Raw genomic sequence first — 57671 nt, 5'->3', positions numbered from 1 at the left:
GGCCGGTCTTGCTCTCCTTGTAGAACATGAGCTGGTCATGGTCTTCCGGCACGTAGTTCTGGCCTTGCTGGTTCCATATGCCGTACTGGCGGAACATGCCCTCCATGCCGAAGGTGCGGCTTTCGTCCGGGACGATCGGCACGACATGCTTGCCGATCTGCTTGTCCTTCAACAGCGTGTTCATGATGCGCACCACCGCCATGGTGGTCGACAGCTCGCGGCCCTCGCCCGAGGCCTTGAGCAGCGCGGCGAAGGTGTCCAGGCCCGGGATCTCGAGCGCGGCGGCCTTGCGCCGGCGCTGCGGCAGGAAGCCGCCCAGGTCCATGCGGTGCTTGAGCAGGTACTTGTGCTCGGGAGAGTCCTCGGCGAACTTCAGGTAGGGCAGTGCCTCGAGCTGGTCGTCGGGCACCGGCAGGCCGAAGCGGTCGCGGAAGCGGCGGATGGCCTCGACGTCCATCTTTTTCTGCTGGTGCGAGATGTTCATCGCCTCGCCGGCCTGGCCCATGCCGAAGCCCTTGATGGTCTTGGCCAGGATCAGCGTGGGCTGCCCCTTGTGCTCGTTGGCGGCCTTGTAGGCGGAGAAGATCTTGAAGAGATCGTGGCCGCCGCGGTTCAGGTTCCACACCTGCTCGTCGGTCCAGTCGGCCACCAGCGCGCGCAGCTCGGGCGTGTTGAAGAAGTGCTCGCGCACGTAGGCGCCGTCCTTGGCCTTGAAGGTCTGATACTCGCCGTCGCACAACTCCATCATGCGCTGCTTGAGGATGCCCTTCTTGTCGCGGGCGAAGAGCGCGTCCCAGTGCGTGCCCCAGATCACCTTGATGACGTTCCAGCCCGCGCCGCGGAACTCGGACTCGAGCTCCTGGATGATCTTGCCGTTGCCGCGCACCGGACCATCGAGGCGCTGCAGGTTGCAGTTGATCACGAAGACGAGGTTGTCCAGGCCCTCGCGGCCGGCCATGCCGATCGCGCCCAGCGATTCGACCTCGTCGGTCTCGCCGTCGCCCAGGAAGGCCCACACCTTGCGCTGCTGCGCGCGTGCCGGATCGATCAGGCCGCGGCTGGCCAGGTATTTCATGAAGCGCGCCGAGTAGATCGCGCACAGCGGACCCAGGCCCATCGACACGGTGGGGAACTGCCAGAAGTCGGGCATCAGCCAGGGGTGCGGGTAGGACGAGATGCCCTTGCCGCCCACTTCCTGGCGGAAGCTGTCCATCTGTTCTTCGGTCAGACGGCCCAGCATGAACGCGCGCGCATACACGCCCGGCACCGAGTGGCCCTGGAAGTAGATCAGGTCGCCGTCGTGCGCCTCGGAGGGCGCGTGCCAGAAGTGCGAGAAGCCCACGTCGTAGAGCGCCGCCGCCGAGGCGAAGGAGGCGATGTGACCGCCCACGTTGGTGTCCTTGTTCGCCCGCACCACCATCGCCATCGCGTTCCAGCGGATGTAGGAGTGGATCTTGATCTCCAGATCCGGATCGCCCGGGTAGGGCGGCTGGCGCTCGGCCGGAATCGTGTTGATGTACTCGGTCGTGGCCGAGTAGGGGATGTTCACCCCCTCCTGGCGCGCCGTGGCGATCAGGGTCTCGATCAGGTAGTGGGCGCGCTCGGGGCCTTCGTGTTCGACGACGGCGGCGAGCGCGTCCAGCCATTCCTTCGTTTCCTGCGCATCCGTGTCGGTTTGCGGGAGAACGGTGCTGATTCCGGTCATGGTTTGTCTCCTCATGACGTTCAGTTGGCGATTCCTGTCTGGCGGGACAGGCGGGTTGTTGGTTACGGGCACGACCATGCCGGCTGCCGCACGGTCAGCGTTTCAAAATATAAAACGTCTTTTCGCAATGTGCAATATGTTTTCACCTGGTGAACACGAAATCGGCTCCCTGATCGCTCGCGCTCATGGTCCCGGCCTCTCCGGCGCCGCCTCGTGGGCGAACACCACGGCGCCGTCGCGGATCTCGCCGAGGTGGATCTGGCGCGCGCTGCGCAGGGTTTCGTGGTTGTCGCGGGAGAAGGGGCGGCGATAGCGCATGATCACGCCATCGACCTCCGCATCCAGGTTTTCGAGCGCCTCGCGGATGCGCGGACCGTCGAGGCTGCCGGCCTGGCGGATCGCCGCGGCGAGCAGCTGCATCGAGTCGTAGCCCTGTGCGGCCGCCGGTGGCACCGGGATACGCACGCTGCCGGTGGCGCGCTCCCACGCCGCGAGGAAGGCCGCCTGCGCCGGGCTGCGTGCCTCGGCGATGAAGGTCTGTGGCATGCGTGCGCCCTCGGCGTTGCGGCCGGCGAGTTCGATGAAGCTCGACATGGCCAGCGTCCAGCTGCCGATGATCGGCACCTGCCATCCGAGGCGGGCCATCGAGTTGGCGATGTGGGCGAGCTCGGGGCCGATGCCATAGGTGAGCACGGCTTGCGCACCGGCGGCGCGTGCGCGTTCGAGCTGCGGTCGCATGTCGGTCTCGCGCAACTGGAAGCGCTCGACCACCACCGCGGTCCGCCCGCGCGTGCCCAGGGCTGCGATGAGATCCTGGCTTCCCAGCACCCCGTAGTTGGTGGCGTCGTGCAGGATCGCGAGCCGGGTCAGGCCGCGCCGGCCGACAGCCTCCTCGACGATCACCGCGGCCTGCAAGGTGTCGCTGGCGGAGACGCGGAACACGTAGTTCTCGGTGAAATCGGGGGGCTGGAACTGCTTGGTGATCAGCGAGCCGGTGGCGACCGAGGTGATCACCGGGATGCGCGCCATCTGGTAATGGCGCTGGCTGGCGAGCGCGACACCGGTATTGACGATGCCCAGTCCGGCGGTGACACGTTCGCGATGGATGAAGTCGCGCACGATCTGCGCGCCAAGCTCGTTGCTCGCCTCGTCGTCGCGCTCGACGAGCTCGATGCGCCGACCGAGCAGGCCGCCGCCGGCGTTGAGCTCCTCGGCGGCGATGCGGATGCCCTCGCGCATCGACAGCCCCATCGGCGCCGACGGACCGGAGAAGGGCCCCGACACGCCCACCCGGATCGGTGCCCGCTCGCCGCCGCTCGGGCGTGCGCCCGCGCCCACGGCCTCTGCCGGGACGGCCTGTGCCGACAACTGCGGCGCCAGGAGCAGAAGCGTCACGAAGGCGCGCCCGAGCAGCGCGAGGAAGGGTTTCATCCTTGCACTGTAGGCAGCGTGAACAAGCGCACAAATTGGCGGAAACCCCATCGCCGTCTGCTGCACTGCCGCATCCACACCGGGTATGCGTCCCCCGATCAGGGTTACACCGGATGACGCGGGCGGTCGCGCTCGACAACAATCCTGCTCCCGATCCGCCTCCCCGCGCCGCTCGTCCGGCCATCCTCCATGCAAGCCTCCGCCGCCGCCCGGGCGACCCTGTCGCGCTGGTACTGGGCCATGCCCTATCTCGCGGTGACCGTGCTCGCGCTGTCGATGCTCGCGGTCGTCTGGCTGCTGCAGGCGCGCGAGACCGCGGTCGAGCGCGACGCGCTCGCGCGCGACCTGCAGTGGACCGAGCAGTCGATCCGGCGCGCCATGCTCACCACCGAGGAGTTTCTCGTCCAGCTCGCGCGCGACCTGTCGGCGGGCACGCTCGACCACGACGACTTCCAGCTGCGCGCCAACGAGCATCTGGCGATCAACCCCGCGCTCGCCAACCTCGCCTGGGTGGACCGCGAGCACGTGATCGCCTGGTCGGCGCCCTTCGATACCCGTGACCTGCTCGCCGGCGAGATCCTCGTGGATGACCAGGTGGAGGCCTTCCAGAACAGCGCCCTGTCCGCCCGCCTGACCTACGGCCGGCCCTACATCGACGCGCGCGGCAGCGCGGTGATCGAGGTGTACGCGCCCGTGCTGCGGCGCGGCGATTCGCTCGGTGCGATCGTCGCCGTGTATTCGATCGAGCGCATGCTGAGCCGGCTGGTGCCGGCGCGCTTTGCCGAAAAATACCGGCTTGCGGTGCTCGACCGCGATGGCGGCGTGCTGACCCTCAGCTCGGCCCTGCCGCCCGCGCAGGAGGCGCTCTCGCTTACCCTCGTGCTCGATCCGCCGGGCAACGGCCTCGCGCTGCAGGCGATGGCCTTCCGGCCCGGTGGGGCGGTGCTGCGCTACCTGCCGGCGGTGCTCATCGTGGGGCTGTCGCTGCTGGTGCTGTGGAGCCTGTGGACGCTGCGCCGCCACGTGCAGCGCCGGGTGCGGGTGGAGAAGGAGCGCGACCAGCTCTTCGACCTTTCGCTCGACCTCTTGTGCGTCATCGATCTCGATGGTCGTTTCGGGCGCTGCAACCCGGCCTTCGAGCGCGTGCTCGGGCACGACCCCCGGAGCCTGCCCGGGTGCTCGCTGATCGACTTCGTGCATCCCGAGGACGTTTCCGAGACGCTGGCGATGTTGCGCCGCCTCGCCGGTGGCGAACCGGTGCGCTTCGAGACGCGCTGCCGCTGTGCCGACGGCAGCTACAAATGGCTGATGTGGAGCATCAACCCGGTACGCGAGGAGCGCCTGGTCTACGCCGTGGCGCACGACGTCACCGGACGCAAGGCCACCGAGGACGCGCTGCGCGCCGAGTCCGCCTTCCGCAAGGCGATGGAGGACTCGGTCGTCACCGGCCTGCGCGCGATCGACCTGTCGGGACGCATCATCTATGTGAACACCGCCTTCTGCCGCATGATCGGCTTCGACGAGGACGAGCTCGTCGGCGCCGGGCCGCCCTTTCCCTATTGGCCACCCGAGCAGCTCGCCGAATGCGAGCGCAACCTGTCGATGACCCTGTCGGGGCGCGCGCCGCGCAGCGGCTTCGAGATGCGCATCCTGCGCAAGAACGGCGAGCGCTTCGATGCGCGCTTCTACCTTTCCCCGCTGATCGACCTCACCGGCCGGCAGACCGGCTGGATGGCCTCGATCACCGACATCACCGAGCCCAAGCGCGTGCGCGCCGCGCTCGAGTCGGCGCACGAGCGCTTCGAGGCGGTGCTCGACGGCCTCGACGCCGCGGTGTTCGTGGCCGACGCGCGCACCGACGAGATCCTCTTCGCCAACCTCGCCTTCAAGCGCATCCATGGTTTCGACGCGGTCGGGCGCACCGTGCGCGGGGTGGCGGTGCCGCAGCCCGAGCGCGGCGACTACCGCGTCGATCCGCGCAACCTGTCGCCCGCCGACGTGCCGCGCGAGCTCTTCGACGGCGAATTGCTGCACCCGCAGTCGGGGCGCTGGTACCACGTGCGCGAGCAGGCCACACGCTGGGTGGACGGGCGCGTGGTGCGCATGGGGATCGCCACCGACATCACCGACCGCAAGCAGACCGCCGCGGTGGCGCGCGAGCAGGAGGAGCGCCTGCAGCGCACTTCGCGCCTGATCACCATGGGCGAGATGGCCTCGACGCTGGCGCACGAGCTCAACCAGCCGCTGGCGGCGATCGCGAACTACTGCGCCGGTTCGGTGACGCGGCTGCAGTCGGGCAAGGCGAGGACCGAGGACGTGCTCGCGGCGATGCAGAAGGCGAGCTTCCAGGCCGAGCGCGCCGGCAAGATCATCCGCCGCGTGCGCGAGTTCGTGAAGAAGAGCGAGCCGCAGCGCTGCGCGGTCGACCTCGTCGAGGTGCTGGAGGACGCGATCGGCTTCGCCGACATCGACGCCCACCGCACCCGCATCCGCATCCACACGGAGCTCGAGCCCGGGCTGCCGCCGGTGTACGCCGACCGCATCATGATCGAGCAGGTGCTGCTCAACCTGATCCGCAACGGCCTCGACGCCATGGCCGACGCCTTGCCCGAGGCGCGCGTGCTGACGGTGCGGGTGCGCACCGTCGGCGCGGACGCGGTCGAGGTCGCGGTGATCGACCGCGGCCACGGCATCAGCGAGGAGGGCAGGGCGCAGCTGTTCACGCCCTTCTACACCACCAAGGCCGAGGGCATGGGCATGGGGCTCAACATCTGCCGCTCGATCGTCGAGTTCCACAACGGCAGATTGCTGGTCGACGCCAACCCCGAAGGCGGTACCATATTCACGTTTACCCTGCCGACGGAGTCCGCAATTGAGCGCAGTGCCCGCAGCGCCTGACCAGATCGTACATGTCGTCGACGACGACGAAGCCCTGCGCGACTCGCTCGCCTGGATGCTGGAGGCCAACGGCCACGCGGTCGCGGTGCACGAGTCGGGCGAGGCCTTCCTCGCCGCCTGCACGCCGGAGATGACCGGCTGCGTGCTGCTCGACGTGCGCATGCCGGGCATGAGCGGGCTGGAGGTGTTCGAGGAGCTCGGGCGGCGGCGCTGCGGGCTGCCGGTGGTGTTCATCACCGGCCACGGCGACGTGCCGATGGCGGTGTCCGCGCTCAAGCAGGGCGCGGTGGATTTCGTCGAGAAACCCTTCGGCGAGCGCGAGATGCTGCGCGTGGTCGAGCAGTGCCTGCGCCTCGAGCGCGAGACCCGCGACCGCCGCCTGCAGGAGGCCGACACCGCGCGCCGGCTCGGGCTGCTCACCCAGCGCGAGCGCGAGGTGCTCGAGCTGATCATCGTCGGCAAGCTCAACAAGCAGATCGCCGACGTGCTCGGCATCAGCATCAAGACCGTCGAGGTGCATCGCGCTCGCGTGATGGAGAAGATGGGCGCGCATTCGCTCGCCGAACTCGTCCAGCACGTGGTGGTACTCGAACCCGGCGCCGTCCCGCGCTGACCCCGGCGCGTGCCGACGGGCGATCTCCGCGCCCGCATGCGCAGGAACTTTCTTCCACCCGGGCGGCTCCGCTGTGGGGGTGTGCCGTGTGCGATCGCCCCGTTTTGCCGAAAGCCCCTTCCAACCGGCTGGACCCCGCCGCCGCATGACCGGAATCAACGCGCTCTTCCTGCTCACCGGCCTGCTGCTGTTCATCAGCGTGCTCGCCAGCACCATCTCCGCCCGGCTCGGCTTGCCGCTGCTGCTGCTCTTTCTCGGCGTCGGCATGCTCGCCGGCGAGGACGGGCCGGGCGGCATCGTCTTCGAGGACTTCTTCATCGCCTCGCTGATCGCGCAGGCGGCGCTCTCGGTGATCCTGCTCGACGGCGGCCTGCGCACGCGGGTGAGCAGCTTCCGGGTGGCGCTGAGGCCGGCCGCGGTGCTGGCCAGCTGGGGCGTGATCGGTACGGCGGCCCTGCTCGGCGTGTTCGCCACCTGGCTCCTCGATGTCGACTGGCGGCTGGGCATGCTGCTCGCGGCGATCGTCGGCTCGACCGATGCGGCCGCGGTGTTCGCGCTCCTGCGCAACAGCGGCGTCCGCCTCAACGAGCGCGTCCAGGCCACGCTGGAGATCGAGTCCGGTGCCAACGATCCGATGGCGATCCTGCTCGTTACCGCCATGGTCGGCACGCTGCTGCAGCCCGAGACCGCCACGCTCGGCAGTTTCGTCTGGATGCTGGCGAGCCAGCTCGGACTCGGCGCCATCCTCGGCCTTGCCGGGGGCTGGGTGCTGTCGCGGCTGATGATGCGGCTGGCGCTGCCCGACGGGCTGTATGCGTTGCTGATCCTGTCCGGCGGCACCTTGGTTTTCGCGGCGACCAACCTGCTGAACGGCAGCGGCTTTCTCGCCGTGTACCTGGCAGGCATCGTCGTCGGCAACCGCCGCAGCCATGCCACCGAGCACGTCCTGCGGGTGATGGACGGCCTGGCCTGGCTCGCCCAGGCGGGCATGTTCGTCGTGCTGGGGCTGCTGGTGACACCGTCGAAGATGATCGATCATGCCGCCGAGGCGCTGGCGATGGCGGTGTTCCTGATGCTGGTGGCGCGGCCGCTGGCGGTGGCGATCGGGCTGCTGCCCTTCCGCTATCCGCGCAACGAGCTCCTCTACGTGAGCTGGGTGGGCCTGCGCGGCGCGGTGCCGGTGGTGCTCGCGATCGTGCCGGTGGTGATGGGCGTGCCCGATTCGCAACTGCTGTTCAACGTCGCCTTCGCGGTGGTGCTGCTGTCCTTGCTGGTTCAGGGCGCGACCGTGCCGCTGGCGGCGCGCTGGCTGGGTGTCGAGGTGCCGCCGCGCGACGAGCCGCGTGACAAGCGCGAGGTGTGGGTGGGCGAGGCGGCGGCGGTGGACATGCTGGAGTTCTGCGTCGCGGCCGGCGCCAAGGCCGACGGGCGCCATCCCGACGAGCTCGGCACCGACCATCCCGGCCACGACGTGCGCTGCGTGGCCTTGGTGCGCGAGGGCAGCCTGCACCGCCTGACCCCCGACACCCGCCTGCGTCCTGGCGACTCGGTGTGGATGATCGCGCCCGACGAAATCTCCGAACAGCTCGCGCGCACTTTCGCCGGCAGTCGCGGCGAACTCACCGCCAACGCCAGCTTCTTCGGCGAGTTCGTGGTCGACCCCGACAGCCGTGCGAGCGACCTCGCCGACGCCTACGGCCTGCGCATCGCGGAGGCCGAGCGCGAGCTGGCGATGGGCGAGTTGCTCGCCGTCCGCCTCGGCCGCCCGCCAGTGGTCGGCGACCGCGTCGACATCGGTGCCTTCGCGCTCACGGTGCGCGAGATGGGCGACAAGGGCCGCATCACCGCCCTCGGCCTCAAGTGCCCGCCGTTCGGCGGAGGGCGTTGAGGCGGGCCGCATTGGCCGCACGATGCCGACCCGAATCCGCCGTACGGGCCGCCGCCGCCGCGATGCTGTAAAATCGCGGTTTTTTTCGGGGGCTTGAAGGATGACCGCTCGCATCATCGACGGCAACGCGCTGTCCGCGCGCGTGCGCGGCGAAATCGCCGAACGTGCGGCCGCGCTCACGGCGCTTGGCGTGCAACCCTGCCTGGCGGTGATGCTGGTGGGCGCCGACCCGGCCTCGGCGGTCTACGTGCGCAACAAGGTCGCCGGCTGCGAGAAGGCCGGCATCCGCTCGCTGCGCTTCGACTACCCCGAGACCGCCACCCAGGCCGAGGTCATGGCCAAGCTCGCCGAGCTCAACGCCGACCCCGCGGTGCATGGCATCCTGGTGCAGCTGCCGCTGCCGAAGCATCTCGACGAGACCGCGGTGCTCGAGGCGATCGACCTCAAGAAGGACGTCGACGGCTTCCACGCCGAGAACGTCGGCCGCCTGTCGCAGTGCCGCGAGGCCTTCATCCCGTGCACGCCGCACGGTGTCATGAAGATGCTCGAGTCCAGCGGCACGCCGGTGCAGGGGGCCGAGGCGGTGGTGATCGGGCGCTCGAACATCGTCGGCAAGCCGATGGCCACGCTGCTGACCAACGCTGGCGCCACCGTCACCGTGTGCCACTCCAGGACGAAGGACCTCGCCTTCCACACCCGCCGCGCCGACATCCTGGTGGCGGCGATCGGCAAGCCGCGCTTCGTCACCGGCGACATGATCAAGCCGGGCGCCACCGTGATCGACGTCGGCATCAATCGCCTCCAGGACGGCCCCGACGCCGGCAAGCTGTGTGGCGACGTGGATTTTGAGTCGGCCAGGGAAGTCGCCGGCGCGATCACCCCGGTGCCGGGCGGCGTGGGGCCGATGACCATCACCATGCTGCTGGAAAACACCGTGATTTCCGCCGAACGCGCCGCGAGCGATCGCAAGCTCGCGGCCGGCAAGTGAGGACTGCGAGATGAACGAAACCCAACCCGTCGTCGGCATCATCATGGGCTCCAACTCCGACTGGCCCACGATGAAGGCGGCCGCGAAGATGCTGGAAGACTTCGGCGTGCCCTTCGAGGCCAAGGTCGTCTCCGCCCACCGCACCCCCGACCTGATGTTCGAGTACGCCGAGGCCGCGCGCAGCCGCGGGCTCAAGGCGATCATCGCGGGCGCCGGCGGTGCGGCCCACCTGCCGGGCATGGTCGCGGCCAAGACCACGCTGCCGGTGCTCGGTGTGCCGGTGCAGTCGAAGGCGCTGTCGGGGCAGGACTCGTTGCTCTCCATCGTGCAGATGCCCAAGGGCATCCCGGTCGCCACCTTCGCCATCGGCGAGGCGGGCGCGGCCAACGCGGGCCTCTTCGCGGTGGCGCTGCTCGCGGTCGAGGATGCCGTGCTGGCGCACAAGCTCGCCGACTTCCGTGCCCGCCAGACCCAGGCGGTGCTCGACATGACCCTGGATTGAGCGTCGCATCATGATCCTCCCGCCTGCCACCCTGGGCATGCTCGGCGGCGGCCAGCTCGGCCGCTTTTTCGTTTCGGCCGCGCACGAGATGGGCTACAAGGTCTGGGTGCTCGACCCCGATCCGCACAGCCCCGCCGGCCTCGTCGCCGACCGCCACCTGGTCGCCGCCTACGACGACTACGTCGCCCTCGACAGCCTGGGCAACGAATGCGCTGCGGTGACCACCGAGTTCGAGAACGTCCCCGCCGACACGCTCGACTACCTGACCAAGTTCATCCCGGTACACCCGGCGGCGAGCGCGGTCGCGGTGTGCCAGAACCGCATCGCCGAAAAGACCTTCCTCGCCGACAACGGCCTGCCGCACGGCCCCTTCGCGGTCGTCCGCAGCGAGGACGACGTGCGCGCAGCCAATGCCGGGCTGTTCCCCGCCATCCTCAAGGTGGCCCGCTTCGGCTACGACGGCAAGGGCCAGTCCCGCGTCGCCGACCGCGACGAGGCGCTCGCCGCCTTCCAGCACTTCAAGGGCGAGCCCTGCGTGCTGGAGAAGATGCTGGCGCTGGACTACGAGGTGTCGGTGGTGCTGGCGCGCGACGAGGCGGGCAATGTGCGCGCCTTCCCGACCGGCGAGAACCGCCACCGCAACGGCATCCTCGACGTGACCATCGCGCCGGCGCGCGCGTCGGCCTTCCCCAGTGAGGGTACGCAACTGAGCGCGCAGGAGATCGCCGAGCGCATCGCCGGCAAGCTCGGCTACGTCGGCACGCTGGGGGTGGAGTTCTTCGTCTGCCGCGGCGAGCTGGTGGTGAACGAGATGGCCCCGCGCCCGCACAACAGCGGCCACCACACCATCGACGCCTGCGACGCCAGCCAGTACGAGCAGCAGGTGAGGGCGCTGTGCGGCCTGCCGCTGGCCACTCCGCGCCAGCATTCGGCGGCGGTGATGGTGAATCTGCTTGGCGAGCTGTGGTACGAGGATGGCAAGGGCCATGGTGCCTACCGCGAGCCCGACTGGTCGGTGCTGCACGCGGTGCCCGGCCTGCGCCTGCATCTCTACGGCAAGCACCACGCCCGCCCGGGGCGCAAGATGGGCCATTTCGTGGTGATCGGCGACGATGCCGCCGTGGTGCTCGAGCGCGCGCTCGCCGCGCGTGCCGCGATCGGCATCCGCGACGAGTGAGCGCCGGCCGATGAGTACCCCCGGGGCCGGACGGCGCGGCCGCATCGAATCCTCCACGCCCGCCGCGATCGCCGAGGCTGCTGCCCTGCTGCGTGCGGGCGAACTCGTCGGCATGCCGACCGAGACGGTCTACGGGCTGGCCGCCGACGCGCTCGACCCCGAGGCGGTGAAGAAAATCTTCGCCGCCAAGGGCCGTCCCGCCGACCACCCGCTGATCGTGCACCTGCCCTCGGTCGAGCACCTGCCGCAGTGGGCCGCCGCCATCCCCAAGGACGCGCTCGCGCTCGCGCGCGCCTTCTGGCCCGGCCCGCTGACGCTGATCCTGAAGCGCACACCCGACGTACCCGACGAAGTCACCGGCGGGCAGGACACGGTCGGCGTGCGCGTGCCCGCGCACCCGGTCGCGCTCGCCCTGCTGCGGGCCTTCGACGGCGGGCTGGCCGCGCCCAGCGCCAACCGCTTCGGCCGTATCAGCCCCACCACCGCCGCGCATGTGCATGAAGAACTCGGCGAGCGCGTGGCGATGATCCTCGACGGCGGTGCCTGCGCGGTCGGCATCGAATCCACCATCCTCGACTTCTCGCGCGACGTGCCGGAGATCCTGCGCCCGGGCGCGATCACGCCCGAGGACATCGCGCGCGTCATCGGCCGCCGGCCGCGGGTGCCGGGCGAGTCGGTCGCGGAAACCGCTTCCGCGCGGGCAGGGCAGTGCGGCGACGCGTCCGGACTCGCGGAAGCCGCCGCCCCCAACGCCGCAGCCGACGCAGCGCAGCCCGCTCCGCGCGTCTCCGGCGCACTCGCCGCCCATTACGCCCCGCGCACCCCGCTGCGCCTGGTCGAGCCCGCGCTGCTCGCCGACGAGGCCGCCGCGCTGGCGGGCGAGGGCAGCCGCGTCGCAGTGCTCGCCCACTCAACCTCCGATCCGCGTGACGCCCGCCTGAGCTGGCGCAGCCTGCCGGCCGATCCCGCCGCCTACGCCCAGGGCCTGTACGCCAGCCTGCGCGCCCTCGACGGCGTCGGCGCCGACTTAATCCTGATCGAAGCGCTCCCCGGCGGCCCCGGCTGGCGCGCCGTCGCCGACCGCCTCGGCCGCGCCGCCGTCGGCTCCGGCGCAACTGACTAGCCCTGCCGCGCCCTCGCGCTACCTGCCCCGCAGGAGCGACGCAAGTCGCGATGACGGCCTCCGAGCCTTCACCGACGCCTCATCACCGCCCCACCGCCGGATCGCGACTCGCGTCGCTCCTGCAAAGGGCACACGTAGGAGCGACGCAAGTCGCGATGACGGCCTCCGAGCCTTTACCGACGCCTCATCACCGCCCCACCGCCGGATCGTGACTCGCGTCGCTCCTGCAAAGGGCACACGTAGCCTCGAACGGCGCAAATGTGCGCAAGGCACTTCCCTTTCGCGCGGGGTCTCACTATAATGCGCGCTCTTTCAGGGCCGATAGCTCAGCTGGGAGAGCGCTGCGTTCGCAATGCAGAGGTCGGGAGTTCGATCCTCCTTCGGTCCACCAAGAATTCCTAGCAAAAACAGCGCATTACACTTTGCAGTGTGATGCGCTGTTTTGCTTTGTATGGCAGGTTTTTGCTGAGTCAGTGTGGCAAAGTTGTGCCGGGTAGTGCCATTGCCAAGTGCATAGCAAAGCCGTGCCGCTATCATGCGGACTACGCCGCAGTGGTCTTCCGTCCCTTCCTGCAGTCGGTTTGTCGTCTGCTGCGTGCTTGACGACCTCATTCAGGTCGCGTTGGCCAAACGCAGCAAGCGACAGATTTCCGGATGGCGCAGACACCGCAAACCCTCCAGCCAAAGTGCTTGATCTTCGATCTTGAGACTGTTCCGCAAGCAGACGGTGGCCGGCAGCAGATCATCAAGATCGGAGCATTGCGACCGGATACCGGTGAAACGCTCGAGCTGAATACCGGCGCGGGGCTTCGTGCGGCGCTCGTCCGCCTCGATGCGATGTCCGCGGGGGCGAGCTTCGTGCTCGGGCACAATGTGTTGGCTCATGACTTGCCCGTGTTGCGCGAGGTTGCGCCCAACTCTGCGCTGCTGCAGCTTCCGGTGATCGACACACTGCACCTGTCGCCGCTCGCCTTTCCGCAGAACCCCTACCACCGGCTGATCAAGGACTACAAGCTGATCCGCGACAGCCTGAACTCGCCGCTGTCCGACTGCCGCTCGACACTGACGCTGTTCGCCGACCAGCAGAACGGTTTCGACAAGCTGTTCGAGGCGAATCCCGAGGAGTTGCTGTGCTACCAGGCCTTGATCGCGCCGCGCACCGGAGCGGGGCTGGGTAATTTCCTGTTTGCGCTCACGCGGCGCGCTCCCTTGTCGCTGGCGGAGGTCGCCTGTCGCCTGCCGGCCTTGCTGGCGGAGACCGACCCCGCGCTCGAGCGCGAACTCAAGGTCTGCCGCACCCGGCTGACAGGTCTGCTAGAGGACGATCTGCGACGGCCCGAACTGCATTGGCCGATCGCCTACGTGCTGGCATGGCTGCGGGTGTCGGGTGGTAATTCGGTGCTCGCCCCTTGGGTGCGCCACCAGTTCCCGGCGGTGGGGCAGCTGATCGCCGAGTTGCGCGATCGGCCTTGCGACGACCCCGGCTGCACCTACTGCCGCACGACGCACGACCCCCGGCGGGAACTCAAGCGCTACTTTGGCTTCGACGATTTTCGCTACGAGGCGGAAGGCCGCAGCATGCAGCACGACATCGTCCTGGCCGGCATGCGAAGCGAGCCGGTGTTGGCCGTGCTTGCCACCGGTGGCGGCAAGTCGATCTGCTATCAACTGCCGGCGCTGAATCGCTATCACCGCAACGGCAGCCTCACAGTGATCATCTCGCCGCTGCAGTCGCTGATGAAAGATCAGGTGGACGGCCTGCTCGCGCGCAACGTCCAGTGTGCGGCCGCATTGAACGGCTTGTTGACCATGCCCGAGCGGGCCGACGTGCTGGAGAAGATCCAGTTGGGCGATGTGGGCATGCTGCTGGTGTCGCCCGAGCAGTTCCGAAACAACGCTTTTCGCAAAGCGATCGCCAATCGGCAGATCGGTGCCTGGATCTTCGATGAGGCGCACTGCCTGTCGAAGTGGGGCAACGATTTCCGACCGGACTACCTTTACGCGGCGCGTTTCATCCGTGAGTTCACCGGCGAGGGTGAGCTCGCCCCGATCGGGTGCTTCACCGCCACCGCCAAGCAGGATGTGCTGGACGACATCCGCAAGCATTTCCTCGATGAGTTGGGCGTTCGCTTCAAGTCCTTCATCGGCACGCCCGAGCGCCCGAACCTGCATTTCGAGGTCTTTCCGGTAGCGGCCGGCGAGAAGTTTGCGCGCACCCACGACTTGCTCCGCGACGAACTCGAGGGGCGTGAGGGCGGTGCCGTGGTGTTCGTCGCCAGCCGCAAGAAGGCGGAAGAGTTGGCCGATTTCCTCATCGGGCAGAACTGGACCTGCAGGCATTTTCACGCTGGACTGCAGCCACACGAGAAGAAGGACATCCAGGACGCTTTCATTCGTGGCGAGCTGCGCGTGATCGTCGCCACCAACGCCTTCGGTATGGGCGTGGACAAGCCGGATGTGCGCCTGGTCGTCCACGCTGATATCCCCGGCTCCTTGGAAAACTACCTTCAGGAAGCAGGCCGTGCCGGGCGGGACCAGGACGATGCCCGTTGCGTCTTGCTTTACGACCCGCAGGACATCGAAACCCAGTTTGGGCTCAGCGAGCGTTCACGGCTGAGCTATAAGGACATCCAGCAGATCCTGAAGAAGCTCCGATTCGAAGCCGCCAAGCGCAAGGGCGGACAGGTGGTGATCACCGCGGGCGAAATTTTGCAGGACGAGACCGTCCAAACCAGCTTCGAGTCGGATGACCGGGATGCGGAAACCAAAGTCGTTACCGCCATCGCCTGGCTGGAGCGTGGGCAGTTTCTACGGCGACAAGAGAACCACACGAAGGTTTTTCCCGCCAAGCTGTGCCTGACTGAGGAAGAGGCGGCAAAGCGGCTCGACAACGCCCGCCTGCCTCACCGGCGTCTCGAGGAATTCCGCGCGATCCTGCGCTACCTGTATTCAGCCGACGCAGACGAGCGCATCAATACCGACCAGTTGATGTTGCTGACCGGGCAGACGAACGAGGAGGTCAGCGCTGCGCTCAGGCAGCTCGAGGCGCTTGGCCTGCTGGAGAACGATTCTCAGCTTACGCTTTACCTGCGTCACGGGATTGCCGGGGCGTCGAGCGAGCGCCTGCAGCGCTGCCTGGCGCTGGAGGCGGCGCTGTTCAAGGTCTTGCGCGAGCTCGCGCCGGACGCGGACGACGGGTCGTGGCAGGACGTCAACCTGCCGCCGCTGACGGCCGCCCTGCGCGAGCGCTGTGGCCAGGCCGAGCTGCTGCCCCTGCATGTCTCCCGCCTGCTTCACAGTCTCGCGCTCGATCGCGACGGCGACAGCCAGCAGCGCAGCAGCTTCGAGCTCCGGCAGGTCAACCGCGACCATCTCAAGCTGCGCATCCGCGGCGGATACAGCTGGTCGCAGGTCGAGGGGCTGGGCGACAAGCGGCGGCGCATCGCCGCGGCGGTGCTGCCCTTCCTGTTCGGCAAGTTGCCACCCGGGCAGCGCGGCAAGGACTTGCTGGTGCAGACCACCTTTGGCGAGCTTCAGCATCTCCTCGCAGCGGACCTGGAACTGTCCACCACGATCAAGCCGGAACAGCGTCTCAAGGCGCTGGAGCACGTGCTGCTCTACCTGCACCACCAGGAGGTGCTGACTCTCAACCACGGCATGACCGTGATGCGGCGGGCGATGACGATCGACATCAACCCGGACAAGCAGGGCCAGCGCTATGTGAAGGACGACTTCCAGCGCCTGGACGAGCACTACCGGGAGCGCCGCATCCAGGTGCATGTGATGCGCGAATACGCCGAGATCGCGCTCAGGGAGATGGCCGACGCCTTGCGGCTGGTCATGCATTACTTCACCCGCAGCAAGGACGATTTCCTGCGCCACTACTTTCCGGGCAAGGAAGAGATCCTGCAGCTTGCCACCAGCGAGGGCTCGTGGAAGGCGATCATCGACGCGCTGAACGCCACGCAGAAGGCCATCGTCACGGACCACCGGGACCAGAACCGGCTCGTGCTCGCCGGCCCGGGTTCAGGCAAGACGCGGGTCGTAGTGCATCGCATCGCTTACCTGTTGCGTGTGCGGCGCGTGCCGGCCGCGGCGATCATCGCGCTCACCTTCAACCGGCATGCGGCCAACGAGATCCGCAAGCGCCTGTTTGCCTTGGTCGGCAACGATGCGATCGGGATCACTGTGCTCACCTATCACGCCATGGCCATGCGGCTGACCGGCACCAGTTTCGATCGCCGCGACAAGGTGGAAGAGGGCGAGCTGGATGCCGTCCTCGACCGCGCTGCGGAACTGCTGGAAGGCCGTGCATCGGTCGAAGGCGAGGACGATCTGCGCGAGCGTCTGTTGCAGGGCTATCGCTACATTCTGGTGGACGAATACCAGGACATCGACGACCGCCAGTACCGGCTCGTCAGCGCGCTCGCCGGGCGGCACGACGAACAGGAGGGTGACCTGTGCATCCTCGCCGTCGGTGACGACGACCAGAACATCTATCAATGGCGGGGCGGCAGCAACCGCCACATCGCACGTTTCTGCGAAGAATACGACGCGCAGATCAGCTATCTGGTCGAGAACTACCGTTCCAGCCGGGCCATCATCGGCGCCGCAAATCACCTGATTGGCCAGAATGCCTCGCGGCTCAAGGTGCAGCATCCCATCCGCATCGATCCGGCGCGTGCGACCGGGCCGGCGGGCGGCGCGTGGGAAGCGCTCGATCCCGAGCGGCGCGGCAGCGTGCTCCGGCTTCGCATTCCGGGGGCGGACCGCAACTGCGGCAACCTCCAGGCCCAGGCTGTAATCGCAGAGTTGGACCGGCTCCGGGCACTGGAGGTGCGGGATCACTGGCAGGGTGTGGCAGTGCTGGCGCGCAGTCACCGCTACCTGTGGCCGGTGCAGGCCTTGTGCGAGCGCAAAGGCATTCCGTATTTCCTTGCGGCGGACAAGCAGAACGGCTTGCCGCTCACCCGGCAGCGTCCCTTCGTCCGCCTGGTCGCGCATCTGCGTGCCCTTGCCGTGCCTTCGCTCGCTGCTGCGGCGCTAGCGCAGCACGCCAGCGAGCTGACCGCGGATCCGGTCTGGCGGGATTTCTTCGCGACCGCGCTTGAGCAACTCGGCAGCGAGTATGGCGATTGCCTTCTTGCGCCGGGAACGATGGTCGACTGGCTCTACGACTACGCCCGCGAGATTCGGCAGCAGCCGCGCCCGGGGCTGTTCCTCGGCACGGTGCACTCGGCAAAGGGGCTCGAGTTCCGCCACGTCGCCGTGCTGGATGGAAACTGGGAGGCGTCGGCCGAGCAGATGGAAGAGGCCCGCAGGCTCTACTACGTAGGCATGACACGGGCGGAGGAAACGTTGACGCTGTGCGACTTCGAGCCCGGCAACGCATTCGTCACGACGCTCAGCGCCGCTACGCAGCACCGCCGTTTTGAAGGCGATCATGACCCAGCGCTGGACGTGCAGTATCAGTTGCTGAGCCTCGGCGATGTCGACATCGGCTTTGCCGGCCGGCAGCGTCCCGGTGCATCGGTGCATGAGGCGATCAGCCGGCTCGAGCCCGGCGATCCGCTGGCGTTGCGCGCCGACGGTGATCGCTACGTGCTCCTCGACCTTCGCGGCAACATGGTCGGACGCACTGCAAAGGCCTTCAAGCTGGCGCTCGAGCCCGAGAGGTGCGAGGTCGCCGGCATCGTCGTGCGATACAAGGAGGAAACCGAGCCCGCGTACATGGATGCGGTCAGGTGCGAGCAGTGGGAGGTCGTCGTTCCGCGGTTGCGCGGCAGCCAGAAGGCCTGACCCCCTGCTGTGCGCGTCTCATCTGCGATAATCCAGCCCAGTTTTCCACCTGCGAGTACGCGCCTTGCATCAACCCAGCATCACGCTCGCCCAGCTCGAATCGCACCTCTGGGAGTCGGCCAACATCCTCCGCGGGCCGGTCGACGCGGCCGATTTCAAGACCTACATCTTTCCGCTGCTCTTCTTCAAGCGCATCTGCGACGTCTGGGACGAGGAATACCAGGAGATCGTCGACGAGACCGGCGACGAGCAGCTCGCGTGGTTCCCCGAGTCGCACCGCTTCCAGATCCCCGACGATTGCCACTGGAACGACGTCCGCGCCAAGGCTGCCAACGTCGGCGCGGCGCTGCAGCACGCGATGCGCGAGATCGAGAAGGCCAACCCCGACACGCTCTATGGCGTGTTCGGCGATGCCCAGTGGTCGAACAAGGAGCGCCTGTCCGATGCGCTGCTCAAGGATCTCATCGAGCACTTCTCGAAGCTGCCGCTCGGCAACGGCAACGTCACGTCCGACCTGCTCGGCGACGCATACGAATACCTGATCAAGAAGTTCGCCGACGCCACCAACAAGAAGGCCGGCGAGTTCTATACGCCGCGCAGCGTGGTGCGGCTGATGATCGACATGCTCGACCCGCGCGAAGGCGAGACCATCTACGACCCCGCCTGCGGCACCGGCGGCATGCTGCTGGCCGCGGTGCAGCACGTGCAGGAGATGCACGGCGACGTGAAGCGCCTGTGGGGCAAGCTCTACGGGCAGGAGAAAAACCTCACCACCTCGTCCATCGCGCGGATGAACCTCTTCCTGCACGGCATCGAGGACTTCAAGATCGTTCGCGGCGACACGCTGCGCAACCCGGCCTTCTTCGACGGCGACCGCCTGTCCGCCTTCGACTGCGTCATTGCCAACCCGCCGTTCTCGTTGGAGAAATGGGGCGAGGATCTGTGGCTCAACGACCCCTTCGGCCGCAACTTCGCCGGCCTGCCGCCCTCTTCGAGCGGTGATTTCGCCTGGGTGCAGCACATGGTCAAGTCCATGGCCGACGGCACCGGCCGCATGGCGGTCGTGCTGCCGCAAGGTGCGCTGTTCCGCAAAGGCGCCGAGGGCGGCATCCGCCAGAAGCTGCTCGAGCTCGACCTCATCGAAGCGGTGATCGGCCTGGCGCCCAACCTGTTCTACGGCACCGGTCTGGCCGCGTGCATCCTGGTGCTGCGCAAGAAGAAGCCCGCCGCGCGCCGGCGCAAGGTGTTGGTCGCCGACGCCTCTCGCCTCTTCCGGCGGGGTAGGGCGCAGAACTATCTAGAGGCCGAGCACGCCGCGCAGATCCTCGGCTGGTATCGCGACTTCCAGGACGTGCAGGACGCGGTGAGGGTCGTCGCGCTCGACGAGATCGAGGCCGAGGACTGGACACTCAACATCTCGCGCTACGTGCTGCCGCCGCTGCAGGAAGACATCCCGCCGCTGCCCGAGGCGATCGCCGCCTTCAAGGACGCGCTCCAGCGCTGCCGCGAGGCCGAAGAGCGCCTCGCCCAGGTCATGGCGGAAGGGGGCTGGCTGAAATGAGCAGGCGCATCACCCAGCAAGAACTCGAAAGCTACCTCTGGGGCGCGGCCGTGTTGCTGCGCGGGCTGATCGACGCCGGCGACTACAAGCAGTTCATCTTCCCGCTGCTGTTCTTCAAGCGGGTCTCCGACGTCTGGGACGAGGAGTACGAGGTCGCGCTGGCCGAGTCCGATGGCGACCTGTCCTATGCCAAATTCGCCGAGAACCATCGCTTCCAGATCCCCGCGGGCGCGCACTGGAACGACGTGCGCCAGACGCCGCGCAACGTCGGCGCCGCCATCCAGCAGGCGATGCGGGCGATCGAGTCTGCCAACCCGGACCTGCTCGACGGCATCTTCGGCGACGCGCCGTGGACCAATCGCGAGCGCCTGCCCGACGAAACGCTCAAGAACCTTATCGAGCACTTCTCCACGCAGACGCTCTCGGTCGCCAACGTGCCCGAGGACGAGCTCGGCAACGCCTACGAATACCTCATCAAGAAGTTCGCCGACGACTCCGGTCACACCGCGGCCGAGTTCTACACCAACCGCACCGTCGTCCACCTGATGACGCAGCTCCTCGCCCCGCAGGCGGGCGAGTCCATCTACGACCCCACCTGCGGTACCGGCGGCATGCTGATCTCCGCGCTGGACGAGGTGAAGCGCTCGGGCGGCGAATACCGCACGCTCAAGCTCTACGGTCAGGAACGCAATCTCATCACCTCGTCGATCGCGCGCATGAACCTCTTCCTGCACGGCGTCGAGGACTTTCAGATCATCCGCGGCGACACCCTCGCCGAGCCGCGCCACATCGAAGGTGACCGGCTGCGCCGCTTCGACGTTATCCTCGCCAACCCGCCGTACTCCGTCAAACAGTGGGACCGCGAGGCGTGGACGCAGGACAAGTGGGGCCGCAACTTCCTCGGCACCCCGCCGCAGGGGCGGGCGGACTACGCCTTCCAGCAGCACATCCTCGGCAGCCTGTCCGACCGCGGTCGCTGCGCCATCCTGTGGCCGCACGGCGTGCTGTTCCGCAACGAGGAAGAGGCCATGCGCAGCAAGATGATCGAGCAGGACTGGGTGGAGGCGGTCGTCGGCCTCGGTCCCAACCTGTTCTACAACTCCCCCATGGAGTCCTGCATCCTGATCTGCAACCGGCGCAAGCCGGCCGAACGCCAGGGCAGGGTGCTGTTCATCGACGCGGTGGGCGAGGTCACGCGCGAGCGCGCACAGAGCTTCCTCAAGCCCGGGCACCAGCAGCGCATCCTCGGTGCCTTCAAGGCCTTCGCCGACGCGCCCGGCTTTGCACGGGTGGCGACGCTCGCCGAACTGCACAAGAACGCCGGCAATCTGTCGATTCCGCTGTACGTGAAGCGCCCGTCGGCCAGTGCCGCCGCCGCGGCGGCCGGCGGCGACCAGCCGGCCAGCCTCGCCGAGGCCTGGGACGCCTGGCAGGAGAGCGGGCGGGCGTTCTGGCAGCAGATGGATGCGCTGGTCGAGACGCTGGACGGGCTCGGCGTGGCGAAGGAGGCAAGCGATGCGTAGCGCGCAGGAACTGCTCGACGAGCTCAATGCCAGCGACGAGTCGCCGCGCATCGAGGCCAAGCGTGCGCGGGAAATCGGCAAGTCGGTGCTGGAGACCGTCATCGCCTTTGCCAACGAGCCCGGCATGGACGGCGGCCACTTGCTGCTCGGCGTCGATTGGTCGATCAACGACAAGGGCGACACCGTTTATCGCCCCGAGGGTGTGCCCGACCCCGACAAGCTGCAGCAGGATCTGGCCTCGCAATGCGCGAGCATGCTCAGTTTTCCATTGCGTCCGGAAATCAGCGTCGAGCGTATCGACGGCAAGACCCTGGTCGTGGTGTATGTGGCCGAGGTGGATAGCGGGCACAAGCCGGTCTATCTCAAGGCCACCAGCCTGCCGCGCGGAGCCTTCCGCCGCATCGGATCGACCGACCAGCGCTGCACCGACGAGGATCTGTGGGTGCTGCGCGGCGACACCCGCCCGCAGAAAGGGCCGGACCAGAGCATTCTCACCGATGCACGCCTGGACGATTTCGACCCCGCCGCGCTGGCCGAATACCGCCGCGTGCGCAGCCGCTTGAACGCCAGCGCCGAGGAGCTCGGCTACAGCGACGATGATCTGCTCGAGGCGCTCGGCGCGGTGCGCTGCGTCGATGGCGAGCCGCGCCCCACGTTGGCCGGCATCCTGCTGTTCGGCAAACCGATGGCGCTGCGCCGCATGCTGCCGATGGTCAAGATCGACTACATCCGCGTGCCTGGCATCGAGTGGATGGAAGACCCGCACGAGCGCTTCCAGTCCATCGAGATCCGCAAGCCGCTGCTGCTGGCGCTGCCCCTGGCCGAAGCCAGCATCATCGACGAGCTGCCCAAGGGTTTCCACCTGCCCGAGGGCGAACTGCACAGCGTCCAGGAGCCGATCGTCCCGCGCAAGGTGATCCGCGAGGCGCTGGCCAATGCGGTGATGCACCGCAGCTACACGCAGCACAGCCCGATCCAGATCATCCGCTACAGCAACCGCATCGAGATCCGCAACGTCGGTCATTCGCTCAAGCCCGTGGCCGAGCTCGGCATTCCAGGCTCACGGCTGCGTAACCCCACCCTGGCTGCCGTGCTCCACGACCTGAACCTGGCCGAAGCCAAAGGCACCGGCATCCGCAGCATGCGCCGCCTGGCTGCCGAGGCCGGACTGACGCTGCCCGAGTTTCACTCCAGCCGCGAGTCGGACGAGTTCCGCGTCACGCTCTTCCTGCACAACCTGCTCACCGAGGACGACCATGCCTGGCTGCGCTCGCTGAGCAGCGAGCCGCTGGATGCCGACGAAACCAAGGTGCTGATTTGCGCTCGCGCCACCGGTGCGGTGGACAACACGGCGTGCCGCGACTTCAGCGGGCTGGACACGCTGACCGCCAGCCGCGTGCTGCGCCGCCTGCGAGACAAGGGTTTGCTGGAAAAACATGGGGGAGGCAGCCACACGTATTACGAACTGGCCAGCCCAACAATCCCCACGCCGCTTGCAATCCACCCAAGCTCCAGTGCGCCAGCAGGGGAGGCTTGCAACCCAAAGCATGCAACCTTGCCTCTCGAGCTTGCAACCTTGCTTGCAACCCTACAGGGCCGCGTCAGCACGGAAGCCTTGCGTGGAGGCATTGTGCGCCTGTGCGCATGGCAGGCTTTGGGCGTGGACCAGCTTGCAAGCTTTCTGAACAAAGACCGGCACTACTTGCGCAACAAGCACCTGATTCCAATGGTGCGAGAGGGGCAGCTGCGCTTTCGCTACCCCGAAAGCGCTAAACACCCGCACCAGGCCTATGTCGCCGCCGGCGCGGAGGACAGGAACAATGGCTGAGAAGCAACTGAAGCCCGGCTGGAAGGTGTGGCGCTTTGACCAGATCGCCACCAACGTCAACGAGCGGGTCGACAACCCTTCCGAATCCGGCATGGAGCATTACGTCGGCCTCGAGCACCTCGATTCCGATTCGCTGAAGATCCGGCGCTGGGGCAGTCCGGACGACGTCGAGGCGACCAAGCTCGTCTTCCGCAAGGGTGACATCATCTTCGGGCGCCGCCGGGCGTATCAGCGCAAGCTCGGGGTGGCGGAGTTCGACGGCATTTGCTCGGCCCATGCCATGGTGCTGCGGGCGAAGCCTGATGTCGTGTTGCCGGAGTTCCTGCCGTTTTTCATGCAAAGCGATGTTTTCATGAATCGAGCGGTGGAGATCTCGGTTGGGTCGTTGTCGCCGACGATCAACTGGAGGACTTTAGCGGTACAGGACTTTGCTCTACCACCACTTGATGCTCAGGGTGCAATAGTTGAATTACTCAACGCGTGCGCGGAAAGTACCCGGCGTTCGGAAGATGCACTTAACGCCGCAAGGCATGTCCTCCAAGCGTACAAAGACACTCTGGTTGGCAGAGCAGGGCCCGGCAAGTCAGAGAGTTGCCTATTGAGCGGCCTGTTGCTTCAGTCTCCAGAGAGTGGATGCAGTGCGCCACCGCGGGACGCAGTTACCGGCCACTTTGTGTTGGGCTTGGCATCATTGTCCCGCACCGGATACGTGTCGGGAGACTTCAAATCAGTTGAGCCGACCAGCAGAATGCTCGCTGCGAGGCTTGCTGTCGGCGACCTCCTGATATCTCGATCGAATACAGCAGATCGTGTCGGATACGTGGGGATCTTCACTGACGAACGAAATGACGTTTCTTTCCCCGACACAATGATGCGGTTGAAGCCGAACCCTTTCCTGATCGATCCTCGCTACCTCGAAGCATTGATGCAAGCGACTCCCGCACGGGAATATCTCATGAGGATTGCTGCAGGAACGAGCGCAAGCATGAAGAAGATAAATCGCGCCAATCTGCTCAATATGCCACTGAGGGTGCCACCGCTTGAGGACCAGCGAGTGTTTCTGGCAACTCTGGGTACGCTCAGGAAAGCTATGAATGCGCAGTTGGAACGACTCGAGACGGCGCGTAGTTTTGCGAGAAAAGCTGCGGCAACGGCGCTGGATGGAGGTTAGATGTTCACTGAATCCAACACCGTCGAGGCCTACCTGTCCGACCTCCTGGCGGACTTAGGCAACCCCCTCGCTAATAAGGCCGAAGAGCCCTCTCCCAACTACCTCCGCAAGCCAAGGCGCACTGGTTGGCACTTCGCAGCCCCCGCCGACATCCCCCGCCAGCCGCATGAGCTCCTCGTCGAACCCTGGCTGCGCGACGCCCTCATCCGCCTCAACCCCGAAATCGCGGCCCGGCCCGATCTGGCCGACGAAGTCCTCTACAAGCTGCGCGCCATCGTGCTGTCGGTGCGTTCCGACGGCCTGATCCGCGCCAACGAGGAAATGGCCGCCTGGATGCGCGGCGAACGCTCGATGCCGTTCGGGCCGAACAACGAGCATGTGCCGGTGCGGCTGATCGACTTCGACGACCCGGCGTGCAACGACTTCGTCCTTACCCGTCAATTCACTTTCCGCGCCGGCTCCGCCGAGCGTCGGGCCGATCTGGTGCTGCTGGTCAATGGCCTGCCGCTGGTGCTGATCGAGGCCAAGACGCCGGTGAAGAAGTGCATCAGCTGGGTCGACGGCGCGCTGCAGGTGCATGAGGACTACGAGAAGTTCGTCCCCGAGCTGTTCGTCTGCAACGTGTTCTCGGTGGCGACCGAGGGCAAGGAGTTCCGCTACGGCTCGATCGGCCTGCCGGTGAAGGACTGGGGGCCGTGGAACCTGGATGGCGGGGCGGACGATGCGCGCGGCCAGACGCATCCGCTGAAGTCGCTGCGGCAGTCGGTCGAAAGCATGCTGCGTCCGCAGGTGGTGCTCGACATTCTCGCCAGCTTCACGCTGTTCGCTACCGACAAGAAGAAGCGCCGCATCAAGATCATCTGCCGCTACCAGCAATACGAGGCGGCCAACAAGATCGTCGAGCGCGTGCTGGCGGGCCAGCCGAAGAAGGGCCTGATCTGGCATTTCCAGGGTTCGGGCAAGTCGCTGCTGATGGTGTTCGCGGCGCAGAAGCTGCGCATGCACCCGCGGCTGAAGAACCCCACGGTGCTGATCGTGGTGGACCGCATCGACCTTGATACCCAGATCACCGGCACCTTCACCGGCGCCGACATCCCCAACCTGGAAAAGGCCGACTCGCGCGAGAAGCTGCAGCAACTGCTGGCGCAGGACGTGCGCAAGATCATCATCACGACGATCTTCAAGTTCGGCGAAACGCCAAACGGGAAAGCCGGGGCGCTGAACGAGCGCAGCAACATCATCGCCCTGGTCGACGAGGCGCACCGCACCCAGGAAGGCGACCTCGGCCGCAAGATGCGCGAGGCGCTGCCCAATGCCTTCCTGTTCGGCCTCACCGGCACGCCGATCAACCGCGCCGACCGCAACACCTTCTACGCCTTCGGTGCCGACGAGGACGAGAAGGGCTACCTGAGCCGCTACGGCTTCGAGGAGTCGATCCGCGACGGCGCCACGCTGCGGCTGCACTTCGAGCCGCGGCTGGTGGACCTGCACATCGACAAGGCCGCGATCGACGAGGCCTACAAGGACCTGACCGGCGGCCTGTCCGACCTCGACCGCGACAACCTCGCCAAGACCGCAGCCAAGATGGCGGTGCTGGTGAAGACGCCCGAGCGCATCCGCCGCATCTGCGAGGACATCGTCCAGCACTACCAGAGCAAGGTCGAGCCCAACGGCTTCAAGGGCCAGGTCGTCACCTTCGATCGCGAGTCCTGCCTGCTGTTCAAGGCCGAGCTCGACAAGCTGCTGCCGGCCGAGGCGACCGACATCGTCATGTCGGTGCAGCCGGGCGACCGCAAGGAGCGTCCCGAATACGCCCGCTACGACCGCAGCCGCGACGAGGAAGAGCGCCTGCTCGACCGCTTCCGCGACCCGGCCGACCCGCTCAAGCTGATCATCGTCACCGCCAAGCTGCTCACCGGCTTCGACGCCCCCATCCTGCAGGCGATGTACCTCGACAAGCCGCTGCGCGACCACACGCTGCTGCAGGCGATTTGCCGGGTGAACCGCACCTATTCCGAGCAGAAGACCCACGGCCTCATCGTTGACTACCTCGGCATCTTCGACGATGTGGCTGCCGCCCTGGAGTTCGACGACCAGAGCGTGAAGCAGGTCATCAGCAACATCCAGGAGCTGAAGGACACGCTGCCTGAGGCGATGCAGAAATGCCTTGGCTTCTTTCCCGGCGTCGACCGCAGCCAGCAAGGCTACGAAGGCTTGATCGCCGCCCAGCAGTGCCTGCCGAACAACGACACCCGCGACGCCTTCGCCGCGGAATACAGCGTGCTCGCGCGCATCTGGGAAGCACTGTCGCCCGACCCGCTGCTTGGACAGTACGAGACCGACTACAAGTGGCTGTCGCAGATCTACCAGTCGGTGCAGCCGTCGAGCGGCCACGGCAAGCTGATCTGGCATTCGCTCGGCGCCAAGACCATCGAGCTGATCCACCAGAACGTGCATGTCGACGCCATCCGCGACGACCTCGACACCTTGGTGCTCGACGCCGACCTGCTCGAGGCCGTGCTGTCGAACCCTGACCCGAAGAAGGCGAAGGAACTCGAGATCAAGCTCAACCGCCGGCTGCGCAAGCACCAGGGCAATCCGAAGTTCAAGGATCTATCCGAGCGGCTGGATGCGCTCAAGGAGCGCTTCGAGTCCGGCCAGATCAACAGCGTCGACTTCCTCAAGCAGCTGCTGCAGATCGCCAAGGAAACCCTGCAGGCTGAAAGGGAGACCCCTCCCGAGGAAGACGAGGACCGCGGCAAGGCCGCGCTGACCGCGCTATTCAACGAGGTGAAGACCCCCGAGACGCCGATCATCGTCGAGCGCGTGGTGACGGACATCGACGAGATCGTGCGCCTGGTGCGCTTCCCGGGATGGCAGGGGACGCAGGCGGGGGAACGGGAGGTGAAGAAGGCGCTGCGGAAGGCCTTGTTCAAGTACAAGCTGCACGCGGACGAGGAGCTGTTCGAGAAGGCGTTCAGTTATATCCGGCAGTATTACTGAGCGACCCGAGCATCAACGGGCAAAACGACACATGACCACGCAGACCCATTTCAGCCTTCTGCCGCCCGTTACACCCCGGATTGACAACGCGCGCCAGCGCGGAGTATCAGTCACTCCCCCTGCAGCAAGCGATCCGCACAACCGTCAGTCTCGACGCGAGAAGACCCGATGACCGCAGCACAACCCAAGAATCCGCTCCATGGCCTGACGCTCGAACGGATCGTGACCGACCTGGTCGCCTGCTTCGGCTGGGCGGGCCTGGGGCGGCGGATCGACATCCGCTGCTTCAACCACGAACCGAGCATCGCCTCGAGCCTCAAGTTCCTGCGTCGCACGCCGTGGGCGCGCGAGCAGGTGGAGGCGCTGTATCTCGATACCCTGCGTGCGGCCGCCCGGCCGGGCGCGGCAACGGACCCCGACACCCCGCGGAGCACCCCGAACACGTGAAGACCCCGAGCAGAATTGAACCGCTGGTGGCCGACGGCCTCGTCGACCACGTCCTGCGCCAGCTCATGAGCGGCAAGGAGGCCATGGTCTATGTCGTGCAGTGCGGCGACGAGCTGCGCTGCGCCAAGGTGTACAAGGAGGCCAACAAGCGCGGCTTCCACAAGGCGGCCGACTACACCGAGGGGCGCAAGGTCAAGAACAGCCGTCAGGCGCGCGCGATGGCCAAGGGCTCGCGCTACGGCCGCCAGGAGCAGGAGGCGGCGTGGCAGCACGCCGAGGTCGACGCGCTGCGGCGGCTCGCCGCGGCCGGGGTGCGCGTGCCCGTGCCCTACGACTTCCACGAGGGCGTGCTGCTGATGGAGCTGGTGGCCGACGAGGACGGCGAGCCGGCGCCGCGGCTCAACGATGTGGTGCTCGACGAGGCGGATGCGCGGCGCTTCCATGCCGAGCTGGTGCGCCAGGTCGTGCGCATGCTGTGCGCCGGCATCGTCCATGGGGATCTGTCGGAATACAACGTGCTGGTCGATCGCGACGGGCCGGTGATCATCGACCTGCCGCAGGCGGTGGATGCGGCGGCCAACAACAACGCCCGCGCCATGCTCGAGCGCGATGTCGGCAACCTCGCCGCCTACTTCGGGCAGTTCGCCCCCGACCTGCTCGACACCGCGTATGGCAAGGAGATCTGGGCCTTGTACGAGTCGGGCAAGCTGCAGCCCGAGAGCGCGCTCACCGGGGTCTTCGAGGTGGAGGCCGGGCACGCCGATGTCGATGAGGTGATGCAGGTGATCGAGGCGGCGCGTCGTGAGGAGGCCGCGCGCCAGGCGGGCCGGGCAGAGGCCGCCGGCCAGCGCTGAGCGGCGAGGCGGACTCCGATGCGCGCTTGCCCGGGCGTCTCGCCCGACGGGGTCGAGTGCGATCGGCCGATCCGATGTTCCATTGGTCGGTCCGGATCGTCGGTGACGTGCGTCGCAGACTCGACAGCATTCGTACGCGCGCGGACCGCGCGCAGGCTGCCCGGCTCGAGGGCTGGCTGGGGGCGGTGCTTGCCGACCGCTCGGACCGGAGTCCGGGTTTCGACCTCGACTGCGCTCAGGTGTGGGGGAGGCGCGTGTCGCCCGGCCCCCGCCATGGCAGAGGCGGCGCCACGAGGCGTCGCGCCCGGCCGTCACCGACCGCGCCGAAGCGCTCGTCGCCGCGCTCCCACGCGGCCTGCGCCTGCGCGATGTCGGCTCTGCTGAAGCCGACGAAGTTCCACCACATCTGCACCGGTTCGTCGAACGGCTCGCCACCCAGGAACAGCACCCGCGCGCCTGCGGGCAGGGCCAGGTGCAGCTCGCCGCGTCCTTTGCCGAGGTAGGCGAGCTCGTCTGTACGGATCGTCTCGCCGTCGATCTTCAGATCGCCCACGAGCGCCATCAGCCCGTACTCGAAACTGGGGTCGAGCGCGAGCGTGAGCGCGCTCGCCTCGTCGCAGGCGATGTCGATGCCGACCAGCGCGGAGTGGATGCGCGCCGGCGCGGTCCGTTGGCCGTAGCGGCCGGCGAGCAGGGTGAGTTCGGCGCCGCCTTCGCGCCATTGCGGCAGCGTGGGGTAGTGGTCGAAGGCCGGGGCGCAATCCTGGTGCTCCGGCGGCAGGGCGATCCACAGTTGCGCGGCGTGCAGCCGCACGCCGTCGTGCAGCGAATCCTCGGTATGGGTGATGCCGTGGCCTGCGGTCATCAGGTTGACCTGTCCCGGGCGGATGAGCTGCTCGTTGCCCAGGCTGTCGCGGTGCAGCACCTCGCCCTCGATCAGCCAGGTGAAGGTCTGCAGGCCGATATGCGGATGCGCGCCGACGTGCAGGCCCTTGCCGGGCTCGAAGTGCACCGGCCCGGCGTGGTCGAGGAAGCACCACGCCCCAACCATGCGCTGCTGGCGATTGGGGAGGGTGCGGCGGACGCGCATGCCGTCGCCGAGGTCGGCGCTGCGGGGCTGGATGCGGACGAGCGGGTTCATGGTCGGTGTCCTCGTGGGGCTGCTGCCTTGGGCGTCGTGGGGATTCCCCGTGGAGAGATTCTTGCGGCGCGTCGACCGCGGTGGGCTGTTCGGGTGCCGAGTCCCGGCGGGGTTCTTCAGTACAATGACCAGAGGCTCGACAGATCGATGTGTCGAGGCGCCGCTCGCTGGAAAAGTGGACAGCGCGTGACGAGATCGACGAATGAGGATTTCGATGAATTGGATCATGGCAGTGTCGATCGGTTTCTGTGTCCTCCTTTCGAGTGGCACGGCCATGGCCGCGGGCGCCGGACAGGAAGGGGGGATGGCGAGCGTGCAGGCGCCCGCGCAGCAGCAGGAGAAGAAGGAAGGCGCGAAGACGGCAGTGACGGAGGCGGACCCCGGCAATCGAGCTTCGTTGCTGTATATCGTGCTGATCGGTGGGGTGATGGTCGTGGCCATGAAGATGGCGATCGCTTACGGCAAGAAGAAGCTGGACGAGGAGCGCGAGGCCGCCCGAGAGAAAGCTGCGCGTGAGGAGCGACAGAACAAGTCGCAAGCGCAGGGGTGAGGCAGGCGGGGCCCTGCGTTTGAAAACGCGGAATCGATCCCCATATAGAAACGATTGGCCATCCTGGCCACCCACCCCCAGGAACTTCCGGAGACCATGTGATGGGCTGCTGCGGCCGCGCGAGATTCGCCTTGTGCATCGACCAGGCACATGCCTGGCCCCGGCCTCGATAGCGCCTTGCCGGCGCGGATCGGCAGGCCGGGGTCGGTGGAGTGTCTTTTCCTCTCGTCTCGAAGGTCCTGCCATGGTTCGCGCGCTGTACTCCCGCGCCGGCTCGCATGCCGGCGTCGGTCTCCTCCTCCTGGTGTTGTTCTTCCTGTATGCCGAGCGGGCGTTCGGGTTGCTGCCGGCAGATCATGCCGTGCAGGCCTGGCTCGATCCGGTGCGCAATGCGGCGCTCGCGCTCGCCCTGTTCACCGGCGCGCATCTGCTGCACGCGCTCGCGTCGGCGCGGCTGTCGCAGCGGCGCAAGGGGCGCAAGCCGGTGCCCAAGGTGCTGCTGGACCTGCTGCGGGTGTTCCTGTTCGCGCTGGCGGCGCTGGGCGGGCTGTCGCTGCTGTTCCGCCAGGACCTGTCGGGGATCCTGACCGGCTCGGGCCTGGTGCTGGCGGTGCTGGGCTTCGCGATCCGCAACGTGGTGGCCGACACGCTGTCGGGGATCGCGCTCGGGATCGAGGCGCCGTTCCGCATCGGCGACTGGGTGCGCATCGAAAACCTGGCCCAGGGGCGGGTGCAGGAGATCGGCTGGCGCACGACGCGGCTGGTGACCGGGGACAGCACCTACGTGATCCTGCCCAACAGCCAGATCTCGCGGCAGCGGATCACCAATTTCAGCGCGCCGAAGAAGGAATATCGCGACCATGCCGAGCTCACCCTGCCGGTCGCGCTGCCGGTGGCCGAGGCGCGGGAGCTGATGCGCGCGGCGCTGACGCATGCGGCGAGCATCGCCGAGGACAAGCCGCCCGAGGTGCAGCTGGTGTCCTATGGCCCTGGGGGCATCACCTATCGGGTGAAGTACTGGGTGCCGCAGCACGACCGCGAGCCGGTCTGCCGCGACGAGGTGCTCGGGCTCGTCGATGCGGCGCTGCGTGCGCGCGGGGTCGTGCTGGCGCAGCCGCTGGCGGTGTCCGCGTGCCAACATGCGGAAGCCGCGTCCTAGGAACAGGCTTGCCTGCGCGGCTCGTCGGGGCGGGGTGTGGCGCTGTCGGTCTTTTTTACACTCGGAGACGGGTGTCGACGGAAGTCGTCGATAAATCAGCGACTTACGGTTTGGTTCGGTTCTTGCTTGAGTCTTTTCGGGGAGTGTTGGATACCGGGGAGGAGCGAATCATGAGGCAGGCTTGCGCATCGATCCTTGCAACTGCGGCGCTGGTCACGGCGCTCGGTTCCGGCACGGCAGAGGCGGCCGTGCTCGATGTCACGGTTCGCGGCAGCGACGCGATCTTCCTGGCGGGGAGAACGGACATCACGATTCCGCTGGCGTCTGCGCCTTGGAGCTCTCCCACCGGCATGCAACGCCACGGGGGGGCGACGCCCGAGGAGATCCAGGAGACCTTCCCGCCATACCTCGGCGTGGCTGCGGGCGACGTCATCCGCCTCGCGGATCCCTCGATCGGCGGCATCAGCTACTTCAACGGGGTCGGTGCGCCGTTCTATGGCCCCGAGGGCAACAACGCCGATTGCGCGGGGTCGAGCTGCAGCGATCTCTCGTCCTTCGGCGGCATCAGTGGCTACTTCGGTCCCGAGGGGGCACTCGTCGGCGTCTTCCTGGACAACAGCATCCCCAGCGCTGGCGCACCCGCGCGCCTCGACTTCAGCACGACCGGCCTGGGCCGCAACTTCACGACACTGAGCCCCGGGCTCGGGCAGATCTTCTATATCGGCAACGGCGTGACCACGTCCTCGATTTTCCAGGAGTTCATCGCGCCGAGCGGCGCCACGAGGCTGTTCCTGGGGATCCCGGACGGCTTCGGCTTCGATGGCGTGCCCGGTGCCTACGACGACAACGATGGCGCCTACCGCGTCCGCATCGGCGTCAACGAGGTGCCCACCGTGCCGGAGCCGGGCGTGCTCGCGCTCCTCGGGCTGGGCCTCGTCGGCCTTGCCGCCGCGCGCCTGCGCACTCCTCAAGGGAGCAAGGTGCCGGGCTGAGCACGCCGCCGCGCCGGCTTCGCCACGGGCTCGGCGCCCTTGGCGAAGCCGGCGGGTTTCGTGTGCTCCGGAGCGCTTTCAGTCGTGTAGCGGCGCGACCATCACGCGGTTGCGGCCGGCCTGCTTGGCTTGATACATCGCGCCGTCGGCGCGCTTCAGCGCGCTCTCCAGGCTTTCGCCCTCGGCCAGGCGGGTGACGCCGGCGCTGAAGGTGATCACGATCTTCTGCATTTCGGCCATGAAGAATTCGCGGGTGAGCTCGCGCTGCAGGCGCACGAGCGCCTGTTGGGCGTCGGTGTCGCCGGTCTCGGGCAGCAGGATGACGAACTCCTCGCCACCATAGCGGGCGAGCACGTCCTGGGGGCGCAGGTGCTGGCGCACGACCTTGGCGAGGTGTACCAGGGCGTCGTCGCCACCTTTGTGGCCGAGGCTGTCGTTGAGCTTCTTGAAGTGGTCGATGTCGAGCAGCGCGACGGCGAGCCGCGTGCCGCGACGCTGGGCGCGCGCGGATTCGGTCTGGAACATCTCGTCGAGGCCACGGCGGTTGAGCGCGCCGGTGAGCTGGTCGTGGCGCATCAGGCGGCTGGCTTCCTCGAGCTCGTTCTGCAGCGTGACGACGCGCTCCTGCGCCGCCGTGGCCTCGCCGCGGGCGACGATGAGCTCGTCGCGCGAGCGGCGTGCCTCGTCCTGGATGCTGCGAGTCTCGGTCATGACCTCGTCGAGCAGGGGGCCGATCTCGGTGATGTCGTTGGCCTGGGCGATACGCTGGGCGCACTGGCCGATGCGGTCGTGGTAGGCGCCGGTCGATTCGGAGAAGCGCGCGAGCTGGTCGACGAAGCCGGCGAGCATGTCGCGTAGGTGGCGCTGGGACTGGGCCAGGGTGTGCTTGAGCTGGCCCTGCTTGTGGATGAGTTCCTTGAGGCGGCGGCCGGCGTCGTCGATCTTGCGCGGGTCGGGACGGCTGTCGACGATCTCGCGCAGCATCTCGATCTGGCCGGCGAGCCAGCGATCGTCGAGCACCAGTTCGTCGATGTTGCGAAGCAGCATGCGCAGCAGCTCGAGCATGCCGGCGCGGATTTCGGCCTCGTCGGCGGCGGCCAGCTCGAGCTCGTGTGCGAAGGCGCGCAGGCGCGTGCCGACCTCGCGCAGGCCAGCGGCCTCGCTGCGACTGGCAGCTTCGGCGCACAGCGTGGCGGCGGTCTCGCGCAGCGGCGGTTGTTCCTCCAGCAGCGGCGGCAGGGCCTCGCCCAGGCTGATGGTGACGAGCTCGCGCAGGGCGTCGATGGTGGCGGAGTCGACGCCTGGAGTGGAGGCAGGGGGGGGCGCGGCAGCGGCGGTGCGCGCGGGCGTGGCGGGCCTTGCGGTGCTTGCGTCGGCACGGGGCGAAGCGCTGGCGTCGGGTTCGTCTGCCGCGTCGGGCACCTCGACGGCGAGCGCATCGGCATCGGTCATGGCCTGCGTCCAGCTCTTGAGCAGGCCCTGCAGGCGGGTGTACAGCGCCGCCGGGTCGGCTGCGCCCAGCACGCGGTCGAGGGCCTCGCGCTTGCGCGCCGGGGTCCAGCCGGTCTGACGCGCCTCCCACTGGCGCAGCAGGTTGCCGATGAGCTCGTTCCAGGCCTGCGGTTCGCCCAGCTTGAGGCTGTCGAGGTAGCGCTCGAGTGCGGCCTCGGCGGCCTTGTCGCGACCGTCGGCGAGCGCTTGGTCGAGCTGGTGGCCGTGGCGCTGGCGCTCGGCGCTGTCGCGCGGCAGGCGGCGGGCGAGTTTGCGCACGAAGGCTTCGGGCAGGGCGTCGTCGTCGGGCCGGGTGCCGGCGATCTCGTGATAGAGCTTGCGGTAGTTGTCCGGCGTGGGGGCAATCCGGCGCAGCGCGAGCTGGCGCAGGGTTTCGCGGGCGATCTCGGAGGGATTGCTGGGCGTGGACATGTTGAGCGGTGGAAATTCCTGGGTCTGGCGCATGTTTCCGGCATTCTGACAGGACTTCCCGTGCTTTCGGTGAGGAAGTTCCGAGGGCGGGCACGGAGGGAGTCGAGCCCCGGTGATCTGCCGATCCGTAGATATTAATCAAATGCTTATATTTCTGGCTGGCCTAGACTGGAAAAGCAGGTCGTCTCGGCGGAGGAACGGAAAATGGGCAGGCGGACATTCGACTGGCGGCGCTGGATCGGCGGGGCCTTGATCCTCGCGACGAGCATGATGGCGGGTGCGGCAAGCACGCCCGCAGGGGGGGATCTTCCGGTGGCTGCGGCCGGCGGCAAGGCGGCGAGCACGGCGGACCACAGCAGGTTCAAGGAACTGCAGGGCCCGTTCGAGAGCGGGCCGGAGGTCACCAAGGCCTGTCTCGCCTGTCACAACGAGGCCGGGCACCAGGTGATGAAGAGCGTGCACTGGACCTGGGAGGCGATCAGCCCGACCACCGGCAAGAAGCTAGGCAAACAGCACGCGGCCAACAACTTCTGCGGCTCCATCCTTTCCAACGAGCCGCGCTGCACGAGCTGCCACGCCGGCTACGGGTGGACGGACAAGAACTACGATTTCACCAACCAGAACAACGTGGATTGCCTGGCCTGCCACGACACGACGACGACCTACAAGAAGATCGCCACCGATGCCGGCCATCCGCTCTACGCGCCGCGCGAGCTGCCCAAGGGCAGCGGCAGGATCGTGCAGCCGCCCGACCTGGCCAGGATCGCGCAGGCGGTGGGCAAGCCGGGGCGGCACAACTGCGGCGCGTGCCACTTCAACGGCGGTGGCGGCGACGCGGTCAAGCATGGCGACCTCGACTCCTCGCTGGTCAAGCCGCCGAAACACGTCGATGTGCACATGTCGCCCGATGGCGAGAACATGAGCTGTGCGGACTGCCACACCTTCAACGCCCACCAGCCCTCCGGCAGCCGCTACGCGGCTACCGCCAAGGACACCAAGGGCCTGGACATGAAGCATGAGGACCACAAGCGCGCGACCTGCGAGTCCTGCCACGACCTTCGCCCGCACAAGAACGAGCGCCTCGACAACCACGCCAGGCGAGTGGCTTGCCAGACTTGCCACATCCCCGAGTTCGCGCGCGGCGGCATCGCCACCAAGGTGCTGTGGGACTGGTCGACCGGCGGCAAGCGCGGTCCGGACGGCAAGCCGCTGTTCATCCAGGACGACCACGGCCACCTGATCTACTCGGCGGAAAAGGGCGACTTCAAGTACGGCGAGAACGTGCGCCCGACCTACAAGTGGTACAACGGCGTGGTCCATCAGATCGCGCTCACCGACAAGATCGACGACAGCAAGATCCTCGAGCTGAACCGCGTCGAAGGCTCGGCGAGCGACCCGAACGCGCGCATCTGGCCCTTCAAGGTGATGGTCGGCAAGCAGCCCTACGACCCGGTGAACAAGACTCTGGTGGTGAACCACGTATACGGCCAGGACGACACCGCGTTCTGGGGAAACTTCGACTACGCCAAGTCGATCAAGGCCGGCATGGACTACGCCGGCCTGCCCTACAGCGGCCAGTTCGGCTTCATCGAGACGCGCATGAACTGGTTCATCACCCACATGGTGGCGCCCAAGGAAGACGCGCTCAAGTGCAGGGACTGCCACACCCGCTCGGAAGACGGCCGCCTCGCCGGGATCACCGACCTCTACCTGCCCGGTCGCGACCGCAACGGCTGGGTCGATCTCCTCGGTGGGCTGGCGATCATCGGCGCGATCGGCGCCGGCTCGATCCACGGCATCGCCCGCATCCTCACCCGTCGCAAGGGGCACTGAAAATGAGCGCGAACCGCATCTACATCTACAAGCGCTATGAACGCTTCTGGCACTGGTCGCAGGCGCTGCTGATCATCGTCATGATGATCACCGGCTTCGAGATCCACGGCAGCTATACTCTTTTGGGCTTCAGGAAGGCCGTGGATGCGCACACGATCGCGGCATGGACGCTGCTGGTGATCTGGGCCTTCACGATCTTCTGGCAATTCACCACGGGCGAGTGGCGGCAGTACGTCCCGTCGATGAAGAACGTGTCGGCGATGGTCCTCTACTACACGGTGGGGATCTTCAAGGAGATGCCGCATCCCTTCCGCAAGACGACGGTGCAGAAGCACAACCCGCTGCAGCGCCTGGCCTATCTCGCGCTGCTTGCGTTCATCTCGCCGCTGATCTGGGGCTCGGGCCTGCTTTACCTGTTCTATGGCAACTGGGCGCAGCTCGGCATCGACGAGATGTTCTCGCTCGAGGGCGTGGCGCTCGTGCATACCGCAGGTGCGTTCATGATCACCGCGTTCTTCTTCATCCACGTGTATCTGACGACCACGGGGCACACGATCTTCGCGCACATCAAGGCGATGATCACCGGCTGGGAAGAGGTCGATGACGACCACCCGCCCGCCGCGGCCGAGCAGGGCGGGCGCACACCCGGCGCGGCTTGAGTGCTTGCGCCGTATCGCGGCACCACCAAGGGACGCAGACGCCCCGCGGCGGATTCAGCGCGGGGCGTCTGCGTCCGGGAGTTCGTAGCGGTCGGCGATGTAGGCCGGGCCCTTCATCACGAACACGATGAAGGCACCGATCGCCACGGTGAACACCACCGTCCAATGCAGGATCACCGCTGCCAGCACCCAGATGTCGACCATCTGCAGCGCGCGCACCGCCTCGATGCTCTCGTCGCCCCACCAGTGCAGCCGGGCGAGCAGGGACACGGCCACGCAGGCCGCGGTGCCGACGAGCGCGACCATGGGCAGGCGCGCCAGCACCTTGCGTTCGAATCCTGCCGGTTCGGTGCGCGAGCCGGGCAGGCGGCGCCAGCGCTTTTCCATGATGTTTCCCCGAGGTGTGTGGTGCGGCAGCAAGCCGGTTCCGTTCGATCCGATGCCTGGGTGCCAGACCGATGCGATCCGTGGCAAAAATCACCACGTCCGGCAGAAGCCCGGCGGACCGGGGGTAGAATGCCGGAACAGCACTCGACTCGCACAGTTCGCGGCACCGCTCCGGACGCGAGGTTTCCGGACTGCTGTTCAGACACCGATCCGCGTACCAGAGTTCTCCCCGAAATGACCCTTCAGCAAGCCGAAACCGCCGCCCCCGCGCCCCTCAGCACCAACGCGCAGGACCAGGCCAAGCAGCCGCGCATCGAACCGCGTGCCATCCTCAAACGCCTGCAGGCCGAATCGCCGGCATTTCGCGACAGCAAGCCGTTGGCGCTGAAGATCGACACGAGCATCCTGGCCCGCTTTCCCGATTTCGACCGCAAGAACCTGCGCATCGCCCTGCGCATGTACACCGCCTCGACCAAGTACCTCAAGGCGGTCGAGCGTGGCGGCGAGCGCTTCGACCTCGACGGCAACGCCTCCGGAGAGGTTACCGAAGAGCAACGCCAGCACGCGGCCACCACGCTGAAGGAACGCTTCGCCGCGGTGGCCAAGCAGCAGCGCGAGAAGCGCGAGGCCGAGGAGGCCGAACGCCGCCGCACCGAGAAGCTCCAGCAACTGGTGAGCAAGTTCGGCCGCTGAACCCGGGCGGGCCTACGCTCGGCGCAGATCGCGCCGTACCGAGTCGGCCCGCGCCATCCAGATCCCTGCCCCGGCCGCGACCGCCACCACGAGCGCCCCGCCAGGATGGCCGGTTCCGATCATCAGGCCGGCGAGCAGGCCGAGTGCGAGCAGCACCCTGGAAGTGATGGTTTGCATGGTGGTCTCCTGAGCTTTTCGACTGTGCAACAACTGTATATATAAACAGTTATCCGTGCAAGTTCGTGTGCATGCAGGGGCTGCCCGTGCGTTTCCTCCGACGCGATGGCTGAGTGGCGTCTTGCGCTATAATCCGCACCGCCTTGCCGGCATAGCTCAGTTGGTAGAGCAGCTGATTTGTAATCAGAAGGTCGTGGGTTCGATTCCTATTGCCGGCACCAGAATTCCTCCGGTGCTTGTGCGGCGCAAAAAGTTCTTGCCTTCTCGTAGTTCACCGTTTATAGTTCTGTTTCTCCGACGCGGGGTGGAGCAGTCTGGCAGCTCGTCGGGCTCATAACCCGAAGGTCGCAGGTTCAAATCCTGCCCCCGCAACCAAAAAAGTCATTAAAGCCAATCACTTAGCGGTGATTGGCTTTTTTGCGTCTGGAGTGTCGTGCCCACGCCGATCGGGTCTTAGCGTCCTGAGCGCCGACATTCATGGCTCTTTGTGTCACGTGCCGCCATGTTTTCCTGTCAAGTCAGGGTGTTGCCCGCGTGGAGCTTTTCACTCCCCAGTTCTCCGATCGAGCAGGTCGGTTCGCAGGCAGCTGGCGGCGACGGGCGAGGCCTGGGCACGGCGTGCGGATCGGCACTCGTTGCCGATCGCGTGGCTGGCGCGCCGGGGTTGAGAGTCCGAGGAGAGTGCGGGTGGTGCGGATGCCCTCGACAGGCTTGCGACCGGCGGGCTCGACGTCTTGCCGATCAAGCCGATCACGCGCGACGCCTTCGCTCAGCGGCCGCGGTCCTCCACGGCGGCGCGCAGCGCGCGGAAGCTCTCGTCCTCGCCCTGGCCCGAGGTATCGACCACATGGTCGGCGCGCAGGTACTGCGGTTCACGCGCGGCGAGGATGCGGCGCAGGTCTTCCATCGCTTCCGCGCTACCGGCCATCGGACGCAGGTCGCCCTGCGCGCTGACGCGCTGCATGTGCTCCTCGGGCGAGGTGCGGAGCCAGATCGTCAGACAGCGCGACAGCAGCAGGTCGTAGGTCTCGGTCTGCGAGACGATTCCGCCGCCCGTGGCGAGCACCGTGCGTTCACCGCTGTCGAGTGCGCGCCGCAGGCAACGCTGTTCGATGCGGCGATATCCCGACTGGCCGTAGAGGGCGAAGATCTCGCCCATGGGCATGCCGGTCTCGCGTTCGATCTCGGCATCGAGCTCGACGAAACGGAAGCCGAGTTCGGCCGCCAGCCTGCGGCCCAGTGTGGTCTTGCCGGCGCCGCGCAGGCCGATGAGGGCGATCCGGTTGCGCCGCGCGGCCTCTTCCTGGCCGTAGTCGCGCATCAACCGGAAGACCACGTCCTCCAGCCGGTGGCGCGGCAGTTGTTCGAGGATGCGCCGCACCAGGCGCTGCTCGACCGACTCCTCGGCGCCCAGGTTCAACATCTCCGGCAGCGACAGCCCCAATGCGCTGGCGATATGGCGTAGCAGCACGATCGAGACGTTGCCCTCGCCGGCCTCAAGATGGGCGAGATGCCGCTCCGACACCCCCGCGTCGCGAGCCAGCTGCTTGCGAGTCAGGCCACGCCGGTCGCGCGTCTCGCGCACGCGCCGGCCGAGCGCGAGCAGGAACTCCCCGTCGCTGCGCGGATCGGGTCGCACCGCCGGGTGCGCGACCGGTACAGGCGCGTCGGAGGCTGCGAGGGTCGGATTCTGGTCGTTCATTACGGAGCGGAGGTCGGAGATTCGTGTTTATGGTGCCGCTGGCGATGCGCTGTCAACGGCGTGACATCGGAGGCTCCCGGCCGGTGTGCGGGGAGTGCATTCAAGCATAGCGGCAAGTGCAGTATATTGCACCTTAGACTTTATCTAAATAATTGAATTTCCTTGTTTTTGGTGCGATGCAGGGTTGACAGCATCCGGATTGGGGGTATTCTTTTGCATGTCTCGCCGAAAGATGCACTTTAGTGCACTTTTTTGGATGGCTTGTGCGGTACCCCAGCCAGTCCGCTCGGCGATCGTGCCAAGGTTCTCTCGCGTCGTACCGTTCCGTGTGCATGCCGGTCGGTACGGTCCGGGATCAGGATGGAGACAGGACGATGCACACCCTCAGCACCGCAGATCACGGCTGCACGCCGCCCCGGATCGTGATTCCGGATCCCTACAACGCCGCCGACGACCTGCTCGGGCGCAACCTCGTCGCCGGGCGCGGCAGCAAGGTCGCCTACATCGACGATGCCGGCAGCTACACCTACGACCAGCTCGCGGCGCGTGCCAGCCGCTGTGGCAATGCGTTGCTCGGCACCCTCGGGCTGGCACGCGGCGACCGCGTCCTGATGTGCGTGCTCGACTGCATCGATTTCCCCGCGATGTTCCTCGGCGCGATCAAGGCCGGGGTGGTGCCGATCGCAGTCAATACGCTGCTCACCGAACGCGACTACGAGTACATGCTCTCCGACAGCGGTGCGCGTGTGGCGGTGGTATCGCAGGCGCTGTTGGCCAATTTCGCCGCGCTGCCCGGGCGCGTGCCGACGCTCGAGCGCCTGGTCGTCGCCGGTGGTGACGACGACGACGGTCTCGAGGCGCTGCTCGCCGCGCAGTCCGAGCAGCTCGATGCCGCGCCGACGCGTGCGACCGACCCCTGTTTCTGGCTCTACTCCTCCGGTTCCACCGGTGCGCCGAAGGGCACGGTGCACATTCACTCCAACCTCATCCATACCGCCGAGCTGTACGGACAGGAGGTCCTGGGCATCCGCGAACAGGACGTGGTGTTCTCGGCCGCGAAGCTCTTCTTCGCCTACGGCCTCGGCAACGGCCTCACCTTTCCGCTTTCGGTGGGCGCCACCGCCATCCTGATGGCCGAGCGGCCCACGCCGGATGCGGTGTTCAAGCGCCTGCGCGAGCACCAGCCCGACATCTTCTACGGCGTGCCCACGCTCTACGCCGGCATGCTCGCGCACACCGGCTGCCCGACCGCGGGCGAGATGAAGCGGCTGCGCGCCTGCACCTCTGCGGGCGAGGCGCTGCCCGAGGGCGTGGGGCGGCGCTGGAAGGAGCGCATCGGGGTCGACATCCTCGACGGCATCGGCTCCACCGAGATGCTGCACATCTTCCTGTCCAACCGCGCCGGCGACGTGCAGTACGGCACCAGCGGCACGCCGGTGCCGGGCTACCGCGTGCGCCTGATCGACGAGGGCGGCGACGAGATCACCGCGGCCGAGGAGCCGGGCGAACTGCAGATCTCCGGGCCGAGCTCGGCGGTGCAGTACTGGAACCAGCCGGAGAAGAGCCGTGCCACCTTCCTCGAGGGCTGGACGCGCAGCGGCGACAAGTATTACCGCAACCGCGACGGCTACTACGTCTACTCCGGGCGCAGCGACGACATGCTCAAGGTGAGCGGCATCTACGTGTCGCCGATCGAGGTCGAGTCGGCGCTGATCGCCCACGAGGCGGTGCTCGAGGCGGCGGTGGTCGGCATCGAGGACGAGGAACGCCTGATCAAGCCCAAGGCTTTCGTCGTGCTCAAGCCCGGCTACGGACCCGGCGAGGCGATGCGGCAGGAGCTGCAGGCGCACGTCAAGGGCATGCTCGCGCCCTACAAGTATCCGCGCTGGATCGAATTCGTCGAGGATCTGCCCAAGACCGCCACCGGCAAGATCCAGCGTTTCAAGCTGCGCGGCATCTAGTGCTTTGGCGGCGCTCGGGGGCGCCGCCCGTGTTCACACCATCAAAAGAGAGGAGACGGACATGGTCGGAAAGGACAGGAAGCTGCGCCTCGCAGTGAGCGCGCTCGGGCTCGGCCTGGGCATGTTGCTGGCGCAGGGCGCGGCGGAGGCGGCGGACAAGGTCAAGGTGGGGCTGATGCTGCCCTACACGGGCACCTACGCCTCGCTCGGCAACGCGATCACCAACGGCTTCAAGCAGTACGTGGCGGAGCAGGGCGGCAAGCTCGGCGGTCGCGAGGTCGAGTATTTCGTCGTCGATGACGAGTCCGATCCGGCCAAGGCGACCGAGAATGCCAACAAGCTGGTCAAACGCGACAACGTCGACGTGCTGGTCGGCACCGTGCATTCGGGCGTGGCGCTGGCGATGGCCAAGGTCGCGCGTGACTCCAAGACCCTGATGATCATCCCGAACGCGGGCGCGGACGAGCTTACCGGTCCGCTGTGCGCGCCGAATGTGTTCCGCACCTCGTTCTCGGCCTGGCAGCCGGCGAATGCGATGGGCAAGGTGGTCGCCGAACGCGGCCACAAGAACGTGGTCACCCTGGCCTGGAAGTACTCCTTCGGCGAACAGTCGGTCGCCGGCTTCAAGGAGTCCTTCGAGCAGGCCGGCGGCAAGGTGGTCAAGGAGCTCTACCTGCCCTTCCCGAACGTGGAGTTCCAGCCCTTCCTGACCGAGATCGCCAACCTCAGGCCGGATGCGGTGTTCGTATTCTTCTCCGGCGCCGGGGCGGCGAAGTTCGTCAAGGACTACGAGGCGGCAGGCCTGAAGGCGGGCCTCCCGCTCTACGCCCCGGGCTTCCTCACCGACGGCACGCTGGAGGCCATGGGCGGCGCCGGCGAGGGCGTGCTGACCACGCTGCACTACGCCGACGGCCTCGACAACGCCAGGGAGAAGTCCTTCCGCAGCGGCTATGTCGCGGCCTACAAGGCGCAACCCGACGTCTTCGCGGTGCAGGGCTACGACAGTGCGCAGCTGCTCGCCGCGGGGCTCTCGGGCGCGCCGGCCGGAGCCTTCGACAAGGAGGCGGTCATGAAGGCGATGAGCGCCGCCACCATCGACAGTCCGCGCGGTAGCTTCACCCTGTCCAAGGCCAACAACCCGGTGCAGGACATCTACCTGCGCAAGGTCGAGGGCGGGCAGAACAAGGTGATCGGCGTCGCCGCACCCAAGCTCGCCGACCCGGCGCGCGGCTGCAAGCTCATGAACTGATTCCGTCGCGGAGGCGGTGGCGGGCCCTCCGCCTCCGCGTCGCAGCCCGCTTCCACCCGTCTGTCCATCGCATCCCGGCGTGTTCCGCATGTCTGGGAGGGAAGGGTTCAATCATGGATTTCACCTCGTTCCTGATCCAGATCCTGAACGCGCTCCAGTACGGCCTGCTGCTTTTCCTGGTGGCGAGCGGGCTGACCCTGGTGTTCGGCATCATGGGCATCATCAACCTGGCGCATGGCAGCTTCTACATGATCGGCGCCTACCTGGCCTTCGCGCTCACCAGCCTGACCGGCAACCTGATGCTCGCGATCGTGCTCGGCATCCCGCTCGCCTTCGGCTTCGGCGCGCTGCTCGAGAAGCTGCTCTTCGTGCATCTGTACAAGCGTGACCACCTGCAGCAGGTGCTGCTGACCTACGGGCTCATCCTGATCTTCGAGGAGCTGCGCAGCCTCACGGTCGGCGACGACGTCCACGGCGTGGCCATCCCCGACCTGTTCTCGGCTTCGATCGCGCTCTCCGACAACCTCTCCTATCCGGTGTACCGGCTGGTGATCTCGGTGGTGTGCATCGCGCTCGCTGTCGGCTTGTGGTGGCTGATGCAGCGCACCCGACTGGGGATGATGATCCGCGCCGGCTCGTTCAACCGCGAGATGGTGCAGTCGCTCGGGGTGAACATCGACCTGCTTTACCGCACCGTGTTCGCGCTCGGCGTGGCGCTGGCCGCGCTGGCCGGCATGCTCGCGGCGCCGATCTCCTCGGTGTACCCGGGCATGGGCGGCAATGTGCTGATCATCTCCTTCGTGGTCGTGGTGATCGGCGGCATCGGCTCGGTGTGGGGCGCGCTGGTGGCGGCGCTGCTGGTGGGGTTCGCGGACACGTTCGGCACGATCCTGCTCCCCGAGCTCGCCGGACTGGCGGTCTATCTGCTGATGGCGGTCGTGCTGCTCTGGCGCCCCGAAGGCATCTTCAGGAAGGGGTGAGGCGATGAACCCGCGAGTCGTGCTGTCTTTCAAGCTCGCCGTGCTGGCAGGGCTGGTGCTGTTTCCGGCGATCGGATCCAGCTTCTATGTCGAGTTGGTGGCGAAAATCCTCGTGATGTCGATCTTCGCGATGAGCCTGGCGCTGCTGGTCGGCTTCACCGGCCTGGTGAGCCTCGGCCATGCCGCATATTTCGGCATCGCCGCCTACACGGTCGCGCTGATCGCGCCCGAATACGAGGCGGCCAACCTGTGGTTCGTGCTCGCGGCCTCGGTGCTGGCGGCAGGCGCCGCGGCGTTCTTCATCGGGCTGTTCGTGCTGCGCACCAAGGGCATCTATTTCATCATGGTGACGCTGGCCTTCGCGCAGATGGCCTACTACATCTTCCACGACACCGCACTCGGGCGCAGCTCGGACGGCATCTATCTCAACGTCAAGCCGGATGCCAGCCTCTTCGGCTGGATGCCGTTCAACCTCGACGAGCCGCTGCACCTGTACTACTTCATCCTCGCCGCGATGGTGGCGGTGTTCGTGCTGCTGGCCTTCGTGCTGCGCTCGCCCTTCGGTCGCGTGCTCGCCGGCATCCACAGCAACGAGCACCGCATGAAGTCGCTCGGCTACGCCACGCAGCGCTACAAGCTTGCGGCCTTCACCCTGGCCGGTGCGCTGGCCGGGGTGGCGGGCTTCCTGTACGCGGTGCTGTTCGGCTTCGTGACCCCCGATTACCTGTCGTGGCATCAGTCGGGCAACGTGTTGCTGATGGTCATCCTCGGCGGCCTCGGCAGCCTGGCGGGGGCGGTCGCGGGCGCGTTCGCCTTCATCGGCCTGCAGGAGATGTTCTCGGACTGGACCAAGCACTGGCAACTGCTGATGGGCCTGGTGATCGTCGCCGCGGTGCTGTTCATGCCGAGTGGACTGGCCGGACTGCCGCGACGCATCTTCCGCACGGTCAATTGGGGAGAAGACGATGAGTGAGGCGATGCTGGTGGCGGACCGCCTGACCCGCCATTTCGGCGGGCTGACCGCCAACCTCGAGGTGTGCATCACGCTCGAGCGCGGCAAGCTGCATGCGCTGCTCGGCCCCAACGGGGCGGGCAAGTCGACCTGCATCAACATGCTCTCGGGCGACCTGCCGCCTTCCGCGGGGCGCATCCTGCTCGAAGGGCAGGACGTGACCGGGCTGGATTCGGCGGCACGCTCGCACCGCGGCATCGGCCGCAGCTACCAGCGCACCAACATCTTTCCGCAATTCACCGTGCTGGAGAACTGCCGGCTCGCCGCGCAGTCGCGCAGGCCGCGGCCGTGGCGGATCTTCACCGATGCGATGAAGACGCGCGACACCGTCGAGCGCGCGCAGGCGGCGATCGTCGAGGCGGGCCTGGGCGGGCGCGAGCTGCGCAAGGCCGGCCTGCTCTCGCACGGCGAGCAACGCCAGCTCGAGATCGCGATGGTGCTGGCCACCGACGCGCGTGTCCTGCTGCTCGACGAGCCGCTCGCCGGCATGGGCTCGGAAGAGTCGGCGCAGATGGTCGAGCTGTTGCGCAAACTCAAGCAGAACCGCGCGATCCTGCTCGTGGAGCACGACATGGATGCGGTGTTCGCGGTGGCCGACACGATCACCGTGATGGTCGAGGGCTCGGTGCTCGAATCCGGACCGCCCGAGCAGATCCGTAACAGCGAGGACGTCCAGGCGGCCTATCTCGGGGAGGATGAACATGGCTGAGATGCTGCTCGAAGCGCGCGACCTCCACACCTACTACGGCTCGAGCCACATCCTGCACGGGGTGAGCTTCTCGATCCGCAAGGGTGAGGCGCTCGGCCTGATGGGGCGCAACGGCATGGGCAAGACCACGCTGATCCGCAGCATGCTCGGCCTGGTGCGGCCGCGCCACGGCACGGTGCGCGTGAACGGCGACGACATGACGCGCGCCAAACCGCACCGCATCGCGCTCGCCGGGGTGGCCTACGTACCCGAGGGGCGCGGCATCTTTCCCAACCTGAGCGTGCGCGAGAATCTCGTCATGGCGGCGCGCGCGGGCGTGGACGGGCGGCGCGAATGGACCTTCGAGCGCGTCATGGAGACCTTCCCGCGCCTGGGCGAGCGTATCGACAACGGCGGCGGCCAGCTCTCGGGCGGCGAGCAGCAGATGCTCACGATCGGACGCGCGCTGATGACCAACCCCGACCTGCTGATCCTCGACGAGGCCACCGAGGGCCTCGCGCCGCTGATGGTCAAGGAGATCTGGAAGGTCATCCGCACCATCCGCGACACCGGCATCGCCACGGTGGTGGTGGACAAGAACCACTCGGCGGTGACTGCGCTGACCAACCGCTCGGTGATCCTGGTCAAGGGCGAGGTGGTGTTCGACGGTCCGAGCGAACAGGTGCGCCAGGAGCCGGCCTTGATCCGCAAGCACCTCGGGGTGTGATGCTTCGATACGCGGGCGCGGCCCGGCAGGCCCCGTCCGCGCGTTGTGCGCCGCCCGCGGCGGCGCTGCGCCCGTCCCGGTCCGTCCTCCTCAATCGTCCGGCAGCACCGCCGTGACCTCGATCTCCACCTTCGCGCCGGCCTCGACGAAGCCAGCCACCTGCACGGCGCTCATCGCCGGGTAGTGGTGGCCGATCAGGTCGCGATAGACCGTGCCGATCTCCTCGAGGCGGGCGTTGTACTCGGCGGCGCTGCCCAGGAACCAGGTCATGCGCACGATGTCGGTCGAACGCGCGCCGCCGGCGTCCAGGATGGCGAGCACGTTGCGCAGCGCCTGGCGGATCTGCTCGACGAGGTCCTCGCTGCGGAAGACCTCGTCCGCGTCCCAGCCCACCTGGCCGGCGACGAACAGCATCCGTCCGCTCGCGGCCACTCCATTGGCGTAGCCCTTCGGCCGTTTCCAGCCCGCGGGTTGAAGAATCTGCATGTCTGTCTCCTCGAGTGCGTTTCTGGCGCTGCGCGTACGCGCTTGATGCGCGACCGGGCAGCATGTCAAATAGTGCAGTTCGCGGGCGTATTCTGCAATAAAATGCAGAACTTGGGCGGCTGACGATGCGATGGTGTCCGCTTTGGCGGCGTGCCGAGCCATAGCGCAAGTCTTATAGAGGACTTTTGCTTCGCACCCTTGACCCACGCCGCGATCGAAAGCATTCTTCAAAGGTTATGCGCCCCTTCATGCGGGCGTGTTCCTCAACAACCGAGCCAGTGAGTGCGAAAGATGACCGAACGAGTGAGTGTCCAGCGTCTGCAGGTCGCAGCGAACCTGAAGCGTTTCATTGAAGAAGAAGCCCTGCCGGGCAGCGGTGTCGACGCTGCCGCCTTCTGGTCCGGGTTCGATGCGCTGGTACACGATCTCGCACCGAAGAACGCCGCTCTGCTCGCCGAACGCGATCGCATCCAGGCCGAGATCGACGCCTGGCATCGCGCCCACCCGGGGCCGATCGCCGACATGGCCGCGTACAAGGCCTTCCTGTCCTCGATCGGCTACCTGCTGCCGGTGCCCGCCGGTGCCAAGGCCACCACCACCAACGTCGATGACGAGCTCGCCGTGCAGGCCGGCCCGCAGCTCGTGGTGCCGGTGATGAACGCGCGCTACGCGCTCAACGCCGCCAACGCGCGCTGGGGCTCGCTCTACGACGCGCTCTACGGTACCGACGCCATCCCGCAGAAGGACGGCGCCGAGCTCACCAAGGGCTACAACCCGGTGCGCGGCGCGAAGGTCATCGCCTTCGGCCGCCAGGTGCTCGACCAGGCCGCGCCGCTCGCCGGTGCCTCGCATGCCGACGCCGCGGGCTACGCGGTCGAGGCCGGCCGCCTGGTGGTGAAGCTGCAGAGCGGTGCCAGCACCGGCCTGCAGCAGGCCGAGAAGTTCGTCGGCTTCCAGGGCGAGGCCGCCGCGCCGCGCGCCGTGCTGCTGAAGAACAACGGCTTGCACATCGAGATCCAGATCGACCGCAGCGGCGCCATCGGCAAGTCCGATGCCGCGGGCGTGAACGACCTGCTGATGGAAGCCGCGCTGTCGACCATCATGGACTGCGAGGACTCGGTCGCCGCGGTGGATGCCGACGACAAGGTCGTGGTGTACCGCAACTGGCTCGGCTTGATGGACGGTACGCTGGAAGACACCTTCGACAAGGGCGGCAAGCCGATGACGCGGCGTCTGAACGCCGACCGCGAGTACACCGGTGCCGACGGCAAGCCGGTAAAGCTGCACGGTCGCGCGCTGCTCTTCGTGCGCAACGTCGGCCACCTGATGACCAACCCGGCCATCCTTTGGGGCGAGGGCAAGGAAATCCCCGAAGGCATCATGGATGCGGTGGTCACCACGCTGATCGCCAAGCGCGACCTCGAGCGCCGTGGCAACTCGCGCAAGGGCAGCATCTACATCGTCAAGCCCAAGATGCACGGCCCGGCGGAGATCGGCTTCGCCGACGAGCTGTTCACCCGCGTCGAGCAGCTGCTCGGGCTGCCGGCCAACACCGTCAAGCTCGGCATCATGGACGAGGAGCGCCGCACCAGCGTCAACCTGCGTGCCTGCATCGCCGCCGCGCCGGCGCGCGTGGCCTTCATCAATACCGGCTTCCTCGATCGCACCGGCGACGAGATGCACACCTCGATGGAGGCCGGCGCGATGATGCGCAAGGGCGACATCAAGAACAGCAAGTGGATCGCCGCCTACGAGCGCCGCAACGTGCTCATCGGTCTGGCCGCCGGCCTGCGCGGCCGCGCCCAGATCGGCAAGGGCATGTGGGCCATGCCCGACCTGATGGCCGCGATGCTCGAGCAGAAGATCGGCCATCCCAAGGCGGGCGCCAACACCGCCTGGGTGCCGTCGCCGACCGCCGCCACCCTGCATGCGCTGCATTACCACCAGGTCAGCGTGGCCGCGGTGCAGCAGGACATCGAGAAGCTCGACCTCGACAAGGAAGCCGAGGCGCTGCTCGACGACCTGCTCACCATCCCGGTGGTGGCCAAGGCCGAGTGGAGCGAGACCGAGCGCCAGCAGGAACTCGACAACAACTGCCAGGGCATCCTCGGCTACGTGGTGCGCTGGGTGGAGCAGGGCGTGGGCTGCTCGAAGGTGCCCGACATCAACGACATCGGCCTGATGGAAGACCGCGCCACGCTGCGCATCTCCAGCCAGCACATCGCCAACTGGCTGCGCCATGGCGTGGTGCCCGCCGAGCAGGTCGAGGCCACGCTCGAGCGCATGGCCGCGGTGGTCGATGGCCAGAACGCGGGCGACCCGCTGTACCGCCCGATGGCGCCGAACTTCGACGACTCGGTGGCCTACCAGGCCGCGCGCGCGCTGATCTTCGAGGGCTGCGCCCAGCCGAGCGGCTACACCGAGCCGCTGCTGCACCGCTATCGCCAGCAGTTCAAGGCCAAGGTCGGCGCCTGAGCGTCGTCCACGCTCGGCGCGAGTCGCGTCGCTCCTGTGCTCCTGCAGGAGCGACGCGACTCGCGATCCGGCGATGGAGAGCTGCACGCGTGCATCGCGGCGACGGCACTGGAAATGTAAAAAGGCGCCTCGCAGGGCGCCTTTTTACATCTTGCTCCGCCCGATCTGCATGATCGGGGGATCAGACCCTCACCACAGCTGCCACCACGGCCGCGTGTCTTCCGGGCCACCGCGGAAATACACGCTGTCGGGGAAGTTCTTGCGCATGACGCGGTCGGCGTCGTCGCGCAGCTGCGCCATGCCGAGCTTGTCGTAGCTCATGACCATCAGGAACAGCGCCTCCTCGATCGCCGGTGCCTGCGGGAAGTTATTCACCGCGGTCTGCGCGCGGTTGATCGCCGCGACGTAGGCGCCGCGGTTGTAGTAGTAGCGCGAGACATGCACCTCGTGCGAGGCGAGCGAGTTGATCAGGTACTGCATGCGCGCCCGCGAGTCGTCGGCGTAGCGGCTCTCGGGGAAGCGCTCGACCAGTTCGCGGAAGCCGTCGAAGGCCTCGCGTGCGCCCTTGGGGTCGCGCTCGGAGAGATCCTGGCGCGACAGGCCGGCGAGCAGGCCGAGGTCTTCGTTGAAGTTGACCAGGCCCTTGAGGTAGTAGGCGTAGTCGACGTTCGGGTGATTGGGATGGAGCTTGATGAAGCGGTCGGCCGCGGCGAGCGCGAGCGCCTGCTCGCCCTGCTTGTAGTACGCGTAGGCCACCTCAAGCTGGGCCTGCTGGGCGAAGCGGCCGTAGGGATAGCGTGCCTCGAGCTTCTCGAATAGCGTCACCGCGCGATCGTAGCCGCCCTCGCTCATCGAGGCCTTGGCCTCGGAATACAGCTTTTGTGCGTTCCAGCCGGCGGTCTCGTCGACCTGCTCGGGCAGGAGGCCGCAGCCGCCGAGCAGCAAGGCGCCAATCAGCGCGGCTTTTGCCGTTAAACTTCCGGGGGTGAACCTGGCCATCGAAGACACTCGCGTGAATGAACACGCCGATTATATCCCAGCCGCCCTCCCAGCCGATCTTCCCGCCGACGACGCCGATGCGTGGGAGGCGCTGACGATTCCCGTCGAACTGGGTGGGCTGCGCCTCGATCAGGCCCTGGCACGGCTTCTCCCCCAACATTCGCGCAGCCGCCTGCAGGGCTGGCTCAAGGAGGGCTGGATCCGCGTCGATGGCGCGAGCCCCGATGCGCGCCGCAAGGTGTGCGGCGGGGAGTGCGTCGAGATCGACGCGCTGCCGCCGCCCGAGGTCACCGCCGCGCTGCCCGAGGACATCCCGCTCGCGGTGGTCTACGAGGACGAGGACCTGCTGGTGATCGACAAGCCCGTCGGCCTCGTCGTGCATCCCGGCAGCGGCAACTGGAGCGGGACCCTGCTCAACGCCTTGCTGCACCGCAACCCCGCGCTCGCCGGGGTGCCGCGGGCCGGTATCGTGCACCGGCTCGACAAGGACACCAGCGGGCTGATGGTGGTGGCGAAGACGCTGGCCGCGCAGACCGAGCTCGTGCGTCAGCTCCAGGCGCGCACGGTCGGGCGCCACTACCGCGCGCTGGTGCAGGGCGCGCTGACGGCCGGCGGCACGGTCGATGCGCCGATCGGGCGTCACCCTACGCAGCGCACGCGCATGGCAGTCGTCGGCAACGGCCGTCCGGCGGTCACGCATTACCGCGTCACCGAGCGTTTCCCGCGTGCGACCCTGGTCGAATGTCGTCTGGAGACCGGGCGTACCCACCAGATCCGCGTCCACATGGCGCACATCGGCCATGCGCTGGTCGGCGATCCGCTTTATGGGGCGCGCCGCTGCGGCGATGTGCGCCTCGATGCGTTCCCGCGCCAGGCCCTGCATGCCTTCCGGCTGGGGCTCACGCATCCGCGCAGCGGCGAGGCGATGCGTTGGGAGGTGCCGCTGGCGGCGGATTTCGCCGCGCTGCTGGACGAGCTGCATGGAGCGCCGCGATGAGCCTGCCGCCCGGCTACCGCTTTTTCGCCCCTGGCCTGCTGTGCCCGCAGTGGAGCCTGCCGCCCGGGGTACGGGCCGTGGTGAGCACCCGCGAGGGCGGCGCAAGCTTGCCGCCGTGGGCGAGCTTCAACCTCGGCAGCCATGTTGGCGATGATGCGCGCGCGGTGGCGGCCAACCGCGCACGCCTGGGTGCGGCGATCGGCGCCGAGCCGGTGTGGCTCGAGCAGGTGCATGGCTGCGCGGTGGCGGACGCCGATCGCGCGGCCGGAGTGCCCGAGGCCGATGCGGCCGTGGCGCGCATGCGCGGGCGGGCGTGTGCGGTCATGATCGCCGACTGCCTGCCAGTGCTTTTCTGCGACGACGACGCCACCGTGGTCGCCGCCGCCCACGCTGGCTGGCGCGGCCTGGCCGCCGGGGTGCTGGAGCGCACCGTGGAGCGCATGGGCGTGACGCCGGGGCGTGTGCGCGCGTGGCTCGGGCCCGCGATCGGGCCGACGGCCTTCGAGGTCGGGGACGAGGTGCGCGCGGCCTTCGTCGGCGCGGACCCGGGCGCGACCGCCGCCTTCGTCGCGGGTGGCGTGCCCGGGAAGTGGCTGGCGGATCTCTGCGCGCTCGCGCGTCGACGGCTCACGCTTGCGGGCGTGGAGCGGATCGACGGCGGCAGCGTGTGCACCGTGGCCGATCCGGCGCATTTCTATTCTTACCGGCGTGATGGGACGACCGGGCGTTTCGCCGCGCTGATCTGGCTGGAGGAGGGGCGGCCCGGCGCGATCGCGTGAGCGCGGCGTTGCCGCGATCCGTCTCGCATGACCGTCTTAGGGATTGCGGCTATTGATCGGCGTCAGTTTCGGCTCTATCGTTGCGTTCGAGTGCTTCTCGCTCCTGCTGCAGGCGGCGACGTCGGCGGGCCGGGGTGCCGAACAGCCAAAGAAACAAGGCCAGGGGCGCGAGCCCCCAGAACACGAAGGTCAGGACGGCGGCAACGATCGAATCCTCCGCCGCGGCGACGAGGACGACGACGTAGAGCCAGGCGATCGGGATCAGATACATGGGTGGATTCTAGCGCGCGCCGCGAGCCGGCGCCGGAGGATCACGGACAGGGCAGGAAACCGCGGCCCCGGCCCGGAGCGGGCGGACGCGGCCTCAGGAGAAAGGGATGTCGGATACGACGGGCAAGCAGGTGCCGCCGGGAATGCAGGCGATCCTCGCCGCGGGACAGGCGATGGCGCAGGGTTTCTTCGATGCGCTCGCACGCCAGCATGTGGCGATGCAGGATTCCTCGGGGGTGGCGGCGCAGAAGCTGCCGATGCCCGAGACCGAGGTGATGGCCTCGCTGCAGAAGGTCTTCGCCGAGAAGCACGCCGAACTGTGGTCGTCCATGCTTGCGCGCACGCCGGGGGCGGCAGGCCCCGCGGTGGTGCAGCCCGAGCCGGGCGACAAGCGCTTCGCGGCGCCGGAGTGGTCCGAGAGCCCGGTGTTCGACTACATGCGCCAAGCCTACCTGCTCAACGCCGGCTTCCTGCGCCAGATGGCGGACGCGATGCCGATCGCCGACGGCCGCGCCAAGGCGCGCATGCAGTTCCTCACCCGCCAGTACATCGATGCGCTGTCGCCGAGCAACTTCGCGGCGACCAACCCCGAGTTCATCAAGACCGCGGTCGAGACCAAGGGCGAGAGCATCGCGCGCGGCATCCAGAACCTGCTCGGCGACCTCGAGAAGGGGCGCATCTCGATGACCGACGACGCGGCCTTCGAGATCGGCCGTAACCTCGCGCTGACCCCGGGTTCGGTGGTCTACGAGAACGAGCTGATGCAGCTGATCCAGTACGCGCCGCTGACCGAGAAGGTCGCGCAGACGCCGCTGTTGATCGTGCCGCCGTGCATCAACAAGTTCTACATCATGGACCTGCAGCCCGAGAACTCGCTCGTGCGCTTCGTCGTCGAGCAGGGCTTCACGGTCTTCCTGGTGTCGTGGAAGAACCCCCGTCCCGACACCGGCGGCCATTACACCTGGGACGACTACCTCGACAAGGGACCGCTCGCGGCGCTCGAGGTGGTGCGCTCGATCACCCGCGTCAAGAAGCCCAACGTGCTCGGCTTCTGTGTCGGCGGCACCATCCTCACCTCGGCGCTCGCGGTGGCGCGCGCGCGCGGCGAGGAGCCGGTGGCGAGCCTCACCTTGATGACCACGCTGCTGGATTTCTCCGACGCCGGCGAGCTCGGCTGCCTGGTCGACGAGGCGAGCGTCACCGCGCGCGAGGCCGCGATCGGCAAGGGCGGGGTGCTCAAGGGGCAGGAACTCGCCAACGTGTTTTCCTTCCTGCGCGCCAACGACCTGGTGTGGCAATACGTGGTCGGCAACTACCTCAAGGGCAACAAGCCGGTCGCCTTCGACCTGCTGTACTGGAACTCCGATTCGACCAACCTGCCGGGGCCCTTCCTCACCTGGTACCTGCGCAACATGTACCTCGAGAACAACCTGCGCGTGCCGGGCAAGCTCAGGATGCTCGGGCACAAGGTCGACCTCGGCAAGGTCGACGTGCCGGCCTACCTGATGGCGGCGCGCGAGGACCACATCGTGCCGTGGAAGAGCGCCTACCTGGCGCGCAACGTGCTGGGCGGCGACACCACCTTCGTGCTCGGCGCAAGCGGCCACATCGCCGGCGCGATCAACCCGGCGTCGAAGAATCGCCGCAGCTACTGGACCGCCGATGTGCGCCCGGCCGACCCCGACGAATGGTTCGAGAGCGCCGCCGAGCACAAGGGCAGCTGGTGGCTGCACTGGGCCGAGTGGCTGCGCGGCCATGGCGGCAAGGAGGTGGCCGCGCGCGGACGCCTGGGCAGCACGAAGTACGAGCCGATCGAGCCGGCGCCGGGGCGCTACGTCAAGGAGCGTTCCTGACCCGGAACGAGGAGGTTTTCAGTGTTCGACGGCAGCGGATCGGGCGGTCGCTGCCGTCGTGTTCAAGGTCCGTCCAGCACTACGAAAGTACCCCGCATAGGGAGAGGAGAAGAAGATGGCAAGAGTTGCACTGGTAACCGGCGGCATGGGCGGTCTCGGCGAGGCGATCTGCATCAAGCTGGCCGCGCTCGGCTACAAGGTGGTGACGACCCATTCCCCGGGCAACACCAAGGCCCAGGAGTGGCTGCAGACCATGAACAACATGGGCTACGGCTTCAAGGCCGTTCCCTGCGACGTGGCGGATTTCGACTCGTGCAAGGCCTGCGTCGAGCAAGTGGTCAAGGAGGTCGGTCCGGTCGACGTGCTGGTCAACAACGCCGGCATCACCCGCGACATGACCTTCAAGAAGATGACCAAGGCCGACTGGGATGCGGTCATCAGCACCAACCTCGACTCCGCCTTCAACATGACCAAGCAGGTCATGGACGGCATGGTCGAGCGCAAGTGGGGCCGCGTGATCAACGTGTCCTCGGTCAACGGCCAGAAGGGCGCCTTCGGCCAGACCAACTACGCCGCGGCCAAGGCCGGCATGCACGGTTTCACCAAGGCGCTGGCGCTGGAAGTGGCGCGTAACGGCGTCACCGTCAACACCATCTCGCCGGGCTACATCGGCACCAAGATGGTGATGGCGATCCCGCAGGAGATCCTCGACTCCAAGATCCTGCCGCAGATCCCGGTGTCTCGCCTGGGCAAGCCGGAAGAGATCGCCGGCCTGGTGGCCTACCTGTCCTCCGACGAGGCGGCCTTCGTGACCGGTGCCAACATCTCGATCAACGGCGGCCAGCACATGTTCTGACCCGTCGGCGGCCGGTTCCGGCTCCGCAACGTGGCGCGCTCCGGTGGAGCGCGCTTTTTTTTGTGCTCGCGGGGCGCGGGAATGGGGCTATTGCATCGCAACATGAGTTGTGAAACAGGGGCTATAATCCGCGCGTGAGGTGGCTGATGCGCTGCCGCATCCACGACCGAAGCGCGTGCCGGCTGTACTGGCCCGCAGGCGGCCTCGGTTTCTACAAATGCTCCTGAAGGATTTCAAGATGTCCAAGAAAATCGCTCTTGTCACCGGCGCCATGGGTGGTCTCGGTACGGCGATCTGCCAGTCGCTTGCCAAGGACGGCTTCAAGGTCGTGGCCAACTGCCTGCCGAACTTCGAGCTAAAGGACGCCTGGCTGTCCGCCCAGCGCGACCTCGGCTTCGACTTCGCCGCCGCCGAAGGCGACGTGTCGAACTACGAGTCGTGCGCGGCGATGGTCGCCAAGATCGAAGCCGACGTCGGTCCGATCGATGTGCTGGTGAACAACGCCGGCATCACCCGCGACAAGTTCTTCCCCAAGATGGAGAAGGGCCAGTGGGATGCGGTGATCAACACCAATCTGAACAGCCTGTTCAACGTCACCCACCACGTCTCTGCGAAGATGGCCGAGCGCGGCTGGGGTCGCATCATCAACATCTCTTCGGTCAATGGCGTCAAGGGTCAGGCGGGCCAGACCAACTACTCGACCGCCAAGGCCGGCGTGCTGGGCTTCACCAAGGCGCTCGCCGCCGAGCTGGCGACCAAGGGTGTGACGGTCAACGCGATCGCCCCGGGCTACATCGGTACCGACATGGTGATGGCGATCCGCGAAGACATCCGCCAGGGCATCATCGACACCGTGCCGATGAAGCGCCTCGGCCGTCCGGACGAGATCGGCGACCTGTGCGCCTACCTCGCCTCCGACAAGGCTGCCTACATCACCGGGGCGACCATCAACATCAACGGTGGCCTGCACATGTGCTGATGTTGCGCCGTGTCATGCGCGAAATCACGCAACCCCGTCGAAAGACGGGGTTTTTTCGTGGTTTCGATGTCGCAGCGCGATATAATTTTTTCGCACAGAGCGAAGACACCGCCGCCGAGGAGACGGAGAAATGCCGGAACAGCAGCGACTGATCAAGAAGTACCCGAACCGCCGTCTGTACGACACGCGGACCAGTTCCTACATCACCCTGGCCGACGTCAAGGACTTGGTGCTCGGTCACGAGCACTTCCAGGTGGTCGATGCGAAGACCGGCGAGGACCTGACGCGCAGCATCCTGCTCCAGATCATCCTCGAGGAAGAGGCGGGGGGCGCGCCGATGTTCACCAGCGACCTGCTCGCGCACATGATCCGCTTCTACGGCAATGCCATGCAGGGCATGATGGGCAAGTACCTCGAGAGCAACATCAAGGCCTTCACCGAGATGCAGGTCAAGCTCCAGGACCAGGCGCGCGCGATCTATGGCGAGAACAGCCCGGTGGGCCAGGACCTGTGGGCGCAGTTCCTCAACTTCCAGGGGCCCGCGCTGCAGAGCATGATGGGCGCCTACGTCGACCAGTCGAAGAAGATGTTCGAGCAGATGCAGACGCAGCTCGAGAGCCAGACGCGCAACATGTTCACCGGCTTCCAGTTCCCGGGCTACGTCCGTCCCGAGGACGCCGAATCCGCCGCGCCCGCCGCGCTCAAGGGCGACGGCAAGAAGTGAGCGGCGCCGCGCGCCGCTGAGGCCGCCGCCGCCCCGACCCGACAGGTTCTTTGCATGACCACCTTCAAGACTTCCGACCTGCCGCGCGTCGGCTTCGTTTCCCTCGGCTGCCCCAAGGCGACGGTCGACTCCGAGCACATCCTTACCCGGCTGCGTGCAGAGGGCTATGCGATCTCGGGCAGTTACGACGACGCCGACCTGGTCGTCGTCAATACCTGCGGCTTCATCGATGCCGCGGTCGAGGAATCGCTCGACGCGATCGGCGAGGCGCTCGCCGAGAACGGGAAGGTCATCGTCACCGGCTGCCTCGGCGCCAAGGACGATGTGATCCTCGCCGCGCATCCGCAGGTGCTCGCGGTCACCGGCCCGCACGCCACCGAGGAGGTCATGCACGCGGTGCATCGCCACCTGCCCAAGCCGCACGACCCGTTCACCGACCTCGTGCCGCCGCAAGGCATCCGCCTGACACCGCAGCATTACGCCTATCTCAAGATCTCCGAGGGCTGCAACCACCGCTGCAGCTTCTGCATCATCCCGTCGATGCGCGGCGACCTCGTCAGCCGTCCGATCCACGAGGTCATGCGCGAGGCCGAGGCGCTCGCCGACGCGGGCGTCAAGGAACTGCTGGTGATCTCGCAGGACACCTCGGCCTATGGCGTGGACGTCAAGTACCGCACCGGCTTCTGGGGCGGGCGCCCGGTGAAGACGCGCCTGCTCGACCTGGCGAAGGCGCTCGGCGAACTCGGCATCTGGATCCGGCTGCATTACGTGTATCCGTATCCGAGCGTGGATGATCTCATCCCGCTGATGGCCGAAGGCAAGATCCTGCCCTACCTCGACGTGCCCTTCCAGCACGCCAGCCCGCGTATCCTCAAGGCCATGAAGCGCCCGGCCAATGCCGAGAACGTG

At 67.1% G+C, this 57671-nt stretch carries 45 protein-coding genes and 3 tRNA genes (2 of these 48 cut by a window edge); 38 read left to right on the top strand and 10 right to left on the bottom strand.

What is annotated here, in order from left to right:
* Positions 1-1705, bottom strand: the 5' portion of a protein-coding gene (aceE, locus tag C665_RS01360; protein ID WP_004298194.1) for a pyruvate dehydrogenase (acetyl-transferring), homodimeric type. It extends 977 nt beyond the left edge of the window; the window shows 1705 of its 2682 coding nt (coding positions 1-1705); its start codon is at positions 1703-1705; the stop codon falls past the left edge of the window.
* Positions 1706-1888: 183 nt separating this feature from the next.
* Positions 1889-3136, bottom strand: coding sequence for an ABC transporter substrate-binding protein (locus tag C665_RS01355; protein WP_004298192.1), 1248 nt, complete (start codon positions 3134-3136; stop codon positions 1889-1891).
* A gap of 189 nt (positions 3137-3325) precedes the next feature.
* Here C665_RS01355 and C665_RS01350 point away from each other — a divergent pair, with 189 nt between their 5' ends.
* The 16 genes from C665_RS01350 to C665_RS01275 all read left to right on the top strand — a co-directional run bounded on the left by C665_RS01350 (position 3326) and on the right by C665_RS01275 (position 28511).
* Positions 3326-6034, top strand: a complete 2709-nt coding sequence (locus C665_RS01350) for a PAS domain-containing sensor histidine kinase (RefSeq protein WP_040828234.1) — start codon at positions 3326-3328, stop codon at positions 6032-6034.
* Positions 6009-6647, top strand: a complete 639-nt coding sequence (locus C665_RS01345) for a response regulator transcription factor (protein WP_012585857.1) — start codon at positions 6009-6011, stop codon at positions 6645-6647. Before C665_RS01350 ends, C665_RS01345 begins: the two co-directional genes overlap by 26 nt.
* A 145-nt stretch (positions 6648-6792) precedes the next feature.
* Positions 6793-8535: a potassium/proton antiporter gene (locus tag C665_RS01340; RefSeq protein ID WP_004298187.1), complete on the top strand. Its 1743-nt coding sequence runs from the start codon at positions 6793-6795 to the stop codon at positions 8533-8535.
* Positions 8536-8635: 100 nt separating this feature from the next.
* Complete coding sequence (gene folD / locus C665_RS01335; protein ID WP_004298184.1) at positions 8636-9523, top strand: bifunctional methylenetetrahydrofolate dehydrogenase/methenyltetrahydrofolate cyclohydrolase FolD; 888 nt, start codon at positions 8636-8638, stop codon at positions 9521-9523.
* Positions 9524-9533: 10 nt separating this feature from the next.
* Positions 9534-10025 carry a 5-(carboxyamino)imidazole ribonucleotide mutase gene (purE, locus tag C665_RS01330; RefSeq protein WP_004298182.1) on the top strand — a complete coding sequence of 164 codons (492 nt, stop codon included), beginning with the start codon at positions 9534-9536 and terminating at the stop codon, positions 10023-10025.
* A 10-nt stretch (positions 10026-10035) separates the two neighbouring features.
* Positions 10036-11202: a 5-(carboxyamino)imidazole ribonucleotide synthase gene (locus C665_RS01325; RefSeq protein WP_004298181.1), complete on the top strand. Its 1167-nt coding sequence runs from the start codon at positions 10036-10038 to the stop codon at positions 11200-11202.
* Between the two features lie 10 nt (positions 11203-11212).
* Entirely contained in the window at positions 11213-12325 is a 1113-nt protein-coding gene (locus tag C665_RS01320) for an L-threonylcarbamoyladenylate synthase (RefSeq protein ID WP_004298179.1), read from the top strand.
* Positions 12326-12640: 315 nt separating this feature from the next.
* Positions 12641-12716 (top strand) — tRNA-Ala (locus C665_RS01315).
* A 299-nt stretch (positions 12717-13015) separates the two neighbouring features.
* Positions 13016-18124, top strand: coding sequence for a RecQ family ATP-dependent DNA helicase (locus tag C665_RS01310; protein ID WP_004298177.1), 5109 nt, complete (start codon positions 13016-13018; stop codon positions 18122-18124).
* A gap of 64 nt (positions 18125-18188) precedes the next feature.
* A complete protein-coding gene (locus C665_RS01305; protein ID WP_004298176.1) occupies positions 18189-19685 on the top strand; it encodes a type I restriction-modification system subunit M in 1497 nt (498 codons plus the stop codon).
* The gene (locus tag C665_RS01300) at positions 19682-21208 is read left to right on the top strand and encodes a type I restriction-modification system subunit M (protein WP_004298174.1); all 1527 of its coding nucleotides are present in this window, start codon (positions 19682-19684) and stop codon (positions 21206-21208) included. The genes C665_RS01305 and C665_RS01300 overlap by 4 nt, the downstream gene beginning before the upstream one ends.
* Positions 21150-23036: a DUF8451 domain-containing protein gene (locus C665_RS01295; RefSeq protein WP_245537118.1), complete on the top strand. Its 1887-nt coding sequence runs from the start codon at positions 21150-21152 to the stop codon at positions 23034-23036. Before C665_RS01300 ends, C665_RS01295 begins: the two co-directional genes overlap by 59 nt.
* Positions 23029-24207: a restriction endonuclease subunit S gene (locus tag C665_RS01290; RefSeq protein ID WP_004298171.1), complete on the top strand. Its 1179-nt coding sequence runs from the start codon at positions 23029-23031 to the stop codon at positions 24205-24207. Before C665_RS01295 ends, C665_RS01290 begins: the two co-directional genes overlap by 8 nt.
* Positions 24208-27210 (top strand): type I restriction endonuclease subunit R, encoded by a 3003-nt coding sequence (locus C665_RS01285; protein ID WP_004298169.1) that lies wholly within the window; start codon positions 24208-24210, stop codon positions 27208-27210.
* Positions 27211-27378: 168 nt separating this feature from the next.
* Positions 27379-27657 (top strand): VF530 family protein, encoded by a 279-nt coding sequence (locus C665_RS01280; RefSeq protein ID WP_004298167.1) that lies wholly within the window; start codon positions 27379-27381, stop codon positions 27655-27657.
* Positions 27654-28511 carry a PA4780 family RIO1-like protein kinase gene (locus C665_RS01275; RefSeq protein ID WP_004298165.1) on the top strand — a complete coding sequence of 286 codons (858 nt, stop codon included), beginning with the start codon at positions 27654-27656 and terminating at the stop codon, positions 28509-28511. The genes C665_RS01280 and C665_RS01275 overlap by 4 nt, the downstream gene beginning before the upstream one ends.
* Before the next feature lie 235 nt (positions 28512-28746).
* Here the strand turns inward: C665_RS01275 and C665_RS01270 are convergent, their stop codons facing one another.
* Positions 28747-29652 carry a pirin family protein gene (locus tag C665_RS01270; RefSeq protein WP_004298163.1) on the bottom strand — a complete coding sequence of 302 codons (906 nt, stop codon included), beginning with the start codon at positions 29650-29652 and terminating at the stop codon, positions 28747-28749.
* 202 nt (positions 29653-29854) lie between these two features.
* On the opposite strand from C665_RS01270, the gene C665_RS01265 reads away from it, so the two are divergent.
* The 3 genes from C665_RS01265 (at position 29855) to C665_RS01255 (ending at position 32353) form a co-directional block, all read left to right on the top strand.
* Positions 29855-30202 carry a hypothetical protein gene (locus tag C665_RS01265; protein WP_004298161.1) on the top strand — a complete coding sequence of 116 codons (348 nt, stop codon included), beginning with the start codon at positions 29855-29857 and terminating at the stop codon, positions 30200-30202.
* 244 nt (positions 30203-30446) lie between these two features.
* Positions 30447-31361 carry a mechanosensitive ion channel family protein gene (locus C665_RS01260; RefSeq protein ID WP_004298158.1) on the top strand — a complete coding sequence of 305 codons (915 nt, stop codon included), beginning with the start codon at positions 30447-30449 and terminating at the stop codon, positions 31359-31361.
* Between the two features lie 71 nt (positions 31362-31432).
* Complete coding sequence (locus C665_RS01255) at positions 31433-32353, top strand: PEP-CTERM sorting domain-containing protein (protein WP_245537117.1); 921 nt, start codon at positions 31433-31435, stop codon at positions 32351-32353.
* Between the two features lie 78 nt (positions 32354-32431).
* Here C665_RS01255 and C665_RS01250 read toward each other — a convergent pair whose 3' ends face one another.
* Positions 32432-34276 (bottom strand): GGDEF domain-containing protein, encoded by a 1845-nt coding sequence (locus C665_RS01250; protein ID WP_040828241.1) that lies wholly within the window; start codon positions 34274-34276, stop codon positions 32432-32434.
* Between the two features lie 204 nt (positions 34277-34480).
* Between C665_RS01250 and C665_RS01245 the strand changes: the two genes are divergently transcribed.
* Together C665_RS01245 and C665_RS01240 are read left to right on the top strand one after the other, a co-directional pair.
* Positions 34481-36109: a tetrathionate reductase family octaheme c-type cytochrome gene (locus C665_RS01245; RefSeq protein WP_004298153.1), complete on the top strand. Its 1629-nt coding sequence runs from the start codon at positions 34481-34483 to the stop codon at positions 36107-36109.
* Between the two features lie 2 nt (positions 36110-36111).
* The gene (locus C665_RS01240; RefSeq protein WP_004298151.1) at positions 36112-36768 is read left to right on the top strand and encodes a cytochrome b/b6 domain-containing protein; all 657 of its coding nucleotides are present in this window, start codon (positions 36112-36114) and stop codon (positions 36766-36768) included.
* A gap of 54 nt (positions 36769-36822) precedes the next feature.
* On the opposite strand, the gene C665_RS01235 is transcribed toward C665_RS01240, so the two are convergent.
* Positions 36823-37155, bottom strand: coding sequence for a hypothetical protein (locus tag C665_RS01235; protein ID WP_004298149.1), 333 nt, complete (start codon positions 37153-37155; stop codon positions 36823-36825).
* A 234-nt stretch (positions 37156-37389) separates the two neighbouring features.
* Here C665_RS01235 and C665_RS01230 point away from each other — a divergent pair, with 234 nt between their 5' ends.
* A complete protein-coding gene (locus tag C665_RS01230; protein ID WP_004298148.1) occupies positions 37390-37848 on the top strand; it encodes a ProQ/FINO family protein in 459 nt (152 codons plus the stop codon).
* Positions 37849-37860: 12 nt separating this feature from the next.
* Here C665_RS01230 and C665_RS20840 read toward each other — a convergent pair whose 3' ends face one another.
* The gene (locus tag C665_RS20840) at positions 37861-38025 is read right to left on the bottom strand and encodes a hypothetical protein (protein WP_004298146.1); all 165 of its coding nucleotides are present in this window, start codon (positions 38023-38025) and stop codon (positions 37861-37863) included.
* A gap of 145 nt (positions 38026-38170) precedes the next feature.
* Between C665_RS20840 and C665_RS01225 the strand changes: the two genes are divergently transcribed.
* Together C665_RS01225 and C665_RS01220 are read left to right on the top strand one after the other, a co-directional pair.
* A tRNA-Thr gene (locus C665_RS01225) sits at positions 38171-38246 on the top strand.
* A 77-nt stretch (positions 38247-38323) separates the two neighbouring features.
* A tRNA-Met gene (locus C665_RS01220) sits at positions 38324-38400 on the top strand.
* 394 nt (positions 38401-38794) lie between these two features.
* Here C665_RS01220 and C665_RS01215 read toward each other — a convergent pair.
* A complete protein-coding gene (locus C665_RS01215) occupies positions 38795-39727 on the bottom strand; it encodes a helix-turn-helix transcriptional regulator (protein WP_004298145.1) in 933 nt (310 codons plus the stop codon).
* Positions 39728-40101: 374 nt separating this feature from the next.
* Here C665_RS01215 and C665_RS01210 point away from each other — a divergent pair, with 374 nt between their 5' ends.
* The 6 genes from C665_RS01210 to C665_RS01185 all read left to right on the top strand — a co-directional run bounded on the left by C665_RS01210 (position 40102) and on the right by C665_RS01185 (position 46344).
* Positions 40102-41688, top strand: a complete 1587-nt coding sequence (locus C665_RS01210) for a benzoate-CoA ligase family protein (protein ID WP_004266041.1) — start codon at positions 40102-40104, stop codon at positions 41686-41688.
* Positions 41689-41749: 61 nt separating this feature from the next.
* Entirely contained in the window at positions 41750-42937 is a 1188-nt protein-coding gene (locus C665_RS01205) for an ABC transporter substrate-binding protein (protein WP_004266037.1), read from the top strand.
* A gap of 113 nt (positions 42938-43050) precedes the next feature.
* On the top strand, positions 43051-43917 hold the full coding sequence (locus C665_RS01200) for a branched-chain amino acid ABC transporter permease (RefSeq protein WP_004266034.1): 867 nt from the start codon (positions 43051-43053) through the stop codon (positions 43915-43917).
* A 4-nt stretch (positions 43918-43921) separates the two neighbouring features.
* Positions 43922-44890: a branched-chain amino acid ABC transporter permease gene (locus C665_RS01195; protein ID WP_004266032.1), complete on the top strand. Its 969-nt coding sequence runs from the start codon at positions 43922-43924 to the stop codon at positions 44888-44890.
* Positions 44883-45638, top strand: a complete 756-nt coding sequence (locus C665_RS01190; RefSeq protein ID WP_012585823.1) for an ABC transporter ATP-binding protein — start codon at positions 44883-44885, stop codon at positions 45636-45638. Before C665_RS01195 ends, C665_RS01190 begins: the two co-directional genes overlap by 8 nt.
* On the top strand, positions 45631-46344 hold the full coding sequence (locus tag C665_RS01185) for an ABC transporter ATP-binding protein (RefSeq protein ID WP_004266027.1): 714 nt from the start codon (positions 45631-45633) through the stop codon (positions 46342-46344). Before C665_RS01190 ends, C665_RS01185 begins: the two co-directional genes overlap by 8 nt.
* 90 nt (positions 46345-46434) lie before the next feature.
* Here the strand turns inward: C665_RS01185 and C665_RS01180 are convergent, their stop codons facing one another.
* A complete protein-coding gene (locus tag C665_RS01180; RefSeq protein WP_012585822.1) occupies positions 46435-46830 on the bottom strand; it encodes a RidA family protein in 396 nt (131 codons plus the stop codon).
* Positions 46831-47121: 291 nt separating this feature from the next.
* On the opposite strand from C665_RS01180, the gene C665_RS01175 reads away from it, so the two are divergent.
* The gene (locus C665_RS01175; protein WP_004266022.1) at positions 47122-49305 is read left to right on the top strand and encodes a malate synthase G; all 2184 of its coding nucleotides are present in this window, start codon (positions 47122-47124) and stop codon (positions 49303-49305) included.
* A 189-nt stretch (positions 49306-49494) separates the two neighbouring features.
* Here the strand turns inward: C665_RS01175 and C665_RS01170 are convergent, their stop codons facing one another.
* A complete protein-coding gene (locus tag C665_RS01170) occupies positions 49495-50304 on the bottom strand; it encodes an outer membrane protein assembly factor BamD (protein ID WP_040828229.1) in 810 nt (269 codons plus the stop codon).
* A 13-nt stretch (positions 50305-50317) separates the two neighbouring features.
* On the opposite strand from C665_RS01170, the gene rluD reads away from it, so the two are divergent.
* Positions 50318-51301 (top strand): 23S rRNA pseudouridine(1911/1915/1917) synthase RluD, encoded by a 984-nt coding sequence (gene rluD / locus C665_RS01165; protein ID WP_004266016.1) that lies wholly within the window; start codon positions 50318-50320, stop codon positions 51299-51301.
* Positions 51298-52080 carry a peptidoglycan editing factor PgeF gene (gene pgeF, locus C665_RS01160; protein WP_004266013.1) on the top strand — a complete coding sequence of 261 codons (783 nt, stop codon included), beginning with the start codon at positions 51298-51300 and terminating at the stop codon, positions 52078-52080. Before rluD ends, pgeF begins: the two co-directional genes overlap by 4 nt.
* Before the next feature lie 49 nt (positions 52081-52129).
* On the opposite strand, the gene C665_RS01155 is transcribed toward pgeF, so the two are convergent.
* On the bottom strand, positions 52130-52351 hold the full coding sequence (locus tag C665_RS01155; RefSeq protein WP_004266012.1) for a hypothetical protein: 222 nt from the start codon (positions 52349-52351) through the stop codon (positions 52130-52132).
* A 106-nt stretch (positions 52352-52457) separates the two neighbouring features.
* Between C665_RS01155 and C665_RS01150 the strand changes: the two genes are divergently transcribed.
* From C665_RS01150 to rimO, 5 genes are all read left to right on the top strand, one after another.
* On the top strand, positions 52458-54203 hold the full coding sequence (locus C665_RS01150) for a PHA/PHB synthase family protein (protein ID WP_004266009.1): 1746 nt from the start codon (positions 52458-52460) through the stop codon (positions 54201-54203).
* 115 nt (positions 54204-54318) lie between these two features.
* A complete protein-coding gene (phbB, locus tag C665_RS01145; protein WP_004266007.1) occupies positions 54319-55059 on the top strand; it encodes an acetoacetyl-CoA reductase in 741 nt (246 codons plus the stop codon).
* Between the two features lie 238 nt (positions 55060-55297).
* The gene (locus tag C665_RS01140; protein ID WP_004266003.1) at positions 55298-56038 is read left to right on the top strand and encodes a beta-ketoacyl-ACP reductase; all 741 of its coding nucleotides are present in this window, start codon (positions 55298-55300) and stop codon (positions 56036-56038) included.
* Positions 56039-56168: 130 nt separating this feature from the next.
* On the top strand, positions 56169-56762 hold the full coding sequence (gene phaR / locus C665_RS01135; protein ID WP_004266001.1) for a polyhydroxyalkanoate synthesis repressor PhaR: 594 nt from the start codon (positions 56169-56171) through the stop codon (positions 56760-56762).
* Between the two features lie 54 nt (positions 56763-56816).
* Positions 56817-57671 carry the 5' portion of a 30S ribosomal protein S12 methylthiotransferase RimO gene (gene rimO, locus C665_RS01130; RefSeq protein ID WP_004265999.1) on the top strand. Its footprint extends 477 nt past the window's final position, so only the first 855 of its 1332 coding nucleotides appear in the window; its start codon is at positions 56817-56819; its stop codon lies off the right edge, out of view.

The organism is Thauera aminoaromatica S2, assembly GCF_000310185.1.
Lineage (GTDB): Bacteria > Pseudomonadota > Gammaproteobacteria > Burkholderiales > Rhodocyclaceae > Thauera > Thauera aminoaromatica.
The sequence above is the reverse complement of the archived record's forward strand: the minus strand, read 5'-3'. Positions and strand labels throughout refer to the sequence as shown.

What these genes read in the sequence shown, in the direction of transcription:
- folD (WP_004298184.1), top strand. Translation starts at nt 8,636, where the DNA reads ATGACCGCTCGCATCATCGACGGCAACGCGCTGTCCGCGCGCGTGCGC.
- C665_RS01320 (WP_004298179.1), top strand. Translation starts at nt 11,213, where the DNA reads ATGAGTACCCCCGGGGCCGGACGGCGCGGCCGCATCGAATCCTCCACG.
- C665_RS01190 (WP_012585823.1), top strand. Translation starts at nt 44,883, where the DNA reads ATGAGTGAGGCGATGCTGGTGGCGGACCGCCTGACCCGCCATTTCGGC.
- C665_RS01350 (WP_040828234.1), top strand. Translation starts at nt 3,326, where the DNA reads ATGCAAGCCTCCGCCGCCGCCCGGGCGACCCTGTCGCGCTGGTACTGG.
- C665_RS01340 (WP_004298187.1), top strand. Translation starts at nt 6,793, where the DNA reads ATGACCGGAATCAACGCGCTCTTCCTGCTCACCGGCCTGCTGCTGTTC.
- C665_RS01140 (WP_004266003.1), top strand. Translation starts at nt 55,298, where the DNA reads ATGTCCAAGAAAATCGCTCTTGTCACCGGCGCCATGGGTGGTCTCGGT.
- C665_RS01205 (WP_004266037.1), top strand. Translation starts at nt 41,750, where the DNA reads ATGGTCGGAAAGGACAGGAAGCTGCGCCTCGCAGTGAGCGCGCTCGGG.
- C665_RS01195 (WP_004266032.1), top strand. Translation starts at nt 43,922, where the DNA reads ATGAACCCGCGAGTCGTGCTGTCTTTCAAGCTCGCCGTGCTGGCAGGG.
- C665_RS01240 (WP_004298151.1), top strand. Translation starts at nt 36,112, where the DNA reads ATGAGCGCGAACCGCATCTACATCTACAAGCGCTATGAACGCTTCTGG.
- C665_RS01265 (WP_004298161.1), top strand. Translation starts at nt 29,855, where the DNA reads ATGAGGATTTCGATGAATTGGATCATGGCAGTGTCGATCGGTTTCTGT.
- C665_RS01230 (WP_004298148.1), top strand. Translation starts at nt 37,390, where the DNA reads ATGACCCTTCAGCAAGCCGAAACCGCCGCCCCCGCGCCCCTCAGCACC.
- C665_RS01155 (WP_004266012.1), bottom strand. Translation starts at nt 52,351, where the DNA reads ATGTATCTGATCCCGATCGCCTGGCTCTACGTCGTCGTCCTCGTCGCC.
- purE (WP_004298182.1), top strand. Translation starts at nt 9,534, where the DNA reads ATGAACGAAACCCAACCCGTCGTCGGCATCATCATGGGCTCCAACTCC.
- C665_RS01175 (WP_004266022.1), top strand. Translation starts at nt 47,122, where the DNA reads ATGACCGAACGAGTGAGTGTCCAGCGTCTGCAGGTCGCAGCGAACCTG.
- phaR (WP_004266001.1), top strand. Translation starts at nt 56,169, where the DNA reads ATGCCGGAACAGCAGCGACTGATCAAGAAGTACCCGAACCGCCGTCTG.
- C665_RS01285 (WP_004298169.1), top strand. Translation starts at nt 24,208, where the DNA reads ATGTTCACTGAATCCAACACCGTCGAGGCCTACCTGTCCGACCTCCTG.
- C665_RS01270 (WP_004298163.1), bottom strand. Translation starts at nt 29,652, where the DNA reads ATGAACCCGCTCGTCCGCATCCAGCCCCGCAGCGCCGACCTCGGCGAC.
- C665_RS01180 (WP_012585822.1), bottom strand. Translation starts at nt 46,830, where the DNA reads ATGCAGATTCTTCAACCCGCGGGCTGGAAACGGCCGAAGGGCTACGCC.
- C665_RS01245 (WP_004298153.1), top strand. Translation starts at nt 34,481, where the DNA reads ATGGGCAGGCGGACATTCGACTGGCGGCGCTGGATCGGCGGGGCCTTG.
- phbB (WP_004266007.1), top strand. Translation starts at nt 54,319, where the DNA reads ATGGCAAGAGTTGCACTGGTAACCGGCGGCATGGGCGGTCTCGGCGAG.
- C665_RS01150 (WP_004266009.1), top strand. Translation starts at nt 52,458, where the DNA reads ATGTCGGATACGACGGGCAAGCAGGTGCCGCCGGGAATGCAGGCGATC.
- C665_RS01295 (WP_245537118.1), top strand. Translation starts at nt 21,150, where the DNA reads ATGCGCTGGTCGAGACGCTGGACGGGCTCGGCGTGGCGAAGGAGGCAA.
- C665_RS01355 (WP_004298192.1), bottom strand. Translation starts at nt 3,136, where the DNA reads ATGAAACCCTTCCTCGCGCTGCTCGGGCGCGCCTTCGTGACGCTTCTG.
- C665_RS01235 (WP_004298149.1), bottom strand. Translation starts at nt 37,155, where the DNA reads ATGGAAAAGCGCTGGCGCCGCCTGCCCGGCTCGCGCACCGAACCGGCA.
- C665_RS01280 (WP_004298167.1), top strand. Translation starts at nt 27,379, where the DNA reads ATGACCGCAGCACAACCCAAGAATCCGCTCCATGGCCTGACGCTCGAA.
- C665_RS01325 (WP_004298181.1), top strand. Translation starts at nt 10,036, where the DNA reads ATGATCCTCCCGCCTGCCACCCTGGGCATGCTCGGCGGCGGCCAGCTC.
- C665_RS01210 (WP_004266041.1), top strand. Translation starts at nt 40,102, where the DNA reads ATGCACACCCTCAGCACCGCAGATCACGGCTGCACGCCGCCCCGGATC.
- C665_RS01200 (WP_004266034.1), top strand. Translation starts at nt 43,051, where the DNA reads ATGGATTTCACCTCGTTCCTGATCCAGATCCTGAACGCGCTCCAGTAC.
- C665_RS01250 (WP_040828241.1), bottom strand. Translation starts at nt 34,276, where the DNA reads ATGTCCACGCCCAGCAATCCCTCCGAGATCGCCCGCGAAACCCTGCGC.
- pgeF (WP_004266013.1), top strand. Translation starts at nt 51,298, where the DNA reads ATGAGCCTGCCGCCCGGCTACCGCTTTTTCGCCCCTGGCCTGCTGTGC.
- C665_RS01300 (WP_004298174.1), top strand. Translation starts at nt 19,682, where the DNA reads ATGAGCAGGCGCATCACCCAGCAAGAACTCGAAAGCTACCTCTGGGGC.
- C665_RS01185 (WP_004266027.1), top strand. Translation starts at nt 45,631, where the DNA reads ATGGCTGAGATGCTGCTCGAAGCGCGCGACCTCCACACCTACTACGGC.
- C665_RS01290 (WP_004298171.1), top strand. Translation starts at nt 23,029, where the DNA reads ATGGCTGAGAAGCAACTGAAGCCCGGCTGGAAGGTGTGGCGCTTTGAC.
- C665_RS20840 (WP_004298146.1), bottom strand. Translation starts at nt 38,025, where the DNA reads ATGCAAACCATCACTTCCAGGGTGCTGCTCGCACTCGGCCTGCTCGCC.
- C665_RS01215 (WP_004298145.1), bottom strand. Translation starts at nt 39,727, where the DNA reads ATGAACGACCAGAATCCGACCCTCGCAGCCTCCGACGCGCCTGTACCG.
- C665_RS01170 (WP_040828229.1), bottom strand. Translation starts at nt 50,304, where the DNA reads ATGGCCAGGTTCACCCCCGGAAGTTTAACGGCAAAAGCCGCGCTGATT.
- C665_RS01260 (WP_004298158.1), top strand. Translation starts at nt 30,447, where the DNA reads ATGGTTCGCGCGCTGTACTCCCGCGCCGGCTCGCATGCCGGCGTCGGT.